This window comes from Henriciella pelagia, assembly GCF_002088945.1.
Taxonomy (GTDB): domain Bacteria; phylum Pseudomonadota; class Alphaproteobacteria; order Caulobacterales; family Hyphomonadaceae; genus Henriciella; species Henriciella pelagia.
The window spans coordinates 110,669-166,137 of sequence record NZ_NCSU01000003.1 but is presented as its reverse complement, the minus strand read 5'-3'; the positions used below and the strand labels follow the sequence as shown (position 1 = coordinate 166,137).

Genomic DNA, 55,469 nt, shown 5'->3' with positions numbered 1-55,469 from the left:
TCGATTGCGGAGGATCCATCCCAGCAGCTCGACCGCGCCTCCGCCTCAGCGGCGCACAAATCCGGTCGCCAGCTCTTCGATGACGTCATCCCCGGCGACCCGACCATCCTGTTCAATGCGCTGGCCGAGTACGGCAAGTTTTCCGAAGGCTGCAGGGACAAGCTCGTGACCGCATCCACCATTGCCTCTCTGTACAGCCAGGCGCGCACGGCAATCGAAGCAGAAATGGCGGGCGACTAGAGCGTCAGCTGCAGGATTTCGGCGCGCAGCTCCGGCAGGCCCCAGCCTTTTTCCGATGAGGTGACGCGGATGACGGGGTGGGCTGCCGGATGCTTCTTCAGCGCCGCCTCGACCTTGGCGCGGGTCTTCTCGGCCTCGGTCTTCTTCACCTTGTCGGCCTTGGTCATCACGATCTGATAGGTCACCGCAGCGGTGTTCAGCATGTTCATGACGTCGAGGTCGGTATCCATCAGCCCGCGGCGACTATCGACCAGCAGGAAGACACGGCGAAGGTTTACCCGCCCCTGCAGGTAGCGAAGCGTCAGGCGCTGCCACTCCTGCGCTTGCGTGCGCGACACCTTCGCATAGCCAAAGCCCGGCAGGTCCACGAGCCACATCTTGCCCTCGCCGAGATCGAAATAGTTGAGCTCCCGCGTCCGGCCCGGCTCCGACGAGGCGCGGGCGAGGTTCTTGCGGTTGAGCAGCGCATTGATCAGCGAGGACTTGCCGACATTGGACCGCCCGGCAAAGGCGATCTCCGGCCTGTCAGCCTCTGGCAGCTGCGTCAGCGAGGCAGCGCCCAGCACAAAATCGCAAGGGCCCGCGCACAGGACGCGGGCCGCTTCAATCATGTCCTCGGAGAATTCAGGCGTCTCGCTCAAGCGTCTTCCTTCTTGCGGCCGAGGAGGCTGCCAACCAGCTTGTCCAGCTCCGTCTCCACCCCATTGCGGCGCATGATGAAGTATTGCTGGATCAGCGACAGCGTGTTCGACCACACCCAGTAGAGGACGAGGCCGGCGGCAAACCCGCCGAAGACGAACATGAAGATGAGCGGCAGGAAGCGCATGATCATCTTTTGCGTCGGATCGGTCGGCGGCGGTGACAGCGCCTGGATGGCGGCCATCGTCACACCATACAGGATCGGCAGGATGCCGATACCGATGATCAGGCCGATGATCGGAATGGCCTTCACGTCAGCCGCGGCCCAGGGCAGCAGGCCGAACAGGTTGCCGATCGCCGTCGGGTCTGGCGCAGACAGGTCATCAATGAACCAGAAGGAGGCGTGGCGCATTTCGATGGTCACGAACAGCACCTTGTAGAGTGCGAAGAACACCGGGATGGTCAGTAGGATCGGGATACAGCCGGCAATCGGATTGGCCTTTTCCCGCTGGTAGAGCTTCATGATCTCCTGCTGGCGGCGCTGAGGGTCCGCAGCAAACCGCTCCTGGATCTCCTTCATCGGCTCGGTGAGCTTCTTCATCTTCGCCATGGATTTGTAGGACTGATTGTACAGCGGCACGAGCGGGATACGCACGATCACGGTCAGCGCGAGAATGGCCCAGCCAAACGTGCCGACCTTGCCTTCCAGCCAGGAGAGCAGCGCAAAGAGCGGCTTGGTGACATAGTAGAGAATGTTGCCCCAGTCGATCGCATCATCAAAGCGCGGCACGTCGGCCTGCTCATAGACGTCGAGGACGGCCTTCTCCTTGGCACCGGAGAAAATGCGGTTGGAGACGGTGATGGTCTCACCCGGCTGCAGTGTGCGCCCGGCACCTGCCGCCGTCAGCTGCAGCACAGGTCCGGTCTCGCGCGACAGGCGCAGGAAGCGGCCGGCGAATTCATAGCGCTGCTCCGGGATAAGCGTCGTCATCCAGTACTTGTCAGTAAAGCCGATCCAGCCACCGTCACTGGCGCGGCGCGTGCCCTGGTCGTCGGCATCCTTGATGCCCTTGTTCTTGTCGAGGTTCTTGTAGTTGCGCCAGGTCAGCTTGCCATCGAACACGCCGATAAAGCCCTGATGGGCCATGCCGCCGGTGCGCGAGCTGCCGGGGTCGGTTGCCTCAAGGAAATCCTTCCACGCGCCATGCCGCCGGATCGAGCCGAGCGGTGACAGCGTGCGGACTTCCGAACCTGTATTGGTGACACGGTCCGAATAGGTGAACATGTAATTCTCATCGACGCTGATGGTCCGCTCGATCGAGATGCCGTCGCCCTCAAAGGTCAGCGTGATCGGAGAGTCGGTCGACAGCGTGCCATTGCCCTGCTGCTGCCAGCGCGAGGTTGGCCCGGCCACGGGCGTATTGCCATCGAACCAGTACCAGCTTGCATAGTATCCGTACTCGGCATTGGTCGGCCGCAAAAGGCGAAGCTCGTTGACGCGTTCGACCGTGGTGTAATGGTCCTTCAGCTGCAGGTCATCGAGGATCGCACCGGTCAGGCGGATGGAGCCATCAACGCGATCTGCATCAAAGTTCACGCGCTGATTGGCAGACAGGGCCTCCTCGACCGTGGCGGCGATGGCCGGCGGCGCTTCGATGGCTTCGCTGGTTTCCGGCGTCGACAGTTCCTGCTGCGCTTCGGCGGCTTCCTGCGCGGCGCGGCGCTGTTCCTGCTGCGGATTGATGACCAGTGCCTGATAGCCAAATACGAAAGCGATCATCAGCACCATGGCGATGATGAAATTGCGCTGGTCCTGAGGGTCCATCCCCTGATTCATGTCGGCGGTCCGTGATCTTCAGATAAAGGAATGGGGCCCGGCCCCTCGCCAGACCCCCTCTTCAAGGTTGCGGCGAGGCTTATCAGCGCGCTTTCCATATCGTCAAGCAAACGCTGCCAGCCAATGTCAGCGGTGTCCATGCGGGCAATGAAGACATAATCGGCACCGGCGACCCCGTGCTGCGGCAGCAATTGCCGCGAGGCTTCTCTCAGGCGACGCTTGGAACGATTGCGAATGACGGCATTGCCGATCTTTTTTGTCGCAGTGAAACCAGCGCCAATCGTGGCCGGGGTGGCATCAGCTCCGCGTCGCTGACGCGCCTGCACGACGAGGCTCTTGCGACGCTCGGCCGCTCCACCGCGCACAAAAAGAAACTGAGGCCGCACGGTGAGCCGTACGACCTCAGCTGTCTTGTTCAATGTCTCAGCCATGGGGAAACCCCACTGGAGCCCGCGTGCCTCTTAGGCAGACAGGACCTTGCGGCCCTTGGCGCGGCGGCGTGCGAGCACCTTGCGGCCATTCTTGGTGGCCATGCGCGAACGGAAGCCGTGGCGGCGGGCGCGCTTGAGACGCGAAGGCTGGAATGTACGTTTCATGGGCTTACGCCTTAAGCAATTGTGTTGACCGAATTCGGAAACCGCGGCTGATACAGGCTGAGGCGGCAAGGGTCAAGGGAGGGATGCCAGTCTCGCACCGATCACAGTGGTTTGATCGCTGCACCCTGCCTCGTGAGCTGTCAGCAGCATGATAGCCGCCTATATAACAACGAACGAAGCGAGACCGGAAGACCCGGTACATCCTGCAAGGAAGGGACCGGACCCGATGTCCGAGACTGACACCGACACACTCCCAAAGGCGAGCCCATCGATCTGGCTCCGCCTCTGGCCGCTCTACCTGATCGTGGCAGGCATCGCCGCTGCATGGGCATTCGGCCTGTTCGACTATCTCTCCATTGATACGCTGCGCGAACAGAACGCCACCCTGCAGGCCTTCGTCGCCGAAAACCTGGTTCTCGCCTTCGCGATCTACATTGCGATCTATGCGCTCGCGACCCTGTTCATGCTGCCCGGCGCGCTCTGGATCACGATTGCGGGCGGGCTCCTCTTCGGCCTGGTCGGCGGGTCCATCGCCACAGTCATCGGCGCAACGCTAGGGGCCAGCATGCTGTTTTTCGCCGCGAAGACCTCGCTCGGAAAAGTGCTGCGCGACAAGGCCGGCGGGTTCGTAAAGAAGATGGAGGCCGGTTTCCGGGAAAACGCCCTCTCCTACATGTTCGCCCTGCGCCTCCTGCCCATCGTACCCTTCCCGGTCGCCAACATCGCGCCAGCGCTTCTCGGCGCGAAATACAGGGACTTTGCCTTGACCACGGCACTCGGCATCATTCCGGGCGTTGTCGCCTATACATGGATTGGAGCGAGCCTCGGGGTGACCTTCGATGCAGGCGAAACGCAGTCCCTGTTCGATGTCATCGGGAATTTCTTCCCGGCTTTCCTCGCGCTCGGCGCCGTCGCGCTGCTACCGGTCCTGTACAAGAAGATCGCCGGCCGCAGGGCCGCCCAACTGGAGAAAGCCGCGCAGTGAAAACCGATGCGCCCACACAGATGAAGGTTGACCTGGTCGTCATTGGCGCAGGCTCTGCCGGCCTGTCCGCAGCGGCCGGCGCGGCCATGCTCGGTCTGGACGTCGTCCTGTTCGAGAAAGGCGAGATGGGCGGAGACTGTCTGAATTCCGGCTGCGTGCCATCCAAGGCGCTCCTGTCGGCTGCAAAGTACGCCGCCGCCGCCCGCGAGAGCAGCACCTATGGCATTACCACAGTAGAGCCGGTCACCCACTGGCCGAGCGTCCAGCAACACATCCGCAAGGCCATCGACACCATCGCCCCGGTCGACAGCCAGGAAAGGTTTGAAGGCCTCGGCGTCACCGTCATTCGCGAGCACGCTCACTTCACGAACCCCAACACCGTTGCCTCGAAGAGCGTGGTCGTGCAGGCGCGCCGGATCATCATCGCGACCGGCTCTGTCCCTGCCATACCACCCATTCCCGGCCTCGACACCGTCGACTACCTCACCAATGAGACCGTGTTCTGGACGAAATCGCTGCCCGAACACCTGCTCATCCTTGGCGCTGGGCCCATCGGCATGGAGATGGCGCAGGCCTTCGCACGCCTCGGCTCGGCCGTCACCGTGATCGAGATGGACAAGGCCCTCGCCCGGTCCGACAGGGATCATGCCGAGATTGCCGTTGCCGCCCTGCGCAAGGAAGGCGTGACCATCCTGGAAAAGCACAAGGCCGTCTCCGTCTCGCAGGCCGATGGCGTCTTCTCGCTCGAGGTCGAGGATGAGAGCGCCCGCAAGACGCTGACCGGCTCCCACCTCCTCGTTGCGACAGGCCGCAAGCCCGTCACTGATGGCCTCGCCCTGCAGGCTGGCAATGTCGAGACAGACCGGCAGGGCATCCTCGTGACGGACAAGCTTCGCTCTGTCTCCAACAAGCGCGTCTGGGTGCTCGGAGACGTTGCCGGCAAGGGGCAGTTCACGCATCTCGCCGGCTGGCACGCTTCAGTCTTTGTGCGCCGCGCCCTGTTCAAGCAGGGCAGCAAATCCTCATCACTCCCCCTGCCGGCGGTCACCTACACCTCCCCCGAGGTCGCGCAGCTCGCCCTGACGGAGGCGGAAGCGCGCGCCGAATATGGTGACAGCATCGAAGTGTCCCGCTTCTCCTTCCACGAAAATGACCGCGCTATCGCCGAGGGCAAGACCGAAGGCGAGTGCAAGCTCATTATCCGCAAGGGCAAGCTTGTCGGCGCGTCGATTGTCGGCGAGGGCGCGGGCGATATCATCCAGCTGGTGACCTATGCCATGTCGAACGGCATGAAGGTCCAGTCACTGACCAATTTCATTTCCCCTTATCCGACGCGGACCGAAGTGGTGAAACGCGCCGCCAGCGCGCACTTCACGGACACAGTCTTCGGCAAGCCCGCGCGGACGCTTGTCAGCTTGCTTCAGCGCATCCCCTAGCCTATCTCCCTGCGCGTGGCTGACGCAGCGACACCTTCTTCCGGCAGGAGCCGGTCCGGCCTGTTCGACAGCCTGTCGGTCAGGCTTTTTCTCGTCACAATCTTCGTGATCCTGCTGGTTGAATTCCTGGTCTTCCTGCCGAGCGCCGCGAATTACCGCGCCAACTGGCTCGACCAGCGGGTGCAGGCCGCGCGCATTGCCGCCCTGTCGCTCGAGGCCGCGCCAAGCCGTATGGTGTCGGATGAGCTTTCCAACGACCTGCTCAAACGCGCCGAAGTGCTGGCCGTTGCCGAACTCAGCGAAGACATGCGCGAACAACTGCTTCCCCCGGCCATGCCGTTGGCCGGCACGATGAAGATGGTCGATCTCATGGACGAAGGCATGATGGGCTCGATCATGCAGACCATCGACACCTGGCACGCCGAAGACGGCCGCCTCCTCATCGTGCGCGCCATGGGCTCTGCGCCTGGTCGCACGCTGGAGATCATCCTGCCCGAAGCCCCACTCAAGGAAGGCCTCGCCGCCTTCGGCTGGCGCGTCTTCTGGCTGTCGCTGCTGATTTCTCTGACCGCAGGGGCGCTGATCTACCTTCTTCTCTTCCTGCTCGTCGTGCGCCCCATGAAGCGCGTCACCGAATCCGTCATCCGCTTCCGCGAAGACCCGGGCAGCTGGACCAAGCGCCTCTCGCCGACCTCGCGGAAGGATGAGATCGGCCGCGCCCAGAACGCGCTGGCCGACATGGAAAGCGCCGTCTCCGATACATTCCGCCAGCGAGAGCGACTTGCCCAGCTCGGCGAGGCCGTCGCCAAGATCAATCATGATTTGCGCAATTCGCTCGCCACCGCTCAGCTTGCGTCCGACGCGCTCTCGACATCTGATGACCCTCGCGTGCAGCGCGCCGCGCCGCGCCTGGAGCGGGCCCTCGAACGCGCCATCAAGCTCGCCAGCGACACACTGAAATATGGCCGATCGACCATGCCGGGCGCGGAGATCCAGCCCGTCCGGCTGCATCAGGCCATCGAGGAAGCCGCCCTCGAGGCCCTCGCAGAGGCCCGTGAAATATCCTTCAGGAATGAGACCGACCCGGCCGCCAGCATCGAGGTCGATCCCGACCACCTGCATCGCATCTCCGCCAACCTCATCCGCAATGCTGCCGAAGCGATGGGCGATGGCGGGACAATCACGGTCAGCGCCAGCAATGGCCATATCGACTTCGCCGACACGGGCCCCGGCCTTTCTGAAAAGGCGGCGTCAAACCTGTTCAAGCCCTTTGCCAGCACCACCCGCAAGGATGGCTCAGGTCTCGGCCTCGCCCTCTCGCGAGACCTTGCCCGCTCCATGGGGGGCGATTTGCTGCTGGTCAGAACCGGGCCGCAAGGAACCCTCTTCCGCCTCACCCTGCTTGAGCGCTGAGACTACTCCGCGAGCGCCTTCGCAACGCCTTCGCGGCGCGGATCGGCCCCACCTTCGAGATAGCTACCGCGCACCACAATCGTGTGCAGGCCGGAATTCTCGCCCGTGCGCTCTTCCACGACATAGCCCATGGCTGACAGCGTATCGGCCCATTGCTGGCCTTTTGGCACGTCGATCTCGACGCCAACCGTCCTGCCGCGTGCGATGACGTTCGGCAGGTTGATCGCCTCCTGTGCAGTCAGGCCCCATTCGAGCACGCCGAGCAGCGTCTTGGAGACATAGGCGACAATCGAATTTCCACCCGGAGAGCCGGTCACCATCAGCAGGTCGCCATTCTCGTCAAACACCATGGTTGGCGACATGGATGAGCGCGGGCGTTTCCCCCCTGCCGGCGCATTCGCGACGATCTGGTTGTTGACCCGCGGTTCGCGCGAAAAGTCGGTCAGCTCATTGTTCAGAAGATAGCCGTTCACCATGCGCGAATTGCCGAAGGCGGATTCGACCGTCGCCGTCATCGAGACGGCATTGCCATACTGGTCGATGATGGAGAGGTGCGTCGTGCCCGGCGTCTCATCCGTCATGTCGCGGCCCCACATGCCGATCATCGGGCCACGTCCGAGCACTTCGCCCGGATCGCCCGGCTGCGGCGTCCCGTCGAGCAGGCCGCCCTGCGCCGCGCGCGCATCGAGATAGGCCGGATCGATCAAATCCTCGGTCGGCACCTTCACATAGTCCGCATCGCCGACATAATGGTCGCGGTCGGCATAGGCGAGACGCTGGGCTTCCACCCAGGCCATCAGCACGTCTTCCTCGGCGAGGTCTCCATCCGATGGCAACGAGCGATTATACAGCCCAAAGATCATGTTCTGCGTGATCGCGCCGGAACTTGGCGGCGGCGCCGAACAGATACGGATCTCATCATGCTGTCCGCAGACGGCGGGACGCAGTTTCACCCTGTAATCAGCAAGATCCTGCACCGTCATGGCGCCGGGCAGAGGCTCTGCCGTCACGGCCGCAATGATCGCCTCGGCATTCGCGCCCGTATAGAAGCTGTCCGGGCCATCCTTGGCGAGCGCCGTGAGCGTCGCGGCGTATTCAGGATTGTCGCGGACGGTACCGACTGCGAGGGGCTTTCCATCCGGATAGAAATAGGCAGCGCTCACCGGATCATCATCAAGACGCATCGCCGCGCGCAGCCGCTCATTGGAAAGCAGCCCGCCAAGACGCGGCGTCACCTCGAAGCCATCCGTCGCAAGCTCGATCGCCGGCTGGAAAACACTTGCCCATTCGGCCTTGCCGAACATCTCATGCGCGGTCGCATAGAGGCGCGGCATCGCCGGAACACCGACAGAGCGGCCCGACTGCCAGGCGGCGACATAGGGCAGGACTTCGCCATCCTGCAGGAAGAGGTTTTCATCCGCTGCTGCCGGCGCCGTCTCGCGCCCGTCAAGGACGGTCAGCTCATCAGCCTCATAGTCGTAATAGACCATGAACGCACCGCCGCCGATGCCGGAGCTCTGGGGCTCGACCAGACCCAGCACAGCATGGACAGCGATTGCCGCATCCACCGCGTTTCCACCCTCGCCCAGTATCTTCAGTCCAGCTTCCACCGCGCGCGGGTCTGCCGCGGCCACCATCGCGCCCTTTGTCCAGGCGGGGCGCCCTGCCGATTCCGCAGGCTCGACCGTTTCGGTTTCAGGCGTCTCCGGGTCAGCCGATTGATTGGTCTCGTTTACTGTGGGCGCGCACGCTGCCAGGAGGAGCGGCGCTGCGCAAAGCGCAATATGGGTCAGTTTCATTCGGCTTTGTCCGCTTCGTCTTCGTCTTGAGTGTCTGTGTCGATCGCCGTCTTCGGGTTAGCCGCGATAAAGGCTTCGATCTCATCCAGGTTCGCGCTGACGCATTTGTCGATGGCGGCGGTGTCACCTTTGTCTGCATTGGCGAGACATGCCTTGAGATCGGGCATCTCGGTGCCATCGCCGGTCACGGTAATTTGCGCAAAAGCTGAAGAGGCGGCTGCGGCAACAAGTGCGAGCGCTGCAGCCTGGCGAATATTCAGTTTCATGACATCTGCATCCCTGATGACCTTGGCGGACGGTTTGCTTCACCCTACAAGCGGCTGCAACAAATAAAAGGATAGATGTATGTCACGACCCGGACCGCGAAATCTGATCACAGATGTGGACGGCATACAGGTCGGCAATGCCGAGGACTTCGAGGCGCTGACCGGGACGACCGTCATCCTTGCCGACGAACCGGTCACGGCGGCCTGCGCTGTAGCTGGCGGCGGACCGGGCACCCGTGAGACAGACCTGCTGCGCGCCGACACTATGGTCGAACAGGTTGACGCCGTGGTTCTCTCCGGCGGCAGCGCCTACGGCCTTGCCGCCGCAGACGGGGTCTGTGCCCGGCTCGGCGCCATGGGCCGCGGCTATGGTCTGAAGGACCTGCCGGGCGTACCGAAGACGCCAATCGTGCCTTCAGCCATCCTCTATGACCTCGCCAATGGCGGGAAGAAGGACTGGGGCCAGAACCCGCCCTATCGCCAGCTCGGAGAGGAAGCCTTCGAGAATCACAACAAGCATTTCGGGCTCGGCAATGTGGGTTGCGGCATCGGTGCGAATGCCGGCGCGCATGCTGGCGGGCTCGGCTCGGCTTCGTTGATCACGAATGACGGCATCACCATTGGCGCAGTGGCCGGCGTCAACTGCTTCGGTTCCGTCTTCATGCCGAACACGACATGTTTCTGGGCCTGGCCCTTCGAGATTGGCGGCGAATTTGGCGGCCACCGCCCGCCCGAAGACTATGAATGCGACCCCGAGGAATGGGGCGACGCCAAGATGAACCCGCAACCCGGCCAGAACACGACGATTGCCTGCATCGCCACGGATGTTGACCTCAATCCGGCCCAGGCGCACCGCGTCGCGCAGATGGCGCTGTCAGGCTTTTCCCGCGCCATCCGCCCGGTCTTCGCCCCGTTTGACGGCGACGCCCTCTTCGTGATTTCCACCGGCAAGGTGAAGCTGGAAGAGCCAACACCGATTGCCCTGACCCGCATCGGTGAATTGGCAGCATCGACCCTTGCTCGCGCCATCGCTCGCGGGGTATATGAAGCAGATCAGAAGGTTACAGCATAAGCGCTTGCATCCCATCCGATGCGCCGCTATGTGTCCGCCCTCGCAACGGCTTGCACCCGTAGCTCAGCTGGATAGAGCACCAGACTACGAATCTGGGGGTCAGAGGTTCGAATCCTCTCGGGTGTGCCATTTCTCACAGACAATCGGGATCAGCGGCGAAGACGCGCCCGCTTTTTCTGGGCCTGTTCTTTCAGCCCCTCCAGATGGCTCATCGTATTGTAATACAGCTCGCTGTCATCATGCGTGGCGACAGAGCGCGCGCAATAGTCATTCCATTGCCGGGTCAAATGGGCAATTTCGGCCGTCACATCCTCGATATAGTCCCGAAGACTGTCTTCATCATCCAGCCCTGACGCCAATCCGAAATGATTGACGAACACGCTTCGTACAGTGAACGCCACTCGACTCCACCCTTTGTAACAAGTTCAGCTATCAGTCTTTCTGACGTGTGGCGACACGATTTATTCCCGACAATCTGAGGCGGGCGGGTGGCAGCACCGCCGGTCAGATGTCGTCGCCTGGCGTGACGCGGGAAATGACGTGGCGGATGGCGAGGAACAATCGCACCACGGTCGCGACGAGCAAGGCGCACACGATCACCGTCTGCGCGAAGATCACCTCATACATAATGCGGTACCAGCCCTCCGGCATCTTCTCGAACTCGCCGACTGGCAGGACGAGCATCAGGAGCAGGATCACCGCCCCGACAAGGCTCACCGTGGACAACCAGGCAACTTGCGAGATGCTCCTGAAGACATCATGGTCGAAATCGGCATCGGACTGCCGCGTCAGGCCGAGAAGCGTCAGCATGAGCGCCAGCGTCGTGGCCGATGCGCCGGCGATGGCCGAGCCGAGATAGAGCCCGGTGCCGGTCAGCGCCTCGATCAGGTTGGTGGCTTCGGCTTCGCTGTAGATGTTCCCGATGGCGAAACGCGCTGCAGCCCCGATCAGGATGATCAGGCCGGATACGATATAGACTGAAATATTCTTCAACGTTTCCTCTGGCTGTCATCCCGCTTCTGGAATGCGCGAAGCAGGGATGGGGTTCCTCATCGGCGCGCCAACCACCCCGGCCTGACAAGTGACACGTTACCCCAGATCCGGAACGCCGGTGCGGTTTCACCGTTGGTTCTGCAACACCAGAAACCTGAAGGAGACGATCATGGCCGAACAGGCATCCCTCGAAACATTCAGACAGGCCTTCGCCGATTTCTCGCAGGACACGATGAGCGTCTACGTCCCGCGTCCATCCGTCGAAACAGGCGGCGAGAAATGGCGTATCCTGCGAAAGAATGTGATCGATACGGTGAAGGATCACGGCCCGAAATCGGACTTCATCACCAATCGGCTCGAACACTTCGATCTGCCCGACTTTCGCGGCAATGGCATCGCGCTGTTCGATGATGGCAAGCAGCAGCGCATGGCCCATCTTAACGCCCGCCCCGTCGCCTGCATCACGACCGGCGAACCACCCTTCATCCTGCCGCTGCTCGCAGACTTCCAGAGCCGCGAAACGCGCTGGGTCCTGCACGTGACGAAGGATGAGCCAAAGCTCTACCTCTATTCCGGCGGATACGTCTCGGACATGAGCGACCGTCTCGACGCGCCGAAATACCGCTCTGTCGAAGCGCGCCGTCATGTCCAGGACGACGTGTTCTTCCACTCCGGCTCGCGCGGCTCTGTCAGGGACAGTGACAGCAAGTCCGTCCACCATGCGCTTGGATCGGACCAGAGCCGGGAGCGCGAGAAAACCGACGACGCGTTCTATCACGACACATTCAATGCCGTTACCGAAGCGCTCCCGCCACAGACCAGCTCCCTCCACATTATCGGAGAGGAAGGCACGGTCGGCCGCTTCGCGCAGGTCGCCTCGCATGGCCGGTTCGAAATCACCCAGCATCATTGCGGCGGCACCGACAATGTCGAGGACAAGATCATCGCCGTCTTCCAGGGCGAAACAGCAATGGACGAGCAGTTGCCCGAAGGCCGCAATCTGCCGGACCTTCAGTCCGCAGCCGCCTCAGGCCAGCTCGGCACGCTCTATGTCCCGATAGAACACGCCCAGCTTGAGGAGATGCACGAGCAGGCCGATGAGCATCTGAAACTTCGCACCTATGACGAGGCGGATGTCGAAACGGAGGAAAACCGCACAGCCGTGCTCGCCCTTGCCAATGGCGCGGACATTCACTGGTACGCGGCATCAGACAATGACGCCGTCGCAGAACTGCGCGCCGACATGCGCTGGTAGCCGAGACTAGTCCTTGCTGGCCCCGGCCGACAGGCCGAGGCTGGCAAGAACATCCTCGGTCTGCTCGCCAAGGCGCGGTGCAGGGGTGATCTCCCGCTCGGGCAGGCCGACAAAGCGCACCGGCGGCTGGACCTCCCAATACCCGCCCTCGCTTGGATGGTCGCGGCGCTGAAAGAAATTCACCGCCTTCATGTGCGGATCGTCCTGCACTTCGGAAATATCGTTCGCGCGGGCAGCCGGAATGTCCGCCTCGCCGAGCATGTCGAGCAGCTGCGCGGTCGTGTAGTTGACGAAATAGGCCTGCACCCGCGACATCATATAGTCCTGATTGAAATAGCGGCCGCGATAGTCGTTGATGCGCTCATCTTCCAGTTCCTGCGGCGCACCGAGCACCTCGAACAGCTTTACCCAGCGCGCATCGACATAAGGCGCAATCGTGATCCAGCCATCCTGTGTGCGCACCGGCTGGCGCGATGGATCAACCTGGCGCTGATAGCAGTACGGGCCGACAGGCGGGTCGAATGCTGCCTCATAGAAGTGTTCTTCGAACAGGAAGCTTGTAATACATTCGAACATCGGCACTTCGACATGTACCGCTTCGCCCGTGCGGTCGCGGTGGCGCAAGGCTGCCAGCGTCGCATACATGGCGTGCAGGCCCGACACCTTGTCCGCAAAGGCGGTCGGGATGAAGCGCGGGCGCTCATTGCCATCGACGCGTGGCAGGAGGCTGGTCGCCCCGGACAGGGACTGGATCAGGTCATCATAGGCCGGCTTGCCCGCATAGGGGCCTTCGGTCCCGAAACCGAGGCAGTGAACATAGACCACATCCGGCTTGATCGCCTTCACCTCTTCGAAAGTCAGGCCGAGCCGCGCAACAGCGTCAGGCCGGATATTGTGGATGAAGACGTCGCTCGTCTCGATCAGCTTGCGGATCGCCGCCCGGCCGTCTTCCGATTTCATGTCCCAGACGACGGACTTCTTCCCGCGATTGATCGTCAGGTGGCAGGGCCCCATCCCCCGGTTCTTCGCATATTTGCCGACATTGCGAAAATCATCGCCTTTCGGCGGCTCGAGCTTGATCACGTCCGCGCCGAGGTCGGCGAGGGTCTGCGTGCAGTACGGGCCAAAGATGACAGTGGTCATGTCGGCGATACGGATGTCGGCAAGAAGTGAAGTGCCTGGCATAGATCGGTCTGCTCCCTGACGCGGTGCCTGACCCCTGCCCGGGGCCCACACCTCTTATTGCTGAAAGCCGAGTTTCTAGGACAAGGCGCTCGTCTGACAAGCCTGACGAAGGGGCAGGCCGGACCCCGCCAGCCGGCAGGACACCTCCCGCTGCCGCGTATTTACGGAAACGCAGTGACGATTAATTTTTGTATCTGGCAACCTGCAACAAGTATTACAGAAATGCCCATTCGCGAATACGCGTATTTATTACACCTGATTCAATCATCAAACGAATTCATCGACGCGATATCTTTACGGGAGTGAAATTAAGCCTTTAAAAGGAAACATGGTTAACAGCCATGACGGTGGGGATAAAATGGTACGCAATTGGCCTCTCAGGGCACATATCGGCGGTCTCGCTTCAGCATTCGTTGCCTTCACTGTCATCGCCGCATGCGCAGGCAGCACGTCCGGTACAGCGTCGGCTCAGAACGGCGGCAATGAGCCATGTACGACGCCGGGCACGCCCGCAGGGACGAACGCGGCAGTGGCACAGACCTGCAACTATGCGGGCATGAACCCAACGCTCGCACCAGAGCTGAAGGCCATCGCCTTCTACCACGCAGCCAAGGCCCTCCTCGCTGACGGCAATGCTGTGGAGGCCGCAAAATCCATCGACCAGTCCTATGCCCAGATCTCGGATGAAGGTCTGGTCGCGCGCACGCCGGAAGGCGAGGGGCGCAGCCGCAGGAAGCGCGCCGAAGACTACACGAAGAAGAAGAAGCAATACATCGCGCTCGCCGTGGACAGGACGCTGGTGTCCGAGAGCGCGCTCAGCACCATTGCAGGTCAGTATGCCGCGAACGGTTTCGGACCGGCAGGCGCGCCCTGCGCCAGCGCCGATGACTGCCTGTCGAAAGCGCTCGACCGCCGCCGCAAGCTGAGCCCGGTCATTACCACGAATGCGAACCTGCTGGCCCAGGGCCAGTACCAGTCCTATTTCAACGGCCTCGCCCAGCGATATGCGGCGCGGTATGAGCAGACCAATATTCCAACAGACGCCATCGAGGCCCTCAACGCCTACAAGGCGCTCGCGGCCGTCGACCCGCAGGCCAAATCGACCCTTTACGCCTATGCCCTGAAGGTCGCGAATGATGCTGCTGCCAAGGCCAGGGATGAGCCGGAAAACGCGTCGCGCGCCATTCGCTACTATTCTGAGGCCCGTGATGCGTTTCCGACGGCGGCGGCTCCCAACATCGGCATCGGCGCGATGAACAATCTGCTCGCAAGCGTCGCGCAGTCTTCAGGCTCCGCCGCCAGCTCGCCATACTATCGCGAAGCCATCCTGTCCTTTGACAAGGTGCTGGATGATCCGGCAGCCCGCCAGCGCGCCAGCGACCTCGAAAAGGCCGAAGCCTGGGTCGGCCGCGGCACGGCGAAATTTGCACTCGGTGATCAGGATGGCGGCACGGCCGACTATCGTCAGGCATCCGCCCTGCCCGCTTCCTTCAAGGTCTATTCCACGCTTGGCGAAGTGTTCTGGTCCAATGCGACCAAGAGCGGCAGCGTCAGGCGCGGCGACGAAGACCGTCAGGCCCTGCAGCTCCTGCAGCAGGCGCACGAGAATTACCAGAAGGCGCACGGCCTCGCCCAGACCGCTGACCTTTCTGCTGCCGCCCTGTCGCAGATGTATTATCACTTCGCCGATACGCGCATCCGTCTCGGCAGCTATTCACCCGATCAGATTGTCGAACTCCTCAATATCGCCATCGCCAGGGATCCGGCCTCCGCTGACGCGCTGATCGACCGCGCCACCTACGGCATGAAGACCGCCAATCCGGACGTGACGCGCGTTCGAGCAGACCTGCTCGCCATTGCCGGACGCGACACCAATTCGTCTGAACTCCTCGGCCGGGCCAATGCCGCCCTTGCGACCACCTATGTCACCAGCGGCACCCCAGACTGGAAGAAGGCGCTGGAATACTCGCAGGCCGCCATTGCCAAGGATGGCAGCAGCTTCCAGAACCGCATGCAGGCTTGCGTGTCGCGCCTGATGGCCGGTGACAAGGTCCACCGCGGCTATGTCTATGGCTACCGCGTCGTCGACGGCAATCGCCGTGAATACGCGCCCGACACCTGCACCAATGGCAACACGGCGAAAGACCTCATGCTGCAGGGCATGTACGTCATGGCGAAGACTGGCGGCACGGACAGTCGCTCCGAATCCGACCAGATCCGCGCCGGGCAGACCAATCTGATGAACCAGGCCCTGGCGAGACCGGAAGTCACCGCTGACGACAGGGCAAACTTTGGCTGGCCGCCCTTCGCCGACGGCCCGCCCGCCAAGACGAAAGCCGTGCTCGTCCTGATCCGGGAAGCATCGCTTGCCTGCACGACGAGAGGCCCGATCAGCAAGCCGACAGGGCTGGGCCTGACACCGCAGGACTATGTGGATGCCGAGAATTTCCTGAAATTCTATGGGGCATTCAAATGCTGAAGGAACGGATCGCGCAGCCGATGCGGGCCAATTGTACACGTCATGAGGAGAGGACGACATGACTAATCCACCCGGAGGGACACCGGTAATCTATGAGGATCGCACCCTCTTCCCGACGCCGATTGCGCAGCCGCAATCCGATTCCGTGCCGCCCAGGACCGGCCTGTCCGCAGGCGGCGTGATGCTAGTTGCCGTCTTCGCGGCGGCGATTGCCGCTGCCGTGGTCTATTTCCTCATGCCCATTATCAACGCCGGAGACGAGAGGCCCGCTCCGGTCCAGCCAGTCGCGCAGCAGCCGTGCGTTCCGCTCAACACGATCTCTGTAAACTCTGACACTTCGCAATTCTGCACCCTGGCCGAATGGGCGAAGTACAAGGAACGCAGCGATGCGCAGATCCGGCAGCGCGAGGAAGAAGCCCTGGCAACGCTGAGGCAATATCAGACCCTGTCCGACGCCGAGCTTGAGCGCGACACCCAGCTTGCCAGCGTCAAGGCGGCGATTGAGGAGGCCAAGGCCGCGAATATTGGCGGCCGCACGCTCGAGATCTTCGAGACCATGCCGGAAGGGCCGGACCCGGACTGGAAGCTGAAAACTGAAAACGAGATCCGCCAGTATGCCAAGACACTGGAGAACAAGGCCAAGGCGATCCGGAACGATATCGAGAAAATCAAGCTGGCCAGGGCCCGCAATGAGGGAATCGCTTCGGTTGATCTGGAAACGTGCGACACGCCTGGCGGTTGCTAGGCGTCGAACCACCAACATCCCGGTCGACGAGCATCAGGCGGGACAGAAGGATGAGGACAATTCAGGACGGGTTAGCGGGATCTGCGATCAACCGACCACACCATGTCCGTTTTCTTAGGGACCAAACATATGACCGACGTAAAAATCCTATTCGGAGACGAGCCGGAACCGGAAAAGAAGGCGGAATCCTTCCCTGACCTTTCGAGGCTAGAACAGGAATTCAACGAGAACAGCGAGTCCGACTGGACCATTCCGGAAGCCTTTCTCTGCCTCCTGCTGGAAGCGGCGTTTGCCGATGGCAGCCTCGCCCCGGAAGAGCGCGACGAGATCGCAGCGCTGGTCAAGCGGTCGCGCACCATGAAACGCCTCAGCCCGCAGCAGATGGCCGCCGTCAACCAGACGGTGAATGAGCGCATGCGCGAGCGCAAGGAGGGCCTGCGCGAAGCCTGCCTTGCCCTGCCCCATGACATGCGCCTGTCCGTGTTCGCCCACTGCGTCGACATTGTGCTCGCCGATCGCCAGCTGCGCGAAACCGAGGAAGACTTCCTCAACCGCATCAGCGATATCATGCAGCTCGACCCCAATATGACGACCGCCATCAAGCGCGTCATGCTGATCAAGAACCGCTACTAGGTCGCTCAATCCGCCAGAAATGACCGCTCGCGCCGCGTCAGCCCTTGGAGTCGGCTGGCGTGCGCGCTACGTTTAGCCGGTAGATAGCGGAGACGCCCCTCATGTTCCTGAATTTCTTCAATGAATTGCGCGACGCAAAGGTCCCGGTCACGCTGAAGGAATACCTGTCCCTCCTCGAAGCGATGGACAAGGGCGTGATCGACATGGATGTCGAGGATTTTTACTATCTTTCGCGCACGGCGCTGGTGAAGGATGAGCGAAATCTCGACAAGTTCGACAAGGTGTTCGGTCATGTCTTCAAGGGCCTCGACAGCATGCAGGACGCCGTCGACGTGCAGGACCTGCCGGAAGAGTGGCTGCGCAAGATGTCCGAGAAATTTCTGACCAAGGAAGAGATGGACGAGATCGAGGCGCTGGGCGGCTTTGAAAAACTCATGGAAACGCTGAAACAGCGGCTCGAAGAGCAGAAGAAGCGCCATGAAGGCGGCAATAAATGGATCGGCACCGGTGGCACATCGCCTTTCGGCGCGAATGGCTACAACCCGGAAGGCGTGCGAATCGGCCAGGAAAAGTCCCGACACCGCCGCGCGGTCAAGGTCTGGGACAAGCGTGAATTCAAGAATCTCGATGACAGCGTCGAGCTTGGCACGCGCAATATCAAGGTCGCACTCAAACGCCTGCGCAAATGGGCCCGCGAGGGCGCGCAGGATGAGCTTGACCTCGACCAGACCATCAAGAACACCGCCCGCCAGGGTTATCTCGACCTCGAAATGCGCGCCGAGAGGCGAAACACGGTCTCGGTCCTGCTGCTGCTCGATGTCGGCGGCTCGATGGACCCGCATGTAAAAGTCTGCGAGGAGCTGTTCTCGGCCGCCCGGTCCGAGATCAAGAACCTCGAATACTTCTACTTCCACAACTGCCCCTATGAGGGCCTGTGGAAGGACAATCGCCGCCGCCATAATGAGCGCATCCCGACCTGGGACGTCCTCCACAAATATCCGTCCGACTACAAGGTCATCATTGTCGGCGACGCCACGATGAGCCCATATGAGATCACCTATGCCGGCGGCTCGGTCGAGCACTGGAACGAGGAAGCCGGCGGCATCTGGCTGCAGCGCTTCGTCAAGCAGTTCCCGGATCTGGTCTGGCTCAACCCGGTCAAGTCCGGCGCGTGGGAATATACCGGCTCCATCAAGCTCATCAACGAACTCATCGGCCCCGGCCGCATGTTCGAGATGACCCTGCAGGGCCTCGAAGACGCAATGAAGGAACTGGGGCGCTAGGCGCGTTCGTTGCAGTTTCTGGAATTAGTCGCAAATCATGTTAGGACGTTCTCCAAATAATACAGGGGAGGACAGACAATGATCCGCTATTTCAAGATTGTACTGGTCGTATTGGTCGGGCTGCAGGGCCTGTTCTATTTCGTATCCAACGCCGTGAATTTCGAATATGCGCAAGGCGCCGTCGGCGCTGTTTTGAGCCAGGCTGACAGCCCGGTCTACCAGAACCTTGTCATTCCGGGGATTACCGCGCCTGCCATCATCATGCTGGCGCTGATCGTGATCATGACCGGCGAACTTCTTGTCGGCCTAGTCTGCTTCAAGGGAGCCTGGGACATGTTCAAAACGGTAAAAGCCCCGACTGCGGACTTCAACGCGTCGAAAAAATGGGCACTCGCCGGTTGCTGCATCGCCCTGATCGTCTGGTTCGGCTTCTTCCAGGTGTTTGGCGCAGCGCTGTTGCAGATGTGGCAGAGCGCCGTCGGGGTTGGCTCATTCGAAGGTGCCTTCATGTATCACGCCGCAAGCGCCCTCATCCTGATATTCCTCAACCAGAAGGACGACTGACGCCTGACCGCATTTTCACGCGCCATCGCTTGAGCTTTGACGGCAAGGCCATAGTGTCTCCTCAAAATAGTATGAGGGAGACACATATGCCGCGCATTGCCGCCAACGGGATCGAGATCGAATACGAGGAATACGGCAACCCGGCTGATCCGATGATGCTCGTCGTGTCCGGCTTTTCCGGGCAGATGATCACCTGGCCGGAGAGCTTCAAGCAGGGCCTTGCCGACGCCGGCCGCCGCGTCGTCATCTTCGACAATCGCGACATTGGCCTCACCACGGAGTTCACCAATGCGGTCCCCCCTGCCCCACGCGACATCGTCAAGGGGATCGCGGCCGGTGAGCCCATGCACGAGAAAGTGCCCTACCTTCTCGACGACATGGCCGCCGATGCCGCTGCACTGGTCACCGCCCTCGGCGCGGAAAAAGCCGATGTGATGGGCTTCTCGATGGGCGGCATGATCGTCCAGCTGCTCGCCCTCAATCACCCTGAGCGCGTTCGTACCCTGATCCCTGTCATGACGACATCGGGTGATCCGACCCTGCCGCCTGCGAGCGAGGAGGCCCAGAAGGCGCTCACCGCCGTCCCCGAAATGCGCACGGCAGACGCCATAGGCAACCTCGCCGCCCAGTCACGCCGCGTCATCGGCTCTCATGAAAGTGTCCGCAATCCGGACGCCGATGTGAAGGCAATGGCGGTCCGCGCGTTTGAGCGGTCAGACCGGCCAATGGGGGTCGCCCGCCAATATGCCGCCATTCTGGCCCAGCCGCGCTGGCATCACCGTCTGCCGGGCCTGAGGGTGCCGACGCTCGTCCTGCACGGCGCACAGGACCCGCTGATCCGCCCTGCCGCCGGCCAGGATATCGCTGACCGCATACCGGGCGCAGAGATCGAGATCATCGAGAAATGGGGCCATGACATGCCTGAGAAGATGGTGCCCGTCCTGCTCAACAGGATTGTCCCTTTCCTCGGCCGGCACGTTCCCCAGGAGGCCCGCGCCGATTTGAACTGACCCAACCCCGGCCCTCATCCTGAGCGTGTCGAAGGACGCTCCATTGGGCCGGCTATTTCCGACGTCTCAAAGGCCGACATGGTGAGCGAAGTCGAACCACGAGGCCGTCACGCCGCACGCTAGCAAGCCGTCTTCCTCTTCCCCTTTAAGGGGAGAGCAGGGATGAGGGCAGCCTCCTGCCGGCTACCAGCCGCCACCGCCACCGCCGCCGCCGCCACCACCGGAAAAGCCGCCACCGCCCGAGCCTGAGGAGCCTGAGCTTCTCGGCATGGAACTGGACACTGCCGAGCTGATATTGCTCGTTATCGCGCGGTTCACATCGCCCCAGCCACCTGAGCGGTGCGCCATATGGGCCCAGCCTGGATTATAGGCGGCTGCTTCCTTGGGCAGCATCGTCTCGAAATGCTCGGTCCACGGCTCTTCCACGCCGAGCGCAATCGCGTAGGGCAGGAAGTTCTCGTAGCGCTCCTTCGTCATTGGCGGCGGGCGGTCGGTGCCGACCTCGGCCGCATTGAGCTGCAGTTTCTCAGCCTTTTCCAGGTACAGCTTGAAGCCTTCGATCTCGGTCCGCACAGCCTGCCCCTTCGGTGTCGGAGACGGCATCAGATACATGAAGAGCCCGTTCAAAAGGGCGAGCGCGACAATCAGCGCGGTCAGCCAGACCGACCAGTTCGCAGCATGGTTGATGGCAAAGATGATAGCTATCGCAGACAGAATAATCGCGACCATCGTATAGCCGATATTCCACTTGAAATAATCGCTGCCGAACCTGGCCGACAGCTTCTTGCGAAACGTCATATAGGCGCTGGTGAAGGACGCATTGTACTTGTCGCCCAGCTTCAGCGTGCCGGACGAGAACAACCTGTTTTCCAGCACCTGTTCCTCCGGTGGCAGCTTGGCAGTGCGCAAGCCCGCCGGCGTCAGGAGAGTATTCTTCTTGTCCTGGGCATTGATCTCGATGAGGCCCTTGACCCCCAGATTGACCAGCGTCGCAATCAGCGCGTCATGCCCGTTGAAACCGCGATGATAGATGTGGTGCACGGCCGCTGGCGAATAGCCCTTCGGGGCTTCATAGCGGGGAAAGACTGGCCCCTTGGGCGGGTCGCGGCCCACCCGGTCCCAGGAGCGATAGAGAAAGGTGAAGACACCGACGAGGGAGACCAGCAGCACGGCTAGCGACCCATAGAGCTGCCACCAGATCGCGGTCTTGTCGCCCGCCGAAGGCGGATCGATGAGCCCCTTCTCAATCGCGATAGCGATGGTCAGCCCTTCATTCCGCGCGAGCGGCTCTGTTGTTTCGAACACAAATTTCGCGCCTTCGCGCCGGAAGGCATAGGCCTTTCCTTGCGCGCCAAACCCGCCTGTGTAGCCCTCCTGCTGGACCAGCTGGACGCCCTCAGGAAAGCTGACTTCCGCTGTCGCCGTCAGGATCGGGAAGGACCAGTAACTGCCGGTCACATTCCAGTACAGCTCATCATACGTCTCAAGATAGGTGATCTGGTTCTTCACCCGGTAGCGGATCACATAGACATGTTCGCCGCGCGCGATGATGACATCCGGATCGCCGATCCGGATGCGCCAGGCATTGCCGTCGGTGGTCGTTTCATAGGGTTCGCGGCGTCCATCGCGGCGCACCGAAAGCACGTCATACTCATAGCGCAGGCGATCACCGCCCTCTGTCTGCGTGTAGTAGCGAGGCAGGTCGCGAAAGATACCGCGATTGATCCGGAAATTCTCCGCCGTGAGATTGATCGTCTCCGTCACCACAATATCGCCGTCACGTTCGACCTCAATCGCAACATCGAAGCGGTTGATGACCTCTTCACCGAAGGCCGTCAGGGCGCACCAGAGCGCGGCGAAGACAAGGACCGTCAGCCGCCACATCAGCTGGCCGCTCCGAAATCGACGTCCGGTACAGCCCGTTCCGCCGTGACGATCTCGAAATAGGCCGCCTGGCTGAACCCGAACGGGCCTGCAACAAGCTGCGCGGGAAAGCTCTCGACCAGCGTGTTCAGCTCCCGCACAGCGCCATTATAAAAGCGGCGCGCCATCTCGATCTTGTTTTCCGTATCGGACAGCTCGTCCTGCAAGTCCTTGTAATTGGCGCTCGCCTTGAGGTCTGGATAATCCTCCGCCACAGCCATCAGGCGGCCGATAGGTCGCGAGAGTTCCGACTCGGCGGCGCCGCGTGCGGCGGCGTCATCACCGGCGCTGGCGGCGAGATTGCGCTTTTCGACGACCTCCTCAAAGAGCTGGCGCTCATGGGCGGCATAGCCTTTGACGGTCGCCACAAGTTGCGGGATGAGATTGGCCCGCCGCTTCAACTGCACATCGATGTCGGCCCAGCCATTGCTCACCATCTGGCGTTTGCCGACGAGCTGATTGTAAATCACGATAACAACGAGCAGCAGGACGACCACGATCGCCCCCACGATCATCAAAGCTGTCATCGTATTTTTCCCTCGCAGTGTGCCTGTTGGTAAAAACTATCACCCATGACGCCCTGTCTGTTAAGGGCTTAATCCCGATTGCCCCGGTTCGGGCATTTTCGTCCACAATCCTCAGGTGCCGGGGCAGCCTGTTTGACAGCGCCACACGTTCGGCTCACCAAGAAGCGTTCAAGGCTTCAGGAGATCCGTCATGTTCAGAACCATGCTCGCCGTTTCGGCCCTTGCGATGGCCCATTCCATGGCGGCTGCCGCCCAGCAGGGCGAAACCGGTCCGGACATGTCGCTCGAGGCGATTTCGCCCGAAAGCGAAGCGGTGAATGTCGGCCTTGCCGGACAGGACCCGTCGAATATCGCCCGCTACCTCCTGGCGAGCGGCGCAGGTGCCACCGGCATTTCACCGGACGGCGAAACACTGGCCTTTTTCTGGGACGTGACCGGCGAACCGCAGCTCTGGACGCTGCCCAGCACAGGCGGACAGGCAAAACAGCTGACCTTCGGCAATGGCGTCACCTTTTTCCGCTGGGCCCCCGACAGCCAGTCGCTCATCTACGGCACGGACAATGATGGCAATGAGCAGGAGAGCTATTACCGCATCGCAGCCGACGGCTCCTCCGAAACGCTCGTCCTGCCCGCCGTCGAGGGCGGCTTCCGCGCTTTTGGCGATATCAGCAATGACGGCAACACCATCGCCTTCTCTTCGACCGAGCGAAATGGCGAAGACTTCGACATCTACACTGCCGACCTCCGCACCGGGGAAACCAGACGCATCTACGAAGGCGAGTTCGGCTTCTTCGCGCATGACATTTCACCGGACGGCACGAAGCTCATCGTCACCGAAACGGTCGGCGAGGATTCCGACAATCTCTACCTGCTCGACCTCGCATCCGGCGACATGACGCAGATCGCAAAGCCCGACCCGCGCGCCAATCATGGCGATGGCGGCTTTGCCTGGCTGCCGGACAGTTCGGGCTTCTATTTCGCCTCCAATGAGCGCGGCGAATGGAAGGCCCTCACCGGCTACAATGTCGCGAGCGGCGAGACCGACGTCCTTGAGCACACGGCCCACGACGTCGAGAGCGTCAATCTCTGCGGCACGAAGAGCCAGTATCTCGTCTGGACCGAGAATGAAGACGGCTTCTACTCCCTGCACATCGACGAAAACGGCATTCCGCTTGAGATCGACACCTCGATCCTGCCCGAAGGGACGTATCAGGTCTCCTGTTCCGGCGCGTCGGACAAGATATCGGTCCGCGTCAATGGCTGGCGCACGCCGGGCGACGTGTTCGTCATCGACCTCGGAACGGCCAAGATCGACCAGGTCTTCGCCTCCAATTATGCCGGCCTCGACCCGGCCCGCCTCATCCGCCCCGAAAGCATCCGCATGACCGCCCGCGACGGCGTAGAACTGCAGGGCCTTCTCTACGTGCCGGACGACAGCTCGCGGACCGAGGACGGCCCGCCGCCAGTTATCTTCCTCGTGCATGGCGGGCCGACCGGCCAGTCTGTCGCGAGCTTCAACGCCGTCGTCCAGTATCATCTCGATCGCGGCCTTGCCGTCTTCCAGCCAAATGTCCGCGGCTCGACTGGCTTCGGCCGCACCTATGTCACCCTCGATGACCAGAAGAAACGCCGCGACAGCGTGCGCGACCTGATCGACATGCTGGGCGCCCTCGAAGAGGATGGCCGCGTCGATACCAGCTGCGCTGCGGTCGTGGGCGGTTCCTATGGCGGCTATATGGTGAATGCCGTGCTCGCGCTCTATCCGGACGCCTTCGACGCAGGCGCATCCCTTTACGGTGTCGGCAACTGGGTCACCGCCCTGCAGGTCGCGTCTCCCGCCCTCAAGGCGTCAGACCGCATCGAATATGGCGACATCCGCGAGCAGGAATGGATTGACTATTATACCGAGAATTCGCCCATCACCCTTGCCGACAATATCAAGGTGCCGGTCCTCTATTCGCACGGCGTGATGGACCCGCGCATCGACGTCTATGAGACCGAGATCATGGTAAAGACGCTCCGAGCCAATGGTATCGACGCGCCCTATATCCGCATCCCGGATGAAGGCCATGGCTGGCGCAAACTGTCCAACCAGCTCTTCTACTATCGGCGTCAGGCCGAGTTCCTCGAAAAGCAGCTTGGCGCGGCGGACTAGGGCCCTGCCGACAATTTGATTGGAAGTGTGGCGCGGTTTGCGGCACGCGGGGCAGCCATGTCATTCACTTTCCGCCTCTTCCTGATCACGGCCCTCGCCATGATCGCCTTCGCGGCGAACTCCGTGTTCGCCCGCCTCGCCATGGCGACCGGTGAAGCCGGCCCGTGGGCCTTTACCACTGTCCGCATCGTCTCCGGCGCGCTGGTGCTCGGCCTCATCGCCTCCCCCTTGGCCGCACTCCGGTCCGGCAGCTGGATTTCGGCGAGTGCACTGCTTGTCTATGCCGCCGCTTTCTCGCTCGCCTATCTCAGCCTCACCACCGGCACTGGCGCGCTCCTGCTGTTCGCCATGGTACAGATCACCATGATCGGCGCCGCACTGTATGGCGGAGAGCGGCTGCGCCCCGCACGCTGGGCGGGTCTCCTGCTCGCGATTGCAGGCCTCGTCTGGCTGCTGCTGCCGGGCCTTTCGGCCCCGCCGCTGAAAGGCGCCCTCTTCATGGCGGCGTCCGGCGTCGCCTGGGGCGTCTATTCCCTCCGCGGCCGGGGAGCCACCTCGCCCACAGCCCTGACAGCCGGCAATTTCCTCCGCGCTGCCCTGATCATGGTGCCGGTCGGCCTTGCTGGCGTGCTCATTGAGGGTGAAGCCCTGCCCAGCGGCACCGGGCTTGCCTATGCGCTCCTCTCCGGCGCGGTCACGTCCGGGCTTGGCTATGCAATCTGGTACGCCGCCCTGCGCGATCTCACGTCCAGCCTCGCCGCCATTGCTCAGCTCACCGTTCCGGCCATCGCTGCCGCCGGTGGGATGGTCTTCCTGTCGGAACCGCTGACCACCCGCTTTCTCATCGCGACCGCGCTCATCCTGACCGGCGTGGCGCTCTCCTCGCTCACCCGGATGCCCGCGCAGAACTGATTGATTGACGAACGCACCATTCCCCGCCATTGCCGTGCCGCATGACTGAGGCACCTGCCATCCGCAAGCACGGCAAGAATGCCTTCCTGTTTGTCACCGTCAGCGTGGCGATTGACATGATCAGCTTCGGCATCATCATCCCGGTCATGCCCTTCCTGCTGGAAGAGCTGACGGGCAAGCCACCTGAGGACACGGTCGCGATTGGCGGCTTCCTGATGGCGCTGTTCGGTGTCCTCAACTTCCTCGCCATGCCGACCATTGGCGGCCTGTCCGACCGGTTTGGACGCCGGCCCGTCCTGCTCGCCTCCATCGCAACGCTTGGCATCGACTTCCTGATCATGGGCTTTGCCCATTCGCTCTGGCTGCTCTTCATCGGGCGCGCCCTGACAGGCATTTCCTCGGCGACCTTCTCCACCGCCAATGCCTATATCGCGGACGTGACTGAGCCGGATGAGCGCGGCAAGGCGTTTGGCATGATGGGCGCAGCTTTCGGCATCGGCTTCATCATCGGCCCATCGCTCGGCGGATGGCTCGGCGCCATCGACACGCGCCTGCCTTTCTTCGGCGCAGCGGCGCTCTCCTTCCTCAACTTCCTCTACGGCTATTTCGTCCTGCCGGAATCGCTCGCCAGGGAGGACCGGCGCCCCTTTGACCCGCAGCGCGCCAATCCGTTCGGCGCCCTGAAGCATTTCTCGAAACTGCCCAAGGTCGCCTGGTTCATCGCCGCCTATGGCCTGTTCATGTTCGCGCACAATGTCTTCCCGGCAACGTGGAACTATTATTCAGAAATCCGCTATGACTGGGGCAAAGCAGAGATCGGCTTCTCGCTCACCCTGGTCGGCATCGGATCGGCGATCACGCAAGCGGTGCTGATCGGCCCGGCCCTGAAACGCTATGGCCCCTTGCGCACCGCCGTTGGCGGGCTCGCCATCACAGCCATTGCCTGCAGCCTCTATGCGATGGCCTTCAGGGACTGGATGGTCTACGCGATCATCCCGTTTGGCGCACTCGGCGGCGTCTTCGGGCCCGCCATGAACCAGATCATGTCCGGCCTCACACCGAAGAATGCGCAGGGCGAGCTGCAGGGCGCGACAGCCAGCCTCAATGCCTTCTCGATGATCTTTGCCCCGCTCCTGATGACGCAGACGCTGCACGTCTTCGCCACAGATGATGCGCCCGTCTACTTCCCCGGCGCGGCCTTCCTGCTGGCATCCATCCTGACCGCGCTCGCCATCATCCCCTTCATGGCAGGTGTGCGCGCCAATCGCCGTGAAGTTGCCGACCTCACCGCCGCTGAATAGCGCATACGAAAAAGGCGGCCCCGACCATTCATGGGACCGCCTTCTTCGATTGGAAGCTCCAGCCTGATCAGGCCTTCGACTTCATCACCATGCCGGCAATGACGCCGAGGATGCCCCCTCCGACGCCGCCTTCCAGAAGGTTCTGGACGTGCACCATGGCACCGCCGCCGAGCAGGTTTCCAACCCCGGCTGCGTCAGCACCGAAATGGGCGCCTATGCCACCGATCACGCCGCCCAGCAGGCCGCCGGTTCCGCTGCCACCAAGAACCTTGGCGACAATCGGACCGAGCACACCGCCACCGATGGCACTCAGAATAAGTGGAAGATATTGTTCCATTGTAGTCCTCCCTCAGAGGAGACATCTCGTTTGTTTTGCGTCTCCTGCCGTAAAGCAAAGTCCAAATCGGCGGATTTTTCCAGCAAAACTTGATTACTGGCCCCCGGCACCAGCCTCGTCTATGAGGGATTTTATGAGCCCCAAGCGCCCTGCCCTGTTTCTTGACCGCGATGGCGTCCTCAACGTCGACCGGGGCTATGTGAGCAGGATTGACGCGTTCGAATGGATCGACGGCGCGATCGAATGCGTTGCGAATTTCAAGCGCCGCGGCTGGTATGTCTTCGTGGTGACGAACCAGTCGGGCATTGCACGCGGCTACTATACCGAAGCCGACATGCAGGCGCTGCATGAGCACATGGCCAGAGAACTTGCCGAAGCCGGCACGGCAATCGACCGCTTCTACCATGCCCCATGGCATGAAGAGGGGGAGGTCAGCCGCTATCGCAAGAAAAGCATCGACCGCAAGCCGGGTCCGGGCATGCTGCTCCAGGCCATGGCCGACTTTCCAGTCAATCGCGAGCAGAGCTTTCTTATCGGCGACAAGCAAACCGATATCGAAGCCGGACGCGCGGCGGGCGTCGGCGCCTTCCTGTTCAGGGGCGGAAACCTCGCCAATTTCGCCGAATGGGCGCTCGCCAGCTTTGAGGATGGCGTGCGATGAAGCTTGATATCCGACCGCTGAGAGACAATGACCGCGCCGAGTGGACGCGGCTCTGGACAGGTTATCTGGAGTTTTACGAGAGCACGCTGCCAGACGAGGTGTATGAGGCGACCTTCACCCGCCTGCTCGACCCGGCGATGACTGACATGCATGGGCTGATCGCCGAGCAGGACGGCAAGCCCTGCGGCCTCGTCCATTACCTCTTCCACCGCCATTGCTGGCGAACAGAAGACGTCTGCTACCTTCAGGACCTGTATGTCGATCCGCAGACGCGCGGCGGCGGCGTGGGCCGCGCGCTGATTGAGGCTGTCTATGCCGCAGCCGACAGGAATGGCACGCCGTCTGTCTACTGGATGACGCAGGAATTCAATTATCGCGGCCGCATGCTCTACGATCAGGTCGCGGCGCGCACGCCCTTCATCAAATACCAGCGCTAAGCCGCAGTCCCTGATCGGCAGGCTCCGATGGGCGGGCCTTGCCCCGCCCCGCCCTTCTCCAACCCGCCACAAAATTCACCCGCCTCCTCTAGCAGATTTTATATTACGAGTTATATAACATGTGAAACCGGAGGGGATCATGACCGACATACTCTCACAGACTGGCTATCTCGCCCTCGGCAGCAGGCTGAAGCGCCTCGCCGAACGCATGCAGGCGGATGCGGCGCGCGCGCATCTCGACATGGGCTATCCCATGCAACCCGGCCATTTCCCGCTCTTCGCGGCGCTGCACCGCCACGGCCCGCTCACCGTTGGTGAGGCGGTCGACATTATCGGCATGAGCCAGCCCGGCATCACCCGCATCCACAACAGCCTCGCCAGGCTCGGCCTGACCCGAACCGACACATCGAAGGAAGATCGCCGCACGCGCACCATCAGCCTCACCGATGAAGGCAAGGCGCTGATAGAGCGTATGGAACGCGATCTCTGGCCCCACATTGCGCGAGGCGCCGAAGAAGCCTGCGATGGCGTTGATGCGCTCGCCATGCTCAGCCGTATCGAGGCCGCCCTCGACGAGAAATCCCTGCTCGACCGGATCACCGCCTCCCGGCAGGCCGCGCTGTTCAAGGATCTCTCCATTGTCGAATATGACAGCTCGCTCGCCAGCACCTTCGCCGAAATCTCCCGCGAATGGGTCGAGGAGATGTTCAAGCTCGAGCCGCATGATATCGAGGTGCTCGAAAACCCCGAACAGCACATCATCCAGCCGGGCGGCACTATCCTCTTCGTCCAAGCGCCGGACCTCGGCATCGTCGGCTGCGGCGCGCTGATGCCGGTCGAAGGCGCAAGCTATGAGCTGACCAAGATGGGCGTTCGCAAGTCAGCGCGCGGGCGCAAGGCGGGCGAGTTCCTGCTCGACCACCTCCTGCAGCGCGCCGGTAGCCTGCCCATTGAAGAACTGTTCCTGCTCACCAACAGCAAGTGTCAGGCAGCGATCCACCTCTATGAGAAGGCTGGCTTCATCCACGACGCCGACATCCTCGGTCGCTTCGGGCCGATGTATGCCCGCGCAGACGTCGCCATGTCGTTTGATCTTGAGGCGGCCTAGAGCGGCTTCAGCGTCTTCCCGTTCAGCCCGCCCATCCGGCAGACTTCCATCCACTCATCTTCCGTCACAGGTTGCACAGACAGGCGGAAGCTCGTGACCAGCGACATGTCGGCCAGTTTCTCATTGGCCTTGATGTCGACCAGCGTGACCGGCTTCGGCATGTCGCAGACGGCGCGGATATCGACGCAATCCCAGCGTTCGTCATCAGTGGTCGAATCCGAATGGCTTTCCGCGCAAATTTCCGCGATGCCAACGACTTCCAGCCCCTTGTTTGAATGATAGAAGAAGGCCTTGTCGCCGATTTTCATGTCCCGCATGAAATTGCGCGCCTGATAATTGCGCACGCCATCCCATTCTGTACCCTTCTTGCCGGCCTTTTTCTGCTGGTCCCAGCCCCATTTGAAAGGTTCGGATTTGAAGAGCCAGTAGGCCATGCGCGTCTCCCGGAAAATCGTGTGTGAATCAGCAATCGCCTCTCACATAACGCAGTTTGCGGAGATTTCGACCGTCAGCGCCTATCCGGCCGCAGCCGATTGCCGGCAGGCCTGGCCGACCAGGTCCTCAAGATCGTCCCAGCCCTTATAGGCACGGATCTCGCGGTCCGCGCCAATCCAGGAATCCTCGAAGGTCTCGCGCACATCCGGGTCGGCGAGCAGATGCATGAGCGGGTCCACACAGACGCGAATGGTGAAACAGATCGCACCGGTTTCCGGCAGCTTGCGGATCGTCTGGCGTTCGACCCGAAGGTGCAGGTCTTCCGGCTGGGCGCCGTCAGCGCTGGGCCGGCGCATGGTGAAGAGTTCGCCCGACACCTGTACCGTCCAGTTGAACCGTTCCAGCACACGTGCCGGCTGCAGGCCATCGAAAATGCGGTTGATGCGCGAGGCCAGCTCCGGGTCGCCGCCCGGCACCGGCGAATGCAGCCCGCCCAGCGAGCGGCCGATCTGGTCTTCCAGTCGCCAGAAAGTCGGCGCGGCCACAACGCCCGCCATCAGTGTCCAGCCATCGCCCATGTCTTCCAGCACGCACAGATCGTCCGAAACCAGCGCCCCGGCCGTGGCCAGCGCATTCGGCCAGGTCTCGCTGCTGCGCGCGCCTGTCGCTTCGCCCACCATGGACAAAAGCTCGCGGCAGGCAGCGCTGTCCACATCGCCAAGCACCGTATCATACGCCCGCTCCGCCATCAGCGTGCGCTTGTCGAGCAGCCAGGCATCAGCCTCGGTGTCCGGCATCAGCCAATGCTCCAGGGAAAGCGGCTTCAGCGCGGGCGCGATGACAGGAGGCCCTTCGAGAAAGGGCAGATATGGCGGGGTCCTACGCGGCACGCGCACTCCCCCAGCTGCAGAAACCGGCAATCTTCGGCGTGTTCGGCAGGTACATCGTGTCCATCTCGTCCACGGCAAAACCCGCTGCCTTCAGCATCTCGCCCGTGTCTCGCGTCAGATGACAGCCCCCGGCAAGCGGCTTCCAGACCGGCTCGATCCGGCGCTGCCATTTGGCAACGCCCTCGTCGGGCGCAAGGCCGTGTTCCGAAAAGAGGACCTGCCCATCCGGCTTCAGCACACGTCGCGCCTCCTTCAGGGCGCCCTCCCAGTCAGGAATGGTGCACAGCACGAAGGTAATGACGACAGTGTCGACCGATGCATCATCAAGCGGAACAGCCTCTGCGCCCGCCTCGATGAAGTCGATCCTGTTGCCCCAGCCAAGCTCGGCGGCAGCCTTGCGCGCCCGCTTGATCATCCCGCCGGATGGTTCGAGCGCATAGAGCGTCTCAATGTCATTGTGCGCGTAATAGTCGAAATTGGTGCCGGACCCGCACCCGATCTCCAACACCCTGCCGCGCGCCTTCGGCACGATCTTGGCGCGCTGTTTCATGATCGGCTTGGTCGAGCAGGCGCAGGAAATGAGCGGCGGAACAACATATTTCTCCCACAGCCCCATGGCGCTCAGTCCCTAAGGCTCATCGCCTGGCGCGCCGCCGCATTGCCGGGCTCCAGCTTCAGGGCATCCTGCGTCATCACCACATCATAGGACAGGCCATCACCCATGGGCGCGTAGACGGCAGATCCGAACTGCGTCTCCATGCCCATCTTGTTGCCCTGCTGCTTGGCCAGCGTATAGACATCGAGGCCCGGATTCTTCGACAGGGCGAGCCCGTTCGAGGTGGCTTCTGTCACCGTCGCCGTATTATAGCGGCGCGACATGCGGCCTTCGACATATTCCAGCCGGTAGACACTGTCATATCCGACAATCGTGGCCATTGGCTTATAGGTAATGACCTGCGCGCCCATTGAGAACTCGTCACCCGTCAGCACACAGTCTTCCTCCGTGCCGCCATCGACGAAACAGGTCACCTGGTCGCCCTCGGCAAGCTGGATATTGGCGCGGAACGCATCCGCCGTACCGCCCGCGCTGGAAAAGGTGATCTTGGCGACGGGGCGTTCATAGGTCAGGCGCTGATAGGTCTGCAGGTTGAGACCGGCAAATGTGCCAACCCCCGCAAGCCCGAGAAAGCCGATACCAAACAGGAAGCGCAATCCGCCAGCCGCCATGCGCAGCTTCATCAGGCGGCCAAGCCCTGCAAAGGTCAGCATCAGTCCGATAACACCGGTCAGTGCCGGTACAATCCACCAGATCAGTCCCATTCCGTACCCTTGTCCTGCCGCCCTCCGGGCTGGCTTATGATGTGTTGTAACGCAGACATCCGATTTACCAAACCTGTCTTTGCGGCAGCTCATGCCTAAGGGTGAATCGCGCAAAAAGTTGGGCAGCGCTGCATTGAGAGGGCTGCGCCTATTGCTAAGCGAAAGGCCTATGCTAGCGTTTCAGCCTATGGGTCGCCGGGAGGGCATCATGACATTCACCAGAACAATCCTGGCCGCATCGGCCCTGCTTCTGTCGGGCACGGCAGTGGCGCAGGACACAGATACATCCAGCCGCTTTACCGCCGAGCGCGTCTTCGACATCGAATATGCGACATCGCCGCAGATTTCGCCCGATGGCTCAAAGATCGTCTATGTCCGCCACTCCATGGACCGACTGAAAGACCAGGATCGCGGCGATCTCTGGATCATCGACGTCAAATCCGGCGAACAGCGCCCGCTCGTGACTGGCGGCGCCTCGGCCAGCAGCCCGGTCTGGTCGCCGGACGGCACCAGACTGCTCTACTCGACCTCAAACAATGGCAAGCCGGAATTGCGCCTGCTCTATATCGATAGCGGCGACAGCTTCTCGCTTGCCCAGCTCGAACAGGGACCATCCGGCGCGCAATGGTCGCCCGATGGCAAGCTTATCGCCTTCTCCATGTTCGTCGCCGATGAGAAGCCGAGCTTCGCCAAACCCATCGAACAGCCCGAAGGCGCCGAATGGAATGCGCCGGTCAAGGTCTTCGACGACCTTACCTACCGCTTTGATGGCGCAGGCTATCTTGAGGACGGCTACAGCCAGATCTTCGTCCTGTCGGCCGATGGCGGCACCCCGCGCCAGATCACTGATGCCGATGGCGGCCTCTCCGGTGTGGCCTGGCTCGACAATGATACGCTGCTTGCCTCCGGCAATCTCAATGATGAGCGCGACATGCAGCCCGTCGAAAGCGAAATCTACGCAATCCAGCTCTCTGACAAATCCGTCCGCCCACTGACGAGCCGCAACGGCCCTGACTTTGCGCCGGTCGTCTCTCCGGACGGCAAGACGATTGCGTTCAGAGGCTATGACGATCAACTAAAGGCGTATCAGCAGAACAATCTCTACCTGATGAACGCTGACGGTTCGAATGTCCGCGAACTCGCCGCCGGCTTCGACCGCGCATTCGGACAGACCGTCTGGGCCCCGAATGGCCGCAGCCTTTACTCGCTCATCGAGAATGCCGGCAATATTGACCTGTTCGAGATCGGGCTGAATGGCGACACCAGCATCGCCCTGTCCGGCCTTGGCGGCACATCGATCGGCCGGCCCTATGGCGGTGCGGACTTCTCCATCTCCGCCACCAGCCGCCCGGTCTTTGCCTATACGGCCGGAACGGCCGACACGCCTGCCGATGTCGCAGTCGCCGGGCGCAATGTGACGGACCGCGTCCTGACCGCGCTCAATGCGGACATCCTGCCCTATCTCGACATGGCCCGCGTGGAAGAATTCAAGGTCTCCTCCAGCGCCGATGGCCGCGAGGTCGAGGCCTGGGTCGCCCTGCCGCCAGACTTCGTGGCGGATGGAAGCTTCCCGATGATCCTCGAAATCCATGGCGGCCCGTTCTCGATGTACGGCCCCTTCTTTTCGAGCGAGATCCAGCGTTATGCCGCCGAGGGCTATGTCACCGTCTGGTCCAACCCGCGCGGCTCCACCTCCTATGGCGAGGAATTCGCCCAGCTGATCGACAAGAAATATCCGGGTAATGACTATGATGACCTGATGAGCGTCGTCGATGAGATGGTCGCCCGAAATTATGTTGACTCGGACCGCCTCTTCATCACGGGCGGCTCGGGCGGCGGCATCCTCACCGCCTGGACGATCACGAAGACCGACCGCTTCGCCGCGGCTGCCTCCATCAAGCCGGTGATCAACTGGATGACGATGGGCCTTGCGAGCGACATCGGCGTCTTCGTGAACAAGCACTGGATCGGTGCCAATCCGTGGGATGAGCCTGAGAAATTCCTCGCCCTCTCGCCGATCCGCTACGTAAGCAACGTCAAGACCCCGACCATGATGATGGTGGGCGAAGAGGATTACCGCACGCCAGCCTGGGAGGCTGAACAGTTCTATTCCGCGCTGAAGCAGAACGGCGTCGACACAGTGCTGGTGCGCGTGCCGGGCTCCCCGCACTATATCGCCAGCCGCCCCAGCCGCCTCATCGCCAAGACAGACAACATCATGGGCTGGTTCGCGAAATATGACCCGGCCAGACAGGATGAAGACGAAAGCGAGGAGTAAGTCTTAAGTGTCAGACCTGAACGCCCTGATCGACGCCCTGCCCAAGGCTGAGCTTCACCTTCACCTGGAAGGCAGCCTTGAGCCGGAACAGCTCATGGAGTTCGCCGCCCGTAACAAGGTCGACATCCCCTTCAAGACGCTGGAGGAAGTCCGCGCCGCCTATGAGTTCTCCAACCTGCAGGACTTTCTCGACATCTACTATCAGGGCATGTCCGTCCTTCAGACCGAGGCGGACTTCCACGATCTGACGGACGCTTATCTCAAGCGTGTCGCCGCCGACAATGTCCGCCATGTCGAGGTTTTCTTCGACCCGCAGGGCCATACAGAGCGCGGCATTCCCTTCGAGGTCCCGATCAAGGGCATCCTGAAAGCCCTTGATGCGGCAGAAGATAAATATGGCATCACCTATCGCCTCATCATGTGCTTCCTGCGTCACCTGTCTGAAGAGGACGCCTTCGAAACCCTGAAGCAGGCTGAGCCCTGGCTCTCCCGCATCCACGGTGTCGGCCTCGACAGTTCGGAAATGGGCCACCCGCCTTCCAAGTTCGCAAAAGTCTTCGAAGCCTGCCGCGCCAGGGGCCTGAAACTTGTCGCCCATGCCGGCGAGGAAGGCCCACCTTCATACGTCTACGAAGCAATTGACGAGCTGAAGATCGACCGCATCGACCATGGCAACCGCTCCCTGGAAGACGACGCGCTCGTCGCCCGCATCCGCGATGCCGGCCTGACCCTCACGGTCTGCCCGCTCTCGAACCTGTCGCTCTGCGTTGTCGATGACCTGAAAGACCATCCGATGAAGAAGATGCTGGCGCTCGGCCTGAAGGCCACCATCAATTCCGACGATCCGGCCTATTTCGGTGGTTATTTGAACCAGAACTTCCGCGAGACCGCCGCTGCAGTCGGCCTGACCCGCGAGGAGATCATCCAGCTCGCCAAAAACAGTTTCACAGGCTCATTCCTGCCCAAAGCCGAACAGGCAAAACACCTCGCAGACATCGATGAAGTTGCCGCCCGCTACGGGGTCTAGCGTCCAAGACTTCAGCCCATCGGGTCCGCCTCCCCACAATTTATCCGTGGGGTCCATCTTCAATGACCGAAACAGGTCCAGCCGGCAGGAGATGGGCACCACGGACAAGCCGTCGTGAACACGTCAGATCAAATTGCTTGAGGACGATCTAAGGCCCGCTGAGCCGTCTCTGGCCTTCGCGTGGTGGCACCTGGCCGACCTTCTCATACCAGCCCATCGCCTTGTAGGCGGCCAGCGCGGCGCCATTCTGGGCGTCGACATCTAGGGATAGCGGCGAACGCGCCATGTCGCGGGCCACCTGCAACAGGCCAGCGCCTACGCCGCAGAACCGCCAGTCGCGATGCACGAAAAGATGCGGCACATAGGCCTTGCGCCGCTCAAGCGTCAGGAAGCCAACAATGCCGGCATGGTCTTCATGCGCGACGAGGCAGTGATTGGAGGCCAGCAGACCGTGCAGCCGGACAAGCTCCACATCATGCGCGCGGCGCCACGGAAAATCTGTCAGGCAATCGCGGAAGACGGCTTCGATCTGGGCATCATCTGAGGCTTTCCGTAATCGGATTTTCCAGCCTGCGGCACGATGCGTCATCAGCTCCATAGGTGCGACATTATGACGGAAAAATGGCATCGTGAAGCCAGTTTGTGCGTTTCAACTGCAACTCGTCCGCGTACGCACCGGCTTGCCATGCCTTGCTCACCGGGAAATACTTGCCCGCGGTGGAGGAGAAGACATTCCATGAAATACGCTATCATAGCTGTCACTATGGGCGCTGCGTTGCCTGCATCGGCGGAAATCGTCGCTGCGACGCCCGACCATTACACCCTGCGCCACGAAGCGGTCTCCACCCTCTCACCAGAGGATATGTGGGAGCGCCTCATCGAGCCGGACACCTGGTGGCACCCTGACCACACCTATTCCGGCAGCGCTGAAAACCTCTGGCTCAATCCGAATGCTGGGGGTCCGTGGATGGAATCATGGGACGGCAATGTCGTCGAGCACGGCCGCGTGCTCAGCCTCATCGAAGGCGAAATGCTCCGCCTCGACGCGCCCTTCGGCCCGCTTCAGGGCATGGCCGTGAATGTCGTCTGGACCATCACGATTGAGCCGGATGGCGACGGCACCCGCATCACTTTCGACGAGATCGCCAACGGCTCATCCGCCAGCGGCCTCGACAAGATCGCCCCCGCTGTCGACGGCGTGAAGCAGCAGGCCATGGCCCGCCTCGTCGATCCGGGCACCACGAACTAGGCGCAGGCCCTAGACGCCAGCCGCCTCCAGCTCCTCAATCGCCGCGTCCAGATAGGGCAGCGGATCGACCAGCACATAGCCCGGCGTCTTCTCCATCAGCTCCTCCATCCTCGTCATTGGCAGGATGGACGCTAACCGGCAGCGAGCGCCGCGCCTAGGGCCTGAGCGTTATGCGTTTGCGGCCTGCGCGGCCTTTGCCGCCTTCTTGCGCTCATGCGGGTCGAGATGGATCTTGCGCAGGCGGATATTCTCCGGCGTCACTTCGACCAGCTCATCATCGGCGATATAGGCCAGCGACCGCTCAAGCGTCATCTGCAGCGGCGGGGTGAGGCGCACAGCCTCATCGGTGCCGGAGGCGCGGACATTGGTCAGCTTCTTGCCCTTGAGCACGTTCACCTCAAGGTCATTGTCACGATTATGCTCGCCGATGATCATGCCCTGATAGACCTTGTCGCCAGGGTGGATCATCATCGGGCCGCGATCTTCGAGGTTCCACAGCGCGAAGGCCACAGCCTCGCCCTGCTCCATCGAGACCAGAACGCCGGTATGGCGCCCTTTGATCGGTCCCTTATACGGCGCATATTCAAGGAAGACGCGGTTCATGATCGCCGTGCCGCGCGTGTCCGAGAGGAGCTCGCCCTGATAGCCGATCAGGCCGCGCGTCGGCGCGTGGAAGACCAGCCTTGTGCGGCCCGCGCCGGATGGCTTCATTTCCATCATGTCGGCTTTGCGCTCATTCAGCTTCTGAACGATGATGCCAGTGTGCTCGTCATCGACGTCGATGACGACTTCCTCGATGGGCTCCAGCTTCTCGCCCGTCGCCTCATCGGTCTTCATCACGACCTGCGGACGCATCACGCCAAGTTCAAAGCCTTCCCGGCGCATCGTCTCGATCAGGACTGCCAGCTGGAGTTCGCCCCGGCCCGACACGGTGAACGCCTCGGCCTCGGTCGAGCGCTCGACCTTGAGAGCAACATTGCCCTCAGCCTCTTTCACAAGCCGGTCCCAGATCAACCGCGAGGTGACTTTCTTGCCCTCGGTTCCCGCGAGAGGGGAATCATTCACCCGGAAGGTCATGGAGAGGGTCGGCGGGTCGATCGGCTGCGCTTCGATCGGCTCGGACACGGATGGGTCGACAAAAGTATCGGCAACGTTCGCCTTGGTAAGGCCGGCGAGCGAGACAATGTCGCCCGCAACGCCAACATCAATCGGCTCGCGCTGGAGGCCGCGGAAAGCCAGCACTTTCGACACCCTGCCCTGCTCGACCAGCTCGCCATCGCGCGACAGCACCTTCACCGTCTGGTTCGGCTTCACTGTGCCGGAGGTGATACGACCGGTCAGGATGCGGCCGAGGAAGTTGTCGGAAGAGATCGTCGTCGCCAGCATGCGGAACGGGCCCTCTTCGACGGCAGGTTCCGGCACATGCTTCACCACCATGTCGAACAGCGAATCCATGCTGTCAGTCGGCTTGTCGGCATCCGTCGACATCCAGCCATTCTTTGCCGAGCCGTAAAGGATCGGGAAGTCGAGCTGGTCATCGTCTGCGCCAAGGTCTGCGAAGAGGTCGAACACTTCGTTGATGACATAGTCCGGACGGCTGTCCGACTTGTCGATCTTGTTGACCGCCACGATGGGACGCAGGCCGACCTTCAGCGCCTTCGACACAACGAACTTGGTCTGCGGCATCGGGCCTTCAGCCGCGTCCACCAGAACGATCGCGCCGTCCACCATGTGAAGGATACGTTCCACCTCGCCGCCAAAGTCGGCGTGTCCGGGCGTGTCGACGATGTTGATCCGCGTATCGCCCCAGACGACCGAGGTCGTCTTGGCAAGGATGGTGATGCCGCGTTCCCGCTCCAGATCATTGGAGTCCATCATCCGCTCTTCAGTCTGTTCGTTCTCGCGGAAGGTGCCGGACTGTTTCAGCAGGCAGTCGACCAGCGTGGTCTTGCCGTGGTCAACGTGGGCGATGATCGCGATATTGCGAAGGGATTTCGGCTCGGACATGGGAGGGTAGGCTTTCAAGGCTTGTTTGGCGCGCGTGTACACGGCATCGCGCCGAAAAGCGAGGGCTCATCCTCACCACAGCGGGAACACGCCGGCCCCACATATCGTTAATTTGGCAGGACACCCCGAAAGAGGCACCGGCCGGATGAGCTATATCAACACGCACCTGCATGAAGGCGAACACGTCATCTATCGCGGCCGGTTCCACTGGCTGTGGCATGCGCGCGCCTGGGCAGCCCTGCTCATCTTTGGCTGGCTGATCATCGGCATCATCTACTGGATCTACGAAATGATCCGCCTCAACACCACCGAGTTTGCCATCACCAACCGGTCCATCCTTCTCAAAAAGGGCTTCATCTCCGCGCACGTCACACAGCTTTCCCTCGAAGCCGTCGAAGGCGCGAAGCTCGACCAGGGCATCCTTGGCCGCATCTTCGGCTTTGGCGGCCTCGACATTGAAGGGCGCGGCGCTGGCGAGATCGACTTTCCGACCATGGCCCGCCCGGCAAAATTCCTGAGTGCTCTCAACCATGCCCAGATGAAGGCCGAAAACGCCCCAATGGAGCGCCTCGCAGAGGAAATTGACCACCATGACAATGCAGCCTGAAACCGCAACAGTTAAAACGTCTTCACGCCGGAACGCAAAGCCGCCGCACCCGTTGTTGAAACAGGTGGCGCGCACGGTTGCCGCGGCCATGATCCGAAAGAAATTCAGGAGATTCAGATGACAAAGAGAGCAGAAGGAAAAACCCTCGCAATCCTCGCCGCCGACGGCTTTGAGGAGGTCGAGCTCACCTCACCGAAAGAGGCCATCGAAAATGCTGGCGGCAAGACCGTTATCGTCTCGCTCGAGCATGGCGAGATCGAAGCCAACCAGCACCGCAAGCACGGCATGAAGATCGCCGTCGACAAGACGCTGGACGAGGTGAAGGCCGACGATTTCGACGCCATCCTTATTCCGGGCGGCCTGTTCAGCCCCGATACGCTCCGCACCAACCAGAAGGCGCTCGACTTCGTGTCCGCCTTCTTCGAGCAGAAGAAGCCGGTCTTCTCGATCTGCCACGGCCCACAGGTGCTAATTTCGGCCAATCTGGTGAATGGCCGGAAGGTTACGGGTTTCAAGGCTATCCAGCAGGATCTGAAAAATGCCGGCGGCATCGTTTCCGATGAGCCGGTGGTTGTCGATGAAGGTCTCGTGACATCACGCAACCCGGACGACCTTGGTGCGTTCAATGACAAGATCGTCGAGGAAATTTGCGAGGGCAAACATGACGGTCAACGAGAATCGGTCGCCGCGTAGTCTCATCCCCTTCGCCAAGCGATCCGACCGAAGCGTCCCTCCCTGTGAGGGGCGCTTCTTTTTTGGGCGTCAGTCTGGCTGGTGGCGTTTCACGGAGTCCTGCCACACCGAATAGATGAACGTTGCTGACCAGGTCAGGATCATGAATCCGCCCAGCGATTGCATCATGGCGACCAGGCGTATCGAGCCGCTGGTCTCCATCTGGGTGAAGCCCAGCGTGACAAAAGTCATTCCGGAAAAGTAGATCAGGTCCGCCACCGAACCGGTATAGGCACCCGAAAAGGTCCCGAACCAGCAGGCCAAGAAACGCGGTCAGAACGGCCCTGTGGTCTGTGCCTTCACACGCGGCATACAACGCAGCACGCTCGTCTTCGCCTTCGTCGCGTGCATCATGTCAGTCACCCTGTTTGGCGTGGCCTATTCCTGGTGGATCTGGCGCAAGGCATCGGACCGCAATGAAGGCGCAGATTACGTGGTGTAATCAGAGCAATGGCGCTACAAGGTCTTTCGCCTCCCATGAAAGACCCTGCCCTATGCGCCTTGCCCTTCCTGCCGCTACCGCCCTGCTTCTCGCATCGTGCGGCGGCGCCTCCACCGATGACATTCACCCGCAGACGGTCCGCGCGGCCATGACCGACCTGATCGAGCCAGCCTCAGACCAGATACAGACCATCGCTTTCGAGCTCTACAATGAGGAGGGCGACCTCGACCCGTCCCTGCTCAACGCATCTCAATGGGACGCGCTGGACGAGGCGGCCCGCACCATCGAACAGGCGGCGCTCGCCCTTGAAGCTGCGCCGGACATGCCAGTCGCCACAGAAGGCGAAACCCTCTGGAACGAGGACAGCGAAGGCGCCTCCACCGCAGCTGATGTCGCCGCCTATATTGCAGCCGATCCGGCCGGTTATGCCTCCGAGGCGCGCAAGCTTGCCGGCATTGGCCAAGGGATTTCCCTCGCCGCAGAAATGCGCGACCCGATCGCGCTCGACGAGGCCGCCCTCGCCCTCACCGACAGCTGCACCAGCTGCCACAACCAGTTCTGGTACAAGCAGGAAGACTAGAGCCCGCGCAGCAGGTCGGGCAGTGCGTCCAGCGTCTCGATCTGCCGGAACCGTTCTGCGCCCTCCGGCGGATCGGCATGTTCCAGCGCCCAGGTCAGGCTGTGCGGCACGTGCACGCCCCAGCTGCCTGCCTCAATGGCCGGAATGACGTCAGATTTCAGCGAATTGCCGACCATCATCGCCGCCTCCGGCCCGCCTTCGCTCGCCCCGAAGATCCGCTCATAGACGGCGGGCTTCTTGTCGGAGACGATCTCCACCCCGTCGAAATAATCGCCAAGGCCGGACTGGGCGAGCTTGCGCTCCTGGTCGAACAGGTCGCCCTTGGTGATCAGGATCAGCGAATAATCCGGCGCGACGGCCTCCAGCGTGTCATGCACGCCGGGCAGTGTCTCAACCGGATGGGTCAGCATCGCCCGTCCAGCCTCGAGGATTTCCTTGATCGTCGCAGCCGGCACCTTGCCGCTCGTCACCTCAATCGCCGTCTCGATCATCGACAGCGTGAAGCCCTTCACGCCGAAGCCATAAAGCCCGAGATTGCGCCGTTCGGCTGCCAGCAGCTTCTCCCCGATCGTATCAGGGTCGGCATGATCGGCCAGCATGTCGAAGATCTGCTCCTGCGTCAGCCGGAACACGCTCTCATTGTGCCAGAGCGTATCGTCCGCATCGAAGCCGATTGTCCGGATGGGCTGGGTCATAGTCCTGCGCTCCTACGCCGGGCCACGCTTTTGGGCAACGCCTTGCTGATTGCAGCAATTCGATCAATAGTCGCCCACCACATGGTCGCTACATCAACGTAAACGTCGGTCAGAGCAAGATACGTCAGATTCGCGAAATGCTGGACAATGCGGAAGAGGCCGCGCCATGATCCTCCGGCGCCGCGCTGCGCCCCTCAATTTGAACGTTGGCGCTGAACAGGGTAAACTCTCCGCAACGCTCATACCCGCATCACATCAGGGGGAGGCAGTATGGCGATCCGCATTCTCGCCCTTGCATGCGCCGTCCTGGCCATCGCCGGGTTTCGGCCACCTGCCATTGCACAAGGTGTTCAGTGGGAGCAGCTCGACCGGCTCTATTCCAGCTTGCCTCCCGGCCGTGACGACCCCGCCTGGCGCATCGACAATCTGACCTGCCTTGGCGAGCATGTTTGCGCCCTTGGCGGCAAGGCGGGGGAACGCTGGAATTGCGACAGCCGGGTCAAGGTGTGCGTCGGCCAGTGGCGGGATGGGCGTGCGGGCAAGTCTGAGCTCTGGGACCTGTTTGACTGTTCGACCTTCTTGTCAGACCTCAACGCCAGACAGGCCGACCTGCTTCGCAATCCGCGGTTCTGTGAAGCCCCGCCACCCGCCAAGGCCCTGATGTCGACCTATGACGATGACGATATCCGCTGTCTCAGTGACACATGGTGCCGCGACCATACCAAGCTGACCCAACAGCAATGTACCGCGCGGATCGAAAAGTGCAGCGGCCCCCTCACAAGGCTGACCGTCTCCGAACGCAATAGCTGCCGTGCCTCACGCCGGATCAATACTCAGGCCGGCCGCTGCGGGTTGAAATACAAGCGCCCCGTCTGGCTCGACGAATCCGAGTGGACGCCGCCGCCCCGCCCGTCCCCGCCACCCTCAAAGCAGACGCCGGCCCCGGTTTCTCCGTCCACACCGCCCTCCGCCGCAGCCCCACCACGTACCTGGCAGGAGCAGGCCGACCGCGCCACAGCCCGCGCCGATGCCGAAGCCGAAGACGAGTTCAGCCTCGGTGATCTCGATTTCTGACGAAAGGACATGCCCATGATCCGTTTCATACTCGCCGCCGCCTGCCTTGCGCTTGCGCAGACAAGCCTGTCGGCACAGACACCGCCAACCGAAATCTCAAGCACCCAGTACACCTTCAGCAGCGACGACGTTTACAATGTCCTGACGCCCGGACAGCAGCGCAAATTCGACGAATACCAGGCGGATCTGCGCGAACTTCAGACCACCGGCCGCGCGCTGCCCGACGGGCCCAGCCGCGAAGCCGTACTGGCCGCCTTCGAGACAAAGAAGGCCGAACGCGATGCCGAGTTCGACTTCCTGCGGGGCATTAACGGCCAGACGGTCACGCTCTGGGGCACGCCACCTCCCGACCCGAGCGCCATCACCGCTCTCCTCGTGATGGAGCGACGCACCGGAATTGGCGGCATGCTGCATCCCCACTGGTACAAGGACCGGGAAGGCGCCCTGATTGGCAGCGCATCCCCGCCTGCCGTGAACGGCGACCTTGATACAATTCCAGCCGGGCCGACAGTGGATCTGGGTACATGGAGCCCCGGCGGGGCATCTATGCCGCCAGCGCCGCCGCCAGTCAGCTGCGACGAAACCCCACCCTCACATATCAGCAATCCAACCTGCCACTGCTACGAGACAACAGTCATGTACGGCCTGCAAACGGTTGAGCAATGTGTCTGGATATCGGGAGGGTAGCTTGGCTGGACCATGTGGTCACCAACAGCAAAACCCCCGCTCGTTGAGGTCAAGCGGGGCCGTTGGCGCAAAGGCTTCTGAAGAGGAGCCGTACCGGATGCAGGGCTTTGCGAAGTCCCGCGGCATCGGCTCGGCACACGGCGATTGGGGGAAAGCCCCCATGCCCCTGCAACCGCTCATCGCCTAGCTTTCCCTCAGGCAGCCAGCTCATGGCTGCTGCAACGAGCGAAAGGAACAGGCCATGTATGGCAAGACACTCATTCTCACCGCCGCCCTGTTCGCATCGGGCTGTGCGACGGGCTACCAGGTGGATGGCTTTACCGGCGGACAGGAACCGACCTGGCGCGGCACTGACATTCTCTCGGTGTCATCGTCCGGGAACGCCTATACCTCCTCGAAAAAGCTCAAGCGCATGACGCTGTTGCGGGCCGCGGAGTCTGCCATCGAGGCAAACTATCGCTACTTCATCGAGATCGATTCCGCGAACACAGGCAGCACGTCCACCCAATACCTGCCGACAACGACCAACACGACCTACACCGTCTCCAGCCCCACGCCCTATTCAACCAGCCTGTCATCGACGAGTTACACATCCGGCGGGCCAACGACGGTCTACAAGCCGGGTGTCGACAAGGTTTACCGCATGTTCGAGACGCTGCCTGAAGATGCACGCCCCGGCCAGTTCTACGATGCCTATGAAATTTACAACGAGTACGGCCGCAAATGGGTGAAGAACTTCACGCCGAAGACCCCGCCAGCCGGGTCCTGATCAGGTCTGGTTGAGATGGTCGAGCAGGCCGGTCCGGAACGCCGCTGTCAGAAGGCCGGCCACGGAAGGGGCGCCGAATTTTTCAAACAGGGTGGCGCGATGCTTCTCGACCGTCTTGGGGCTGATGGCGAGTTTGTCGCCGATCTGGGTCGAGGTGAGGCCCTCCGCAATGAGGCTGAGCACCTCGCGCTCGCGAAGGGTAAGATCTGGCGGCGGCGGGCTGTCTTCAAGCCGCCGCACAATATCGCCAGCGACATATTTCTGGCCCGACAGGACCAGTTCGAGTCCGGCACGAAGTTCTTCTTCACCGCACGTCTTGAGGAACAGCCCATCGACGCCGGAAGCAACCCAGTCGGCCAGCATCGAGACGGATGTAAAGCCCGTGAACACGGCGACTTTCGTCTCCGGGCTCCACCTGCGGCATTCGGCGAACACTTCCGCCCCATTTGCCAGGGGCATGCCGACATCGAGCGTCATCAGGCCAGGCCGGAGCTTGCGGCAGAGCGCAATGGCCTCAAGGCCATCGGCCGCCATGCCAATCACGTGCGCCCGGTGGATCGTCCCGAAAAGTCGTTCGAGACCGCTCCTCACCATTTCGTGGTCATCGGCAATGACGACGCCTATAGTTCCGCTCAGATCTGCCACGCGCCCCCCACAGGGTCTCAACTGGAGCCGCCATGGCCCTCTCAGGCTTCATAACAAGACTCCTGGGGCTGGTCTGCCTTTTATTGGCGACCGTGGCACCGCCCGATGCGGGTGCGCAGGACATTGTCCTTGATCAGCCAAAAGTCGATTTTGTGCTCGCTTACGGCACGATCGTCGAAATCCCCGACGCACGGGAGCGTCTGTCATTGGCAGAAGCCCGCGCTCGCCTGGACACCACCGGCCGGCCAGCACCGGGCCCTGCGGCTGGTGCCGTGCCGGTGCCTGGTCCGGTCTGGCTGCAGCTGACCCTCGCAAACCCATCAGACACCACAACGCTCCGCCGGTTCGTTCCAAACGGATACATCGCGCCCTATGACATGGAAGCCTGGCGCGTCGACGAGGCCACCGGGCCTCGGCTCATCCTGCGGCAGGTCAGTTATGATGGTTCGTTTGCGGACCGGTTTCCACAGAATCGCAACTTCATGAGCGAGGCATTTGCCGTTCCCCCGCGCGGGACCGCGGAAATCTGGTTTCGCCTGCCTTATGGCTATTACACCAACGCGCCTTTCTTCCTGATGGAGGAACAGGCCTTCATAGATGCGCATGAGGCGCGGGAATCCTTTCACTCATTTCTGTTCGGCATGCGGGCCGCGCTGCTGATCGCCATCTTTGCGTTTGCGGCCATCCTGCGCCAGCGAACCGCCTTCTATTACGGTCTCTTTGCACTGCTTATCTATGGCTACTTCCTGGCGAATTATGGCTACCTCTACGCTTTCTTCGTGAAGCACGCCCCGGCAGCCTATGTCGTCGAAGTCCTGCTGGGCGGACTGGCGATGACGGCCTTCACCTTCATGACGCGGACATTCCTCAATGCGCGCTCCGTCTACCCCCGCTTCAACCGGATTCTCATGTCGGCCCTCGGCGTGAGCTGGATACTCGGTCTCCTCGCGGCTTTCATCCTCAACTCCGCAATGGCGAATATCGTACTGCTCGCAGCGATCATCCTCATCGCTGCGGTCAATCTCACAGGGGCTGTCCTTGCTGTCGTGAACCGGCACCGCGGCGCGGGACTGTTCTTCACGGCCGCGGCGTTCATGTTTGGCCTGAGCGGTTTCGGTGCCGTGGCCCGTCACACGAATGCGCTGCCTTTCGACCTGTGGACCAAGACCGTGCACATCGGCTTTACCATCGACACCATCCTCTTCGCAGCAGCGCTTGTCGTGCAGACACTGGGGCTTCGCCAGGAACGCGACGATGCCGCTCAGGCAGAACTTTCGGCGCTGCGCGAAAAGGCCCATCTCTCCGACCAGCTGACCAGCGTGACCGCCGCGCATGACCGGGCCCTCCGGCTTGCCGAAGCACAGAGGCGGCGCGCCGCCTCCACGGCGCACGACCTCAAACAGCCGCTCCTGTCGCTGCGCATGGCCCTCGCCAGGGGCGAGCAGGACGAGACAGTCGGTGAGGGGCTGTCCTATCTGGAAAGCGTGATCGAGCGCGACTTGAATGATGCGCGCCCGCCCTCACCCGCGACGCCAGACCCCGGTGCCCCAGGCACCATCCCGGCCGCCAAGCTTATCGACAGCGTCACCATGATGTTCGGCGATGAGGCCGCATCAAGATCGATAACACTGGCTGGCGCGCCGACGGACCTGCAGCTCAGGGGCGACCCGGTCATCCTGATGCGCCTCCTCACCAATCTCGTCGCCAATGCCGTCAAGCATACGAACGCTGGCCGCATCACGGTCAGCGCGGCCGAAACAGACGGCACGGCGAGGCTCGACGTCTCCGATACCGGCACCGGCATCCCGGAAGACGCGCTCGCCAGCCTGTTCGACCCTTATGTCAAATCCGAAAGGTCCGCCGGTGAAGGGCTTGGCCTCTTCGTGGTCAGGTCGCTCGCCGAGGACCATGGCTGGTCGATCGAGGTCCAGTCTGCCGAAGGCGAAGGCTCGACCTTCTCGATCACCGGCATCGCCCTCGCCGGGGCCACCGCCTAGGCACCCGATTGGGGGAATTCCCCCATCCCGGGCGTCCCGGCCCCGCAATAGCGTCCCTTCATGGTCAGCAAACGATCTTGAAAGGACCGGACCCCATGACAAAGCGCATCGCCACATTCGCCGCCGCCCTCGCAGGCGGAACCCTGATGACAGCCTGCTCCACCCTCGGCCTCGGCTGCGACAACTATCTCAACTATGGTGAGATCATGGACACCTGGATCGGCGCGGACCTGATGGACTATGAGCGCCGGCAGAACACAAGGCCGATATCGACGCTGAAACGCCCGCAGAACCGCACCGAATACACTTACCGCGTCAAGGATGAGTGGATCGGCAACCAGCGCTATGAATGCATCACCCGCATGACCGCCGACGACAAGACCGGCAGGATCACAAACTGGTCCTATGAAGGCAATTCCTGCTACGGCTACTGCGACGACTGAGGCCTGAAACGCAAAACCCCCGCTCGTTCAGGGCGAGCGGGGGCCGTTGGCACAAGGGCGTCCTGAAGAGGAGCCGTCTCAGTTGCCCTTGCGTTCGATGACAGCGTCTTCCTTGGCGATGGCGCGGTCTTCAGCGTCGAACTCGATCTCCGCTTCTTCGCCCTTGCCATAGGAACGTGATTTCTTGGCAAGCCGGGACATCGATTCCTGCATCGTGCCCTGGCCGATCGCCATGGTCTTGCTGGCCGAGACACCGACCGCGTCGGCATCGTCGAACTTCGCGAACTCTGCGCCAAGGAACACCACTTCCCAGCCCTTTGCCTCGACCCGGTCGAGCGCGGCGCGGGCGCCATCCTTGGTGATCTCGCGGGACGAGTTTTCCATCCCGTCCGTCATGATGACGATGACGGCCTTTTCCGGATTGTCGGCTTCAGCGGTCGCGACGATGCGGCCGATGGCATCAAACAGCGGCGTCATCCCGCGGGGGCTGACCTCGTCGCTCGTCACCTTGGTCCATGCGGATGGCTCAACATCCTTGCGAAGCACATCATATTGCAGCCCGTCCTGGGCATCGAAGACGGCAAGCGTTACGGAGGTTTCAAGATCGTCGGTCTCGCCTTCCTCGGCCTCGCCAACGGCGGCGGCATAGGCGTTCACGGAGGTCAGCGCCTCGTCCCAGATCGAGGACATGGAGCCTGTACGGTCAAGCAGGATGTAGGAATGCACTTCATTGCCCCCGGTCAGTGTGGCTGGCTGTGTCTGGTCTGGCGCTGGCGCCGGATTGGCCGCGCACGCGCCGAAAGTGGCGGCGGCAGCGGCGATGGATAGAATAGCGGTCTTGCGGATCATGTCTGGTCTCCTCGTCTCCCTCAGAGCCCCACCCTTTCGGAGCCCGGATGTGAGAGAGGCTGCGCCCCGAATGAGGCGACGAGGGGGCAGATTTCAGGTAACAGGGAGGTAATCTTTGGGCGCACGATGATGACGCGCCCTTTCCCGCTTGCCCCGCCCCGCGCAATGAATATGGTGCGCGCCAACTGATACCCGCCCTCTGATGGAGCCCGCAATTCCTATGGCCACGCCCACCACACCGCCGAAGAAAGTCGTCCTTGCCTATTCCGGGGGGCTCGACACATCGATCATCCTGAAATGGCTGCAGACCGAGTTCGGCTGTGAGGTCGTGACCTTCACCGCAGACCTTGGCCAGGGCGAGGAGCTTGAGCCGGCGCGCGCAAAGGCCCTCAAGATGGGCATCAAGCCGGAGAACATCTTCATCGAGGATCTGCGCGAGGATTTCGTGCGCGACTATGTCTTCCCGATGTTCCGCGCCAATGCCGTCTATGAAGGCGTCTACCTGCTCGGCACGTCCATCGCCCGCCCGCTCATCGCGAAGCGCCAGATCGAGATTGCTCAGGCCGTCGGCGCCGATGCCGTCTGTCATGGCGCGACCGGCAAGGGCAATGACCAGGTCCGCTTCGAGCTTGGCTATTACGCGCTCCAGCCTGACATTCGCGTCATTGCCCCGTGGCGCGACTGGAACTTCAAGGGCCGCGCAGACCTCATCGCCTTCGCCGAGGAGCACGGCATCCCCGTCGCCCCCGACAAGCGCGGCGAAGCGCCCTTCTCGGTCGACGCGAACCTCCTGCACACAAGCTCAGAGGGCAAGGCGCTGGAAGACCCGGCCGTCGAGACGCCGGACTTTGTCTATCAGCGTACCGTCTCGCCGGAAGAGGCACCCGACACGCCGGAATACATCACCATCCAGTTCGAGAAGGGGGATCCGGTCGCCATCAATAATGAAGCGATGAGCCCCGCTACCCTGCTCACAAAACTCAACGAGCTTGGCGGCAAGCATGGCATTGGCCGGCTCGACCTGCTGGAAAACCGCTTTGTCGGCATGAAGTCGCGCGGCATGTATGAGACGCCCGGCGGCACCATCCTGCTCGCCGCCCATCGCGGCATCGAACAGGCCGCCCTCGACAAGGGCGCAGCTCACCTGAAAGACGAGCTGATGCCGAAATATGCCGAGCTCATCTATAATGGCTTCTGGTGGAGCCCGGAGCGCGAAATGCTGCAGGCCGCCATCGATGCCAGCCAGCGCTATGTCACCGGCGAGGTTCGCCTCAAGCTCTACAAGGGCAACACCATCCTCGTCGGCCGCTCATCGCCCTACTCGCTCTACAGCGAAAAGATCGTGACGTTCGAGGATGACCGCGGCGCCTATGACCAGAAAGACGCCGAAGGCTTCATCAAGCTCAACGCACTGAGATTGAGGCTGCTGGCCGGGCGGGACAAGGAAGCAGGGCGGAATTAGGAAATGCGCTGGTTCGAGCAATTTCTGTCAGAAGACGAAATTGTCGTTCGCGATAAGTTCAATCGACGACGCTTAATTTCTCAAAGAAAGTGGGTGGTCTCGTTTTGCGCTATCGCTCTTTTGTTCAAAGCAGATCAAGTTAGTCTTTTGGATACTTTTGGCCCGCTGGATCTATCTCTACTAACCGACGATCACGTATCAATCACGATGTTTGCTGCTACGTCGTTTGTTTTCTTCTACTGCTTGCTTCAGGTTCCCGCCTTTGTTTCGAACTATGACGAATACATCAGAGAGACCTTTTCTCGACTGAGAGTCGCGGACTTAAGAGACGAAGCCGACACCATCTCAAATCTCGGTCGGGAGCGCCAACAGATCGACGCTGACATGTTGCTGGCTGAGGAGCGCGACAATGAACTTCAAAAACTACGGCACGAATATTTTGAACTATCGGCTGGTTCGAAGGCTGCTATAGAGCAGATCGCCGGTCGCGAGCGTTTGGCGACGAAATTGGGCATAGACGCTTCAGATGATTTGAACTCTGCCCTCAAAAAAGCAGAGCTAGAACTGCGGGCTCGAAAAGAGTCCCTCTACAACAGCAAGCTCAGCGCTGAATCTCAGCTAAATGAGGCTATCGCCAAGCTACAAGAGACAACGTCATCAAGAGAGCAAAAGCTGAGCCTTTTCTGGAAGACGGAACTACTAACTGATCTCACTAGAATTATTCCGACTGCCATTTTTGGGCTGATAGCTGTTTATTGTTCTGCACGGGCAGCAGTGGGCTGGGTACTGTCAGTTATCAATTAACCCTATGAAACGTCGCGAGTGGTGTAGATTTCAGGCCGAATGGCAGACCCTGCCATTCGGCCATAGCCAGCCTGTTTCGATCTTCTTTTTCCAGTCAAGGGTGTAATCCTTCGGACGCGAAGCGCCCTTGACTGGAAAAAGCGGATCGGACACCGCACCAGCCGCGCCATTCTCGCGCCTCCCCGTGGCTTGACCACGGGGTCCATCTCCTGCGCTTGAAGCAGACTCCGGGGCGATGAGACAGGCGAGCCTCACCGCCAAGGCGCGCCAATCCAGAACCGCCGCGCTTGCCGAACCCCCTGATGATGGCCCCCGCGATCCCCGGCCTTCGCCGGGGCAGGCAAGTCGCGGGGAGGCGCAAACCGGAATTGTCCAATCTCTGCAGCCTCAGGAGATGGGCACCGCGGTCAAGCCGCGGTGAGGCGCCCTCATCAGCATGGAAGGGCAAACGGCAACCGCGCCTCAATACGGCGTCAGCGACATCGTCAGGTCATCCCAGTCCGGATTGCCCTTCTCGATCAGATCGATCTTCCACTGGCGCTTCCATTCCTTCATCCGGCGCTCGGCTCTCAGAGCCGGTTCCATCTCCGGAAAACGCTCAAACCAGACGAGCCGGGCGACACCATACTTGCCGGTAAAGTGTGAGCCCGCGCCGCTCCTGTGCTGGCCCATGCGCGTGATGAGATCGGACGTCGAGCCAACATAGAGCGTACCGTTCTTCCGGTTGGCCAGAAGGTACGTCGCAATGAAATCGTATTGCGCCAACTGCCCCTCCCCCCTGACAAGCCTCTCTGTTCTAGGCCACCTTGAGGTTGAAGACCAGCTTGTCGTAAACCATCTCCCCGCCCCCTGATCGATAGGACGCTCTGTGGTTTCGCCGAGCCCCCTGACGCGCTGGCCGTCCGCCCGCGCGCCGAGCCATATTGTCTTCAACCCTTACAAACTGATCGCTAGCATTGGCTTGCACGGCCGCATGGTTCGACTTCGCTCACCATGAAGCCTGTTGAGACGTTTCGAAGCCTTCATGGTGAGCGAAGTCGAACCACGAAGGCGCTGGCACCTTGCGCGATCACAAAACCATAACGGCCGCCGCCTCCATGCCGCGCTGCAAACGCGGTCCCTTTCCAAGGTGGAGTGGCAGGGCAATGGGGTTCGATTCCCCGGCGGCCGTCCAGTTTGCCGGGACAAAGAGCCACTACCGTGGCCTTCTACCCCTTCAATCGCCCCACTGGATCGATTGATTTGCTGACGCAAACCGGCTGCGAAGTACGCAATCTCCCTGATTCCCCTCGCCCGCCCAAAGGCGCAGTCTTCCCGGAAAGACAGACGACAAGGGAGATGCACATGGATATCGCCAAGCTGACAGTTGACGCGCTGGCTGTACTGGCCCTGATCGGGTTCACAGTGCTGGTCGGGCTCACAATGGGCCTGTTCTTCTGGCTCTGGCACAAGGCCGGCAAGGAACCGGGCGAGCTTTAGGGGCCTCGCCCCTGATCCGGGTTCTGCACGGGATCTGGACGGTTTCTGGACGGTCCATAGACGCCGCTCACACCAAAAATATCCGCCCCCCTTCGCCACCGGCTATAAGTCTCGCCATGCTCACCCGCGCCTGGATCCTGGACATACTGACCCGGCTGCCGCTCTGGTACTGGCCGATCTTCTTCTGGGAGGTTGCCGCCTTTGAGCGCTATTACCGCGCCTATCGCGCCGCGAACCCTGTCGGCGTGCTTGGCGTCGGCGTGACGCCGCAGGGCCGCATCGTGATCCGGCTGCAGGAAGCTGGCGACGCACCGGCCCCGGCAGACTGGACCGATCTTGCCCCGCGCGCACCATGGACGAGGCTCGCGCCCGACGAAGGCATGGCAGGCCTCGCGCCCGTCTGCGCCGACCTATTTGCCGGCCTCACCCTCACCCCGCGTCCTGAAGCGCCGGCTTCAGCTCCAGCTTTGCTCGAGCCCGGCTAGCGCCGCCTCACCTCCCCGAAATCAGCTTTTGCCGCCGCATGTCCCTGACACTGCGGGCGCACGTGCTGGGGATCGTCCCACCCCGACTCTCCTGCCATCGACAAGCTCAGGATTAACCGGGAAAGAGATGAGGGTGTGCAAACGGCCTCATGGTTCGATCCTCATCCTGAGCCTGTCAAAGGACACTCACCATGTCGGCCTGATGCAAAGGCAGAAAAAGCCCGACATGGTGAGCGAAGTCGAACCACTGACGGGCGGATGAGGATGATGTCTGCGGCCATCGTCCCCTCCGGGCCCGCGGTGAGGCCGCCCGGAGAAGAGATACCGCATTGACGCCCGGGCGCTTTGCCGCCACCTCACCGTCCATGCCCATCCGCGCCTACACACCCGCAGACCTTCCTGCCCTCTTCGCCATCAATGCCGAGAGCGTGCCCAATGTCAGCGCCGAGAGCGAAACGAGCCTCGACCGGCTGATTGCCCTGGGCACCTGTCTCGTCGCGGCCGACAGCACGGACAAGCCGCTCGGCTTTATCAACCTCATCGAGCCTGGCGAGATGGCCTATCCGAGCGACAATCTGCGCTGGCTGGAGAGCTGGATGGAAGAGAGCGGGACGCCGGACATGATCTATGTCGACCGGATCGCGATTGGCGAGGCTGCGCGCGGCCAGGGGCTCGGCGTGCAGCTCTATTCAGCCGTCTTCGAGCGGTTCGCGGACCGCAATGTCGTAAGCTGCGAGATCAATGACGACCCGCCCAATCCGGGCTCGCGTCGTTTTCATGAGCGGCTCGGCTTCTGGCCGGTCGGTGGCCAGCGCTACAGGCCGGGCTATGCGGTGCAGTTCTTCGTGCGCCGGCTCTAGGCGGCGGCCGCCTGCACCGCGCCGGAATGGATAGCCGGCATGATCGACTGCAGGGCCGCGTCCTGCGCGCGGTCTCCGAAGAGGCCAAGCACCTCGTCAAGCCCGATCCGGTACTGGATGACACCCGATTGCGAACCGAGCGAACGCGCGCCCAGCGCCGCCATCAGCGCACGGCCTTTCCGGTTTTCCCACAGGACATTCGCATTGAAGCCGGTCATGCCCTTGGACATCGCTTCGCTCGCCAGCAGTGCAATCAGCAGCCGCGCAATGCCCTTGCCCTGCCAGTTATCGATAAGACCGAGGGCAAACTCGCCGATCTCGTCTGTCGCCTCATCCCGCATCGCATGCACCGCACCGACAATGTCTCCGGTTTTTTCATCCACCGCCGCCCAGGCAAGGTGTAAGATACCATCGACTTCGGTGAGCCTGCGCATGACGGCCGGCGGCACACTCGGCGCACCATTGAAGAAGCGCAGATAGCGCGAGCGATTGGAAAAACTGTCAATCGCCTTCTGAAGCGCAGGCGCATCGGCATCGACAAGCGGACGCAGGACAATTGCGTCGCCATCGGCAGTATGGGTTCTGAGCTCGAATGTCATTTTGTGCTCCGCACAATTTTTGCTGCGCCTGCGAAATGGGACATGTCGCCCACCACTTCAACGCACGACTGCAGCGATCTCGCATGCAAATATGCATAAGCCGCCGAGGCAGGCGTGGATCGCAGTCGCCAGCTGCTGCCCGCTCTGCTAGTCAGGCCGCATGACACGCCAGACTTATCAGGGCGACGCACCTGTCCGCCTCAACAAATGGATGGCCCAGCTCGGCCTCTGCTCAAGGCGGGAGGCCGAAGCCCTGATTGCCGATGGCGCGGTGAAGGTCGATGGGGAGACGGTCAACGAGCCTGGTCACAAGATCGAGCCGGGCCAGACCTTTGAGCTTGCCGGACGGGCCGCGCAGAAGCTCGACGACCAGCTCACCGTCGTCCTGCACAAGCCAGTCGGCTTCGTCTCCGCCCAGCCAGAGCCGGAGCAGACACCGGCGATCCGCCTTGCGACCAGCGCCAACCTCATCGGCAAGAGCCCGAAAATCCCCGGCCGCAGCACCAATTTCGCCCCGCTAGGACGGCTCGACATGGACAGTCGCGGTCTGCTCCTTCTGTCGGAAGATGGCGTGCTCGCCAAGGCCATCATCGGCCCGGCCTCGGACCTTGAGAAGGAGTATCTCGTCACCGTCACCGGCCAGGTCACGCCGCAGGCGATTGGCAAGCTGCGCCACGGCCTCTCTCTCGACGGGCGCCGCCTGAAGGCCGCCAAGGTCGACCAGGTCAGCCCCGGCCGCCTGCGCTTTGTCCTGCGCGAAGGCCGCAACCGCCAGATCCGCCGCATGTGCGAGCTTGTCGGCCTCGTTGTCGTGGACCTTTACCGTACCCGTATCGGCACGCTGGAGATCGGCAGCCTGCCGGAAGGCAAGTGGCGCGCCCTCACCAGTGAAGAGCGCGCCAGCCTCATCAAGGCCTCTACGTCGCTTTCGACTCGTCAGCGGCCGTCGCCTTCTTCTTCCGGGTCCCGCGCATCCGGGGCCAGATCAGCTTCAGCCAGATCCAGAGGAAAACGCCCAAAAGCAGGAGCCAAGGCAGGCCGACCGCGAAAGCCGTGATCACTGCGCCAATCGCCGCCGAGAGGTTATAGAAGAAGTTGCCGAACGCCTCTCCAAGCGGATTGGAGCGGGAGCTGGAAAACGGCGGAATGATCGTCTCATAGGAGATGTCGAGGGACGACATCGACACCCGCAGGCGTAGCGCCTTCAGCTGCGCCTCGATCGACTCGATATCGCCGGTCACGCGCGCAAGTTCCCGCTCTATC

Annotated in this window: 59 protein-coding genes, 1 tRNA gene and 1 pseudogene (2 of these 61 running past the window's edge); 36 read left to right on the top strand and 25 right to left on the bottom strand. The window is 61.7% G+C overall.

Annotated features, from left to right (window positions below):
* On the top strand, positions 1-240 hold the end of the coding sequence (locus B8746_RS00945; protein ID WP_143434495.1) for a hypothetical protein. Its footprint begins 255 nt before the window's first position; only the last 240 of its 495 coding nucleotides appear in the window; its start codon lies beyond the left edge, outside the window; its stop codon occupies positions 238-240.
* On the opposite strand, the gene yihA is transcribed toward B8746_RS00945, so the two are convergent.
* From yihA to rpmH, 4 genes are read right to left on the bottom strand one after another with little or no spacing between them, the layout of a single operon-like run.
* Positions 237-851, bottom strand: coding sequence for a ribosome biogenesis GTP-binding protein YihA/YsxC (gene yihA, locus B8746_RS00940; RefSeq protein ID WP_198943682.1), 615 nt, complete (start codon positions 849-851; stop codon positions 237-239). The genes B8746_RS00945 and yihA overlap by 4 nt on opposite strands.
* A gap of 26 nt (positions 852-877) precedes the next feature.
* Complete coding sequence (gene yidC / locus B8746_RS00935; protein WP_233123778.1) at positions 878-2,716, bottom strand: membrane protein insertase YidC; 1,839 nt, start codon at positions 2,714-2,716, stop codon at positions 878-880.
* A complete protein-coding gene (gene rnpA / locus B8746_RS00930; protein WP_084391372.1) occupies positions 2,713-3,147 on the bottom strand; it encodes a ribonuclease P protein component in 435 nt (144 codons plus the stop codon). The genes yidC and rnpA overlap by 4 nt, the downstream gene beginning before the upstream one ends.
* 30 nt (positions 3,148-3,177) lie before the next feature.
* The gene (rpmH, locus tag B8746_RS00925) at positions 3,178-3,312 is read right to left on the bottom strand and encodes a 50S ribosomal protein L34 (protein WP_084391371.1); all 135 of its coding nucleotides are present in this window, start codon (positions 3,310-3,312) and stop codon (positions 3,178-3,180) included.
* A gap of 226 nt (positions 3,313-3,538) precedes the next feature.
* On the opposite strand from rpmH, the gene B8746_RS00920 reads away from it, so the two are divergent.
* From B8746_RS00920 to B8746_RS00910, 3 genes are read left to right on the top strand one after another with little or no spacing between them, the layout of a single operon-like run.
* Complete coding sequence (locus tag B8746_RS00920; protein WP_084391370.1) at positions 3,539-4,297, top strand: TVP38/TMEM64 family protein; 759 nt, start codon at positions 3,539-3,541, stop codon at positions 4,295-4,297.
* A complete protein-coding gene (locus B8746_RS00915) occupies positions 4,294-5,733 on the top strand; it encodes a dihydrolipoyl dehydrogenase family protein (protein ID WP_233123776.1) in 1,440 nt (479 codons plus the stop codon). Before B8746_RS00920 ends, B8746_RS00915 begins: the two co-directional genes overlap by 4 nt.
* Before the next feature lie 15 nt (positions 5,734-5,748).
* Positions 5,749-7,146 carry a sensor histidine kinase gene (locus B8746_RS00910; protein WP_233123773.1) on the top strand — a complete coding sequence of 466 codons (1,398 nt, stop codon included), beginning with the start codon at positions 5,749-5,751 and terminating at the stop codon, positions 7,144-7,146.
* A gap of 2 nt (positions 7,147-7,148) precedes the next feature.
* On the opposite strand, the gene B8746_RS00905 is transcribed toward B8746_RS00910, so the two are convergent.
* Positions 7,149-8,945, bottom strand: coding sequence for a gamma-glutamyltransferase family protein (locus tag B8746_RS00905; RefSeq protein WP_084391369.1), 1,797 nt, complete (start codon positions 8,943-8,945; stop codon positions 7,149-7,151).
* Entirely contained in the window at positions 8,942-9,211 is a 270-nt protein-coding gene (locus B8746_RS00900) for a hypothetical protein (protein WP_084391368.1), read from the bottom strand. The genes B8746_RS00905 and B8746_RS00900 overlap by 4 nt, the downstream gene beginning before the upstream one ends.
* A gap of 79 nt (positions 9,212-9,290) precedes the next feature.
* Between B8746_RS00900 and B8746_RS00895 the strand changes: the two genes are divergently transcribed.
* Both B8746_RS00895 and B8746_RS00890 read left to right on the top strand, forming a co-directional pair.
* Positions 9,291-10,283, top strand: a complete 993-nt coding sequence (locus B8746_RS00895) for a P1 family peptidase (protein WP_084391367.1) — start codon at positions 9,291-9,293, stop codon at positions 10,281-10,283.
* A gap of 52 nt (positions 10,284-10,335) precedes the next feature.
* Positions 10,336-10,412 (top strand) — tRNA-Arg (locus tag B8746_RS00890).
* A gap of 20 nt (positions 10,413-10,432) precedes the next feature.
* Here B8746_RS00890 and B8746_RS00885 read toward each other — a convergent pair.
* Positions 10,433-10,684: a hypothetical protein gene (locus tag B8746_RS00885; protein WP_143434494.1), complete on the bottom strand. Its 252-nt coding sequence runs from the start codon at positions 10,682-10,684 to the stop codon at positions 10,433-10,435.
* 103 nt (positions 10,685-10,787) lie between these two features.
* Complete coding sequence (locus B8746_RS00880) at positions 10,788-11,276, bottom strand: hypothetical protein (protein WP_084391365.1); 489 nt, start codon at positions 11,274-11,276, stop codon at positions 10,788-10,790.
* Between the two features lie 169 nt (positions 11,277-11,445).
* Between B8746_RS00880 and B8746_RS00875 the strand changes: the two genes are divergently transcribed.
* Positions 11,446-12,531 carry a hypothetical protein gene (locus B8746_RS00875; protein ID WP_084391364.1) on the top strand — a complete coding sequence of 362 codons (1,086 nt, stop codon included), beginning with the start codon at positions 11,446-11,448 and terminating at the stop codon, positions 12,529-12,531.
* Positions 12,532-12,537: 6 nt separating this feature from the next.
* Here B8746_RS00875 and B8746_RS00870 read toward each other — a convergent pair whose 3' ends face one another.
* Positions 12,538-13,716 carry a CaiB/BaiF CoA transferase family protein gene (locus B8746_RS00870; protein WP_084391363.1) on the bottom strand — a complete coding sequence of 393 codons (1,179 nt, stop codon included), beginning with the start codon at positions 13,714-13,716 and terminating at the stop codon, positions 12,538-12,540.
* 358 nt (positions 13,717-14,074) lie between these two features.
* On the opposite strand from B8746_RS00870, the gene B8746_RS00865 reads away from it, so the two are divergent.
* The 6 genes from B8746_RS00865 to B8746_RS00840 all read left to right on the top strand — a co-directional run bounded on the left by B8746_RS00865 (position 14,075) and on the right by B8746_RS00840 (position 20,430).
* On the top strand, positions 14,075-16,195 hold the full coding sequence (locus tag B8746_RS00865) for a tetratricopeptide repeat protein (RefSeq protein WP_084391362.1): 2,121 nt from the start codon (positions 14,075-14,077) through the stop codon (positions 16,193-16,195).
* Positions 16,196-16,253: 58 nt separating this feature from the next.
* On the top strand, positions 16,254-16,940 hold the full coding sequence (locus B8746_RS00860) for a hypothetical protein (protein ID WP_084391361.1): 687 nt from the start codon (positions 16,254-16,256) through the stop codon (positions 16,938-16,940).
* Between the two features lie 129 nt (positions 16,941-17,069).
* The gene (locus tag B8746_RS00855) at positions 17,070-17,573 is read left to right on the top strand and encodes a tellurite resistance TerB family protein (protein WP_158084496.1); all 504 of its coding nucleotides are present in this window, start codon (positions 17,070-17,072) and stop codon (positions 17,571-17,573) included.
* Between the two features lie 101 nt (positions 17,574-17,674).
* On the top strand, positions 17,675-18,856 hold the full coding sequence (locus B8746_RS00850) for a vWA domain-containing protein (RefSeq protein ID WP_084391359.1): 1,182 nt from the start codon (positions 17,675-17,677) through the stop codon (positions 18,854-18,856).
* A gap of 78 nt (positions 18,857-18,934) precedes the next feature.
* Positions 18,935-19,420, top strand: a complete 486-nt coding sequence (locus B8746_RS00845) for a DUF2165 family protein (RefSeq protein WP_084391358.1) — start codon at positions 18,935-18,937, stop codon at positions 19,418-19,420.
* 86 nt (positions 19,421-19,506) lie between these two features.
* Entirely contained in the window at positions 19,507-20,430 is a 924-nt protein-coding gene (locus tag B8746_RS00840) for an alpha/beta fold hydrolase (RefSeq protein WP_084391357.1), read from the top strand.
* Positions 20,431-20,613: 183 nt separating this feature from the next.
* On the opposite strand, the gene B8746_RS17200 is transcribed toward B8746_RS00840, so the two are convergent.
* On the bottom strand, positions 20,614-22,314 hold the full coding sequence (locus tag B8746_RS17200; protein WP_084391356.1) for a DUF2207 domain-containing protein: 1,701 nt from the start codon (positions 22,312-22,314) through the stop codon (positions 20,614-20,616).
* Positions 22,314-22,868: a LemA family protein gene (locus B8746_RS00830; RefSeq protein WP_084391388.1), complete on the bottom strand. Its 555-nt coding sequence runs from the start codon at positions 22,866-22,868 to the stop codon at positions 22,314-22,316. Before B8746_RS00830 ends, B8746_RS17200 begins: the two co-directional genes overlap by 1 nt.
* Before the next feature lie 202 nt (positions 22,869-23,070).
* Here B8746_RS00830 and B8746_RS00825 point away from each other — a divergent pair, with 202 nt between their 5' ends.
* Genes B8746_RS00825 through B8746_RS00815 form a run of 3 tightly spaced genes read left to right on the top strand, consistent with a single transcriptional unit; the run spans position 23,071 to position 27,248 of the window.
* On the top strand, positions 23,071-25,035 hold the full coding sequence (locus B8746_RS00825) for a S9 family peptidase (RefSeq protein ID WP_084391355.1): 1,965 nt from the start codon (positions 23,071-23,073) through the stop codon (positions 25,033-25,035).
* A 57-nt stretch (positions 25,036-25,092) separates the two neighbouring features.
* Complete coding sequence (locus tag B8746_RS00820) at positions 25,093-25,947, top strand: DMT family transporter (RefSeq protein WP_095380811.1); 855 nt, start codon at positions 25,093-25,095, stop codon at positions 25,945-25,947.
* A 41-nt stretch (positions 25,948-25,988) separates the two neighbouring features.
* Positions 25,989-27,248: a TCR/Tet family MFS transporter gene (locus B8746_RS00815; protein WP_084391354.1), complete on the top strand. Its 1,260-nt coding sequence runs from the start codon at positions 25,989-25,991 to the stop codon at positions 27,246-27,248.
* A 67-nt stretch (positions 27,249-27,315) separates the two neighbouring features.
* Here the strand turns inward: B8746_RS00815 and B8746_RS00810 are convergent, their stop codons facing one another.
* A complete protein-coding gene (locus B8746_RS00810; RefSeq protein ID WP_084391353.1) occupies positions 27,316-27,585 on the bottom strand; it encodes a hypothetical protein in 270 nt (89 codons plus the stop codon).
* A 133-nt stretch (positions 27,586-27,718) separates the two neighbouring features.
* Between B8746_RS00810 and B8746_RS00805 the strand changes: the two genes are divergently transcribed.
* The 3 genes from B8746_RS00805 (at position 27,719) to B8746_RS00795 (ending at position 29,791) form a co-directional block, all read left to right on the top strand.
* The gene (locus B8746_RS00805) at positions 27,719-28,246 is read left to right on the top strand and encodes a D-glycero-alpha-D-manno-heptose-1,7-bisphosphate 7-phosphatase (protein WP_084391352.1); all 528 of its coding nucleotides are present in this window, start codon (positions 27,719-27,721) and stop codon (positions 28,244-28,246) included.
* On the top strand, positions 28,243-28,683 hold the full coding sequence (locus tag B8746_RS00800; protein ID WP_084391351.1) for a GNAT family N-acetyltransferase: 441 nt from the start codon (positions 28,243-28,245) through the stop codon (positions 28,681-28,683). Before B8746_RS00805 ends, B8746_RS00800 begins: the two co-directional genes overlap by 4 nt.
* Positions 28,684-28,822: 139 nt before the next feature.
* Complete coding sequence (locus B8746_RS00795) at positions 28,823-29,791, top strand: bifunctional helix-turn-helix transcriptional regulator/GNAT family N-acetyltransferase (protein ID WP_084391350.1); 969 nt, start codon at positions 28,823-28,825, stop codon at positions 29,789-29,791.
* On the opposite strand, the gene B8746_RS00790 is transcribed toward B8746_RS00795, so the two are convergent.
* The 4 genes from B8746_RS00790 to B8746_RS00775 all read right to left on the bottom strand — a co-directional run bounded on the left by B8746_RS00790 (position 29,788) and on the right by B8746_RS00775 (position 32,436).
* Positions 29,788-30,225, bottom strand: coding sequence for an EVE domain-containing protein (locus B8746_RS00790; protein ID WP_084391349.1), 438 nt, complete (start codon positions 30,223-30,225; stop codon positions 29,788-29,790). The two genes, B8746_RS00795 and B8746_RS00790, sit on opposite strands and share 4 nt — an antisense overlap.
* Before the next feature lie 81 nt (positions 30,226-30,306).
* Positions 30,307-31,116 (bottom strand): heme-dependent oxidative N-demethylase family protein, encoded by an 810-nt coding sequence (locus B8746_RS00785; RefSeq protein ID WP_143434493.1) that lies wholly within the window; start codon positions 31,114-31,116, stop codon positions 30,307-30,309.
* On the bottom strand, positions 31,106-31,732 hold the full coding sequence (locus B8746_RS00780; RefSeq protein WP_084391347.1) for a class I SAM-dependent methyltransferase: 627 nt from the start codon (positions 31,730-31,732) through the stop codon (positions 31,106-31,108). Before B8746_RS00780 ends, B8746_RS00785 begins: the two co-directional genes overlap by 11 nt.
* A gap of 5 nt (positions 31,733-31,737) precedes the next feature.
* Positions 31,738-32,436 (bottom strand): hypothetical protein, encoded by a 699-nt coding sequence (locus B8746_RS00775; protein WP_084391346.1) that lies wholly within the window; start codon positions 32,434-32,436, stop codon positions 31,738-31,740.
* Positions 32,437-32,644: 208 nt separating this feature from the next.
* Between B8746_RS00775 and B8746_RS00770 the strand changes: the two genes are divergently transcribed.
* Together B8746_RS00770 and B8746_RS00765 are read left to right on the top strand one after the other, a co-directional pair.
* The gene (locus B8746_RS00770; protein WP_084391345.1) at positions 32,645-34,714 is read left to right on the top strand and encodes an alpha/beta hydrolase family protein; all 2,070 of its coding nucleotides are present in this window, start codon (positions 32,645-32,647) and stop codon (positions 34,712-34,714) included.
* A 7-nt stretch (positions 34,715-34,721) separates the two neighbouring features.
* Positions 34,722-35,741, top strand: coding sequence for an adenosine deaminase (locus B8746_RS00765; protein WP_084391344.1), 1,020 nt, complete (start codon positions 34,722-34,724; stop codon positions 35,739-35,741).
* A gap of 148 nt (positions 35,742-35,889) precedes the next feature.
* Here the strand turns inward: B8746_RS00765 and B8746_RS00760 are convergent, their stop codons facing one another.
* Positions 35,890-36,330, bottom strand: a complete 441-nt coding sequence (locus B8746_RS00760; protein ID WP_158084495.1) for a GNAT family N-acetyltransferase — start codon at positions 36,328-36,330, stop codon at positions 35,890-35,892.
* 147 nt (positions 36,331-36,477) lie between these two features.
* Between B8746_RS00760 and B8746_RS00755 the strand changes: the two genes are divergently transcribed.
* Positions 36,478-36,990 (top strand): SRPBCC family protein, encoded by a 513-nt coding sequence (locus tag B8746_RS00755; RefSeq protein ID WP_143434492.1) that lies wholly within the window; start codon positions 36,478-36,480, stop codon positions 36,988-36,990.
* 168 nt (positions 36,991-37,158) lie between these two features.
* Here B8746_RS00755 and typA read toward each other — a convergent pair whose 3' ends face one another.
* Positions 37,159-38,997 (bottom strand): translational GTPase TypA, encoded by a 1,839-nt coding sequence (gene typA, locus B8746_RS00750; protein ID WP_084391341.1) that lies wholly within the window; start codon positions 38,995-38,997, stop codon positions 37,159-37,161.
* Positions 38,998-39,142: 145 nt separating this feature from the next.
* On the opposite strand from typA, the gene B8746_RS00745 reads away from it, so the two are divergent.
* Together B8746_RS00745 and B8746_RS00740 are read left to right on the top strand one after the other, a co-directional pair.
* The gene (locus B8746_RS00745; RefSeq protein ID WP_084391340.1) at positions 39,143-39,604 is read left to right on the top strand and encodes a PH domain-containing protein; all 462 of its coding nucleotides are present in this window, start codon (positions 39,143-39,145) and stop codon (positions 39,602-39,604) included.
* 117 nt (positions 39,605-39,721) lie between these two features.
* Positions 39,722-40,297 (top strand): type 1 glutamine amidotransferase domain-containing protein, encoded by a 576-nt coding sequence (locus B8746_RS00740; RefSeq protein WP_084391339.1) that lies wholly within the window; start codon positions 39,722-39,724, stop codon positions 40,295-40,297.
* A gap of 69 nt (positions 40,298-40,366) precedes the next feature.
* Here B8746_RS00740 and B8746_RS00735 read toward each other — a convergent pair whose 3' ends face one another.
* On the bottom strand, positions 40,367-40,600 hold the full coding sequence (locus B8746_RS00735; RefSeq protein ID WP_084391338.1) for a hypothetical protein: 234 nt from the start codon (positions 40,598-40,600) through the stop codon (positions 40,367-40,369).
* Between the two features lie 230 nt (positions 40,601-40,830).
* Here B8746_RS00735 and B8746_RS00730 point away from each other — a divergent pair, with 230 nt between their 5' ends.
* Positions 40,831-41,358, top strand: coding sequence for a cytochrome c (locus B8746_RS00730; RefSeq protein ID WP_084391337.1), 528 nt, complete (start codon positions 40,831-40,833; stop codon positions 41,356-41,358).
* Here B8746_RS00730 and B8746_RS00725 read toward each other — a convergent pair.
* On the bottom strand, positions 41,355-42,053 hold the full coding sequence (locus tag B8746_RS00725) for an HAD family hydrolase (RefSeq protein ID WP_084391336.1): 699 nt from the start codon (positions 42,051-42,053) through the stop codon (positions 41,355-41,357). The genes B8746_RS00730 and B8746_RS00725 overlap by 4 nt on opposite strands.
* 270 nt (positions 42,054-42,323) lie before the next feature.
* On the opposite strand from B8746_RS00725, the gene B8746_RS00720 reads away from it, so the two are divergent.
* The 3 genes from B8746_RS00720 to B8746_RS00710 all read left to right on the top strand — a co-directional run bounded on the left by B8746_RS00720 (position 42,324) and on the right by B8746_RS00710 (position 44,583).
* Positions 42,324-43,127, top strand: coding sequence for a hypothetical protein (locus B8746_RS00720; protein ID WP_084391335.1), 804 nt, complete (start codon positions 42,324-42,326; stop codon positions 43,125-43,127).
* Between the two features lie 15 nt (positions 43,128-43,142).
* A complete protein-coding gene (locus tag B8746_RS00715; RefSeq protein ID WP_143434490.1) occupies positions 43,143-43,814 on the top strand; it encodes a hypothetical protein in 672 nt (223 codons plus the stop codon).
* 241 nt (positions 43,815-44,055) lie between these two features.
* Positions 44,056-44,583: a hypothetical protein gene (locus B8746_RS00710; RefSeq protein WP_084391333.1), complete on the top strand. Its 528-nt coding sequence runs from the start codon at positions 44,056-44,058 to the stop codon at positions 44,581-44,583.
* On the opposite strand, the gene B8746_RS00705 is transcribed toward B8746_RS00710, so the two are convergent.
* Complete coding sequence (locus tag B8746_RS00705) at positions 44,584-45,228, bottom strand: response regulator (protein WP_084391332.1); 645 nt, start codon at positions 45,226-45,228, stop codon at positions 44,584-44,586.
* A 32-nt stretch (positions 45,229-45,260) separates the two neighbouring features.
* Between B8746_RS00705 and B8746_RS00700 the strand changes: the two genes are divergently transcribed.
* Positions 45,261-47,225 (top strand): sensor histidine kinase, encoded by a 1,965-nt coding sequence (locus B8746_RS00700; RefSeq protein WP_084391331.1) that lies wholly within the window; start codon positions 45,261-45,263, stop codon positions 47,223-47,225.
* Between the two features lie 95 nt (positions 47,226-47,320).
* Complete coding sequence (locus B8746_RS00695) at positions 47,321-47,668, top strand: hypothetical protein (RefSeq protein ID WP_084391330.1); 348 nt, start codon at positions 47,321-47,323, stop codon at positions 47,666-47,668.
* A gap of 78 nt (positions 47,669-47,746) precedes the next feature.
* Here the strand turns inward: B8746_RS00695 and B8746_RS00690 are convergent, their stop codons facing one another.
* A complete protein-coding gene (locus B8746_RS00690; RefSeq protein WP_084391329.1) occupies positions 47,747-48,517 on the bottom strand; it encodes a vWA domain-containing protein in 771 nt (256 codons plus the stop codon).
* A gap of 220 nt (positions 48,518-48,737) precedes the next feature.
* On the opposite strand from B8746_RS00690, the gene B8746_RS00685 reads away from it, so the two are divergent.
* Both B8746_RS00685 and B8746_RS00680 read left to right on the top strand, forming a co-directional pair.
* The gene (locus B8746_RS00685) at positions 48,738-49,979 is read left to right on the top strand and encodes an argininosuccinate synthase (RefSeq protein WP_084391328.1); all 1,242 of its coding nucleotides are present in this window, start codon (positions 48,738-48,740) and stop codon (positions 49,977-49,979) included.
* Positions 49,980-49,982: 3 nt separating this feature from the next.
* Complete coding sequence (locus B8746_RS00680) at positions 49,983-50,783, top strand: hypothetical protein (protein WP_084391327.1); 801 nt, start codon at positions 49,983-49,985, stop codon at positions 50,781-50,783.
* Between the two features lie 462 nt (positions 50,784-51,245).
* Here B8746_RS00680 and B8746_RS00675 read toward each other — a convergent pair whose 3' ends face one another.
* Complete coding sequence (locus B8746_RS00675; RefSeq protein WP_084391326.1) at positions 51,246-51,548, bottom strand: GIY-YIG nuclease family protein; 303 nt, start codon at positions 51,546-51,548, stop codon at positions 51,246-51,248.
* A 579-nt stretch (positions 51,549-52,127) separates the two neighbouring features.
* Here B8746_RS00675 and B8746_RS17480 point away from each other — a divergent pair.
* The 3 genes from B8746_RS17480 to B8746_RS00665 all read left to right on the top strand — a co-directional run bounded on the left by B8746_RS17480 (position 52,128) and on the right by B8746_RS00665 (position 53,607).
* A complete protein-coding gene (locus B8746_RS17480; protein ID WP_267905930.1) occupies positions 52,128-52,262 on the top strand; it encodes a hypothetical protein in 135 nt (44 codons plus the stop codon).
* 116 nt (positions 52,263-52,378) lie between these two features.
* Positions 52,379-52,747 carry a hypothetical protein gene (locus B8746_RS00670; protein ID WP_084391325.1) on the top strand — a complete coding sequence of 123 codons (369 nt, stop codon included), beginning with the start codon at positions 52,379-52,381 and terminating at the stop codon, positions 52,745-52,747.
* Positions 52,748-53,076: 329 nt separating this feature from the next.
* Positions 53,077-53,607, top strand: coding sequence for a GNAT family N-acetyltransferase (locus tag B8746_RS00665; RefSeq protein ID WP_084391324.1), 531 nt, complete (start codon positions 53,077-53,079; stop codon positions 53,605-53,607).
* Here B8746_RS00665 and B8746_RS00660 read toward each other — a convergent pair.
* Positions 53,604-54,206, bottom strand: a complete 603-nt coding sequence (locus B8746_RS00660) for a GNAT family N-acetyltransferase (RefSeq protein WP_084391323.1) — start codon at positions 54,204-54,206, stop codon at positions 53,604-53,606. The genes B8746_RS00665 and B8746_RS00660 overlap by 4 nt on opposite strands.
* Before the next feature lie 160 nt (positions 54,207-54,366).
* Here B8746_RS00660 and B8746_RS00655 point away from each other — a divergent pair, with 160 nt between their 5' ends.
* A complete protein-coding gene (locus B8746_RS00655) occupies positions 54,367-55,263 on the top strand; it encodes a pseudouridine synthase (RefSeq protein ID WP_084391322.1) in 897 nt (298 codons plus the stop codon).
* Here B8746_RS00655 and B8746_RS17300 read toward each other — a convergent pair.
* Positions 55,262-55,469: pseudogene (locus B8746_RS17300) on the bottom strand (DUF4349 domain-containing protein) (its annotated part continues 326 nt past the right edge of the window); the annotation flags it as partial. The gene B8746_RS00655 and the pseudogene B8746_RS17300 sit on opposite strands and share 2 nt — an antisense overlap.

Coding starts and splice junctions, on each gene's coding strand:
- yihA (WP_198943682.1), bottom strand. CDS start 851: ATGATTGAAGCGGCCCGCGTCCTGTGCGCGGGCCCTTGCGATTTTGTG.
- yidC (WP_233123778.1), bottom strand. CDS start 2,716: ATGAATCAGGGGATGGACCCTCAGGACCAGCGCAATTTCATCATCGCC.
- rnpA (WP_084391372.1), bottom strand. CDS start 3,147: ATGGCTGAGACATTGAACAAGACAGCTGAGGTCGTACGGCTCACCGTG.
- rpmH (WP_084391371.1), bottom strand. CDS start 3,312: ATGAAACGTACATTCCAGCCTTCGCGTCTCAAGCGCGCCCGCCGCCAC.
- B8746_RS00920 (WP_084391370.1), top strand. CDS start 3,539: ATGTCCGAGACTGACACCGACACACTCCCAAAGGCGAGCCCATCGATC.
- B8746_RS00905 (WP_084391369.1), bottom strand. CDS start 8,945: ATGAAACTGACCCATATTGCGCTTTGCGCAGCGCCGCTCCTCCTGGCA.
- B8746_RS00900 (WP_084391368.1), bottom strand. CDS start 9,211: ATGAAACTGAATATTCGCCAGGCTGCAGCGCTCGCACTTGTTGCCGCA.
- B8746_RS00895 (WP_084391367.1), top strand. CDS start 9,291: ATGTCACGACCCGGACCGCGAAATCTGATCACAGATGTGGACGGCATA.
- B8746_RS00875 (WP_084391364.1), top strand. CDS start 11,446: ATGGCCGAACAGGCATCCCTCGAAACATTCAGACAGGCCTTCGCCGAT.
- B8746_RS00870 (WP_084391363.1), bottom strand. CDS start 13,716: ATGCCAGGCACTTCACTTCTTGCCGACATCCGTATCGCCGACATGACC.
- B8746_RS00865 (WP_084391362.1), top strand. CDS start 14,075: ATGGTACGCAATTGGCCTCTCAGGGCACATATCGGCGGTCTCGCTTCA.
- B8746_RS00860 (WP_084391361.1), top strand. CDS start 16,254: ATGACTAATCCACCCGGAGGGACACCGGTAATCTATGAGGATCGCACC.
- B8746_RS00855 (WP_158084496.1), top strand. CDS start 17,070: ATGACCGACGTAAAAATCCTATTCGGAGACGAGCCGGAACCGGAAAAG.
- B8746_RS00850 (WP_084391359.1), top strand. CDS start 17,675: ATGTTCCTGAATTTCTTCAATGAATTGCGCGACGCAAAGGTCCCGGTC.
- B8746_RS00845 (WP_084391358.1), top strand. CDS start 18,935: ATGATCCGCTATTTCAAGATTGTACTGGTCGTATTGGTCGGGCTGCAG.
- B8746_RS00840 (WP_084391357.1), top strand. CDS start 19,507: ATGCCGCGCATTGCCGCCAACGGGATCGAGATCGAATACGAGGAATAC.
- B8746_RS17200 (WP_084391356.1), bottom strand. CDS start 22,314: ATGTGGCGGCTGACGGTCCTTGTCTTCGCCGCGCTCTGGTGCGCCCTG.
- B8746_RS00830 (WP_084391388.1), bottom strand. CDS start 22,868: ATGATCGTGGGGGCGATCGTGGTCGTCCTGCTGCTCGTTGTTATCGTG.
- B8746_RS00825 (WP_084391355.1), top strand. CDS start 23,071: ATGTTCAGAACCATGCTCGCCGTTTCGGCCCTTGCGATGGCCCATTCC.
- B8746_RS00820 (WP_095380811.1), top strand. CDS start 25,093: ATGTCATTCACTTTCCGCCTCTTCCTGATCACGGCCCTCGCCATGATC.
- B8746_RS00815 (WP_084391354.1), top strand. CDS start 25,989: ATGACTGAGGCACCTGCCATCCGCAAGCACGGCAAGAATGCCTTCCTG.
- B8746_RS00810 (WP_084391353.1), bottom strand. CDS start 27,585: ATGGAACAATATCTTCCACTTATTCTGAGTGCCATCGGTGGCGGTGTG.
- B8746_RS00805 (WP_084391352.1), top strand. CDS start 27,719: ATGAGCCCCAAGCGCCCTGCCCTGTTTCTTGACCGCGATGGCGTCCTC.
- B8746_RS00800 (WP_084391351.1), top strand. CDS start 28,243: ATGAAGCTTGATATCCGACCGCTGAGAGACAATGACCGCGCCGAGTGG.
- B8746_RS00795 (WP_084391350.1), top strand. CDS start 28,823: ATGACCGACATACTCTCACAGACTGGCTATCTCGCCCTCGGCAGCAGG.
- B8746_RS00790 (WP_084391349.1), bottom strand. CDS start 30,225: ATGGCCTACTGGCTCTTCAAATCCGAACCTTTCAAATGGGGCTGGGAC.
- B8746_RS00780 (WP_084391347.1), bottom strand. CDS start 31,732: ATGGGGCTGTGGGAGAAATATGTTGTTCCGCCGCTCATTTCCTGCGCC.
- B8746_RS00775 (WP_084391346.1), bottom strand. CDS start 32,436: ATGGGACTGATCTGGTGGATTGTACCGGCACTGACCGGTGTTATCGGA.
- B8746_RS00770 (WP_084391345.1), top strand. CDS start 32,645: ATGACATTCACCAGAACAATCCTGGCCGCATCGGCCCTGCTTCTGTCG.
- B8746_RS00760 (WP_158084495.1), bottom strand. CDS start 36,330: ATGACGCATCGTGCCGCAGGCTGGAAAATCCGATTACGGAAAGCCTCA.
- B8746_RS00755 (WP_143434492.1), top strand. CDS start 36,478: ATGAAATACGCTATCATAGCTGTCACTATGGGCGCTGCGTTGCCTGCA.
- typA (WP_084391341.1), bottom strand. CDS start 38,997: ATGTCCGAGCCGAAATCCCTTCGCAATATCGCGATCATCGCCCACGTT.
- B8746_RS00745 (WP_084391340.1), top strand. CDS start 39,143: ATGAGCTATATCAACACGCACCTGCATGAAGGCGAACACGTCATCTAT.
- B8746_RS00740 (WP_084391339.1), top strand. CDS start 39,722: ATGACAAAGAGAGCAGAAGGAAAAACCCTCGCAATCCTCGCCGCCGAC.
- B8746_RS00730 (WP_084391337.1), top strand. CDS start 40,831: ATGCGCCTTGCCCTTCCTGCCGCTACCGCCCTGCTTCTCGCATCGTGC.
- B8746_RS00725 (WP_084391336.1), bottom strand. CDS start 42,053: ATGACCCAGCCCATCCGGACAATCGGCTTCGATGCGGACGATACGCTC.
- B8746_RS00720 (WP_084391335.1), top strand. CDS start 42,324: ATGGCGATCCGCATTCTCGCCCTTGCATGCGCCGTCCTGGCCATCGCC.
- B8746_RS00715 (WP_143434490.1), top strand. CDS start 43,143: ATGATCCGTTTCATACTCGCCGCCGCCTGCCTTGCGCTTGCGCAGACA.
- B8746_RS00710 (WP_084391333.1), top strand. CDS start 44,056: ATGTATGGCAAGACACTCATTCTCACCGCCGCCCTGTTCGCATCGGGC.
- B8746_RS00700 (WP_084391331.1), top strand. CDS start 45,261: ATGGCCCTCTCAGGCTTCATAACAAGACTCCTGGGGCTGGTCTGCCTT.
- B8746_RS00695 (WP_084391330.1), top strand. CDS start 47,321: ATGACAAAGCGCATCGCCACATTCGCCGCCGCCCTCGCAGGCGGAACC.
- B8746_RS00690 (WP_084391329.1), bottom strand. CDS start 48,517: ATGATCCGCAAGACCGCTATTCTATCCATCGCCGCTGCCGCCGCCACT.
- B8746_RS00685 (WP_084391328.1), top strand. CDS start 48,738: ATGGCCACGCCCACCACACCGCCGAAGAAAGTCGTCCTTGCCTATTCC.
- B8746_RS00680 (WP_084391327.1), top strand. CDS start 49,983: ATGCGCTGGTTCGAGCAATTTCTGTCAGAAGACGAAATTGTCGTTCGC.
- B8746_RS17480 (WP_267905930.1), top strand. CDS start 52,128: ATGGATATCGCCAAGCTGACAGTTGACGCGCTGGCTGTACTGGCCCTG.
- B8746_RS00670 (WP_084391325.1), top strand. CDS start 52,379: ATGCTCACCCGCGCCTGGATCCTGGACATACTGACCCGGCTGCCGCTC.
- B8746_RS00660 (WP_084391323.1), bottom strand. CDS start 54,206: ATGACATTCGAGCTCAGAACCCATACTGCCGATGGCGACGCAATTGTC.
- B8746_RS00655 (WP_084391322.1), top strand. CDS start 54,367: ATGACACGCCAGACTTATCAGGGCGACGCACCTGTCCGCCTCAACAAA.